Consider the following 56,146-nt stretch of genomic DNA (forward strand, 5'->3'; position numbering starts at 1 on the left):
GAGTCGCGCACCCACGCCGTCAGGCCGCCCGCCGGTCACACGTAAACCCACCTCACCCCGTCCCCGCCGCCATCCCCGCCCCCACGATCCCCGCGTTGTTCTGCAGTTCCGCCGGGACGATCTCCGCCCTGATGTCCTCGATCAGCGGCAGGAACTTGTCCGCCTTCCGGCTCACCCCGCCGCCGATGATGAACAGCTCCGGCGAGAAGAGCATCTCCACGTGCGCCAGGTACTTGCGGAGCCGGCGCGTCGCCCAGTGTTCCCAGGTGAGGTCCTCGTCCTCCTTGGCCTTCGTCGACGCCCTGGTCTCGGCGTCGTGGCCCTTGAGTTCCAGGTGGCCGAGCTCCGTGTTCGGGACGAGGCGGCCGTCGACGAAGAGGGCCGAGCCGATGCCGGTGCCCAGCGTCAGAAGGATCACGGTGCCCTTGCGACCCCGGCCCGCGCCGAAGGTCATCTCGGCGATGCCGGCCGCGTCCGCGTCGTTCAGCACGGTCACCGGGAGGCCGCCCAGGCGCTCGCTCAGAAGGGTGCCCGCGTCGACGCCGATCCATGACTTGTCGACGTTCGCCGCCGTACGGATCGTCGAGCCCGTGACCACCCCGGGGAAGGTCACCCCCACCGGTCCGGTCCAGCCGAAGTGCTCCACGACCTCCACGACGCAGCCCGCCACACCGTCGGGTGTGGCGGGCTGCGGGGTCAGTACCTTGTGGCGCTCCTCGGTGAGCGCTCCGCGCTCCAGGTCCACAGGGGCGCCCTTGATGCCCGAGCCGCCGATGTCCACTCCGAAGACGTTCATGGACCCACGGTACGGGCTGGGGCGCGGGGCTACTCCTTGACCGGGGAGGCCGCCAGCAGCTTCGCCGCCTCGGCGCGCAGGTCCTTGTTGCGGAGTTCCTTGGGCAGCGAGAACGTGAGGGACTCATCGGCCGTCTTGACGATCTCCACGTCCGCGTAGCCGCGCTCGGAGAGCCATTCCAGGACCTCCTGCACCAGGATGTCCGGGACCGAGGCGCCCGAGGAGAGGCCCACGCTGGTCACGCCCTTGAGCCAGGCTTCGTCGATCTCGCTGGCGAAGTCGACCAGGTACGCGGCGGGGACGCCGGACTGCTTGGCGACCTCGACCATGCGGATCGAGTTCGAGGAGTTCTTCGAGCCGACGACGATCACCAGCTCGGCCTGGCCGGCCAGCTCCTTGATCGCGATCTGGCGGTTCTGGGTGGCGTAGCAGATGTCGTCGGACGGCGGGGAGATCAGCTGCGGGAACTTCTCCTTCAGCGCGTCGACCGTCTCCATCGTCTCGTCGACCGAGAGCGTGGTCTGCGAGAGCCAGACCACCCGGGCCGGGTCGCGGACCTCGATCTTGGCCACGTCGTCGGGGCCGTCGACCAGCTGGATGTGGTCGGGGGCCTCGCCGGAGGTACCGATGACCTCCTCGTGGCCCTCGTGGCCGATGAGAAGGATGTCGAAGTCGTCGTTGGCGAACCGGACGGCTTCCTTGTGGACCTTGGTGACCAGCGGGCAGGTGGCGTCGATGGTCGCGAGCCGGCCCTGCCGGGCCTCCTCGTGGACCGTCGGGGCGACGCCGTGCGCGGAGAACATCACGATGTTGCCCGGCGGCACCTCGGTCGCCTGGTCGACGAAGATCGCGCCCTTCCGCTCCAGCGTCTGGACGACGTACTTGTTGTGGACGATCTCGTGGCGTACGTAGATCGGCGCACCGTACTGCTCCAGGGCCTTCTCCACGGCGATCACGGCACGGTCCACGCCCGCGCAGTAGCCACGGGGAGCGGCGAGCAGGACACGCTTCGGGCGGTTCGTCGCGGGGGCGTTCGCGGGCGTCGACGCGGGCGTTGCAGTCATGCGTCCCATCGTAAGGCCGCGTCGGTGAGCGGTTTGATCGGTGCCGTGGCCGAAACTGTGCCCATGGCCGAGGAATCGCAGGTGACGGGGCGCGGGGAAGACGCCGAACATACCGGGCTTCGACGGAACCTCGGGTTCCGCGACCTGGTCGTCTACGGGCTGCTCTTCATCGCCCCGATGGCGCCCGTGGGCGTCTTCGGCACGCTCGACGCCAAGTCCGGCGGCGCGGTCGCACTGGTGTACCTCGTCGCCACCGTCGCCATGGCGTTCACGGCGTTCAGTTACGCGCAGATGGTCCGGGTCGCACCACAGGCCGGATCCGTCTTCACGTACGCGAGCAAGGGCCTCGGAGAAGGGCCGGGATTCATCGCCGGCTGGATGGCGATGCTCGACTACCTGCTCATCCCGGCCGTCGCGTACCTCTTCGCGGGCATCGCCATGGAGGCGCTCGTCCCCGAGGTGGACCGGTGGGTGTGGACGGGGATCGCCGTCGTCGTCACCACGCTCCTCAACCTGTGGGGCGTACGCGCCGCCGCGCGCGTCGGCTTCGCGGTGCTCGCGATGGAGATCGTCGTCCTGCTGATCTTCGTCGTCTCGGCCGTGGTGGTGCTCGTACGGGACGGGGCCCAGCGCGACTGGTGGTCGCCGCTCACCGGTGACGCGTCCTTCTCGCTCTCGGCCGTCCTCGGCGCCGTGTCGGTGGCCGTGCTCTCCTACCTGGGCTTCGACGCCATCGCCTCCTTCGCCGAGGAGGTCACCGGCGGCTCGGCGAAGGTGGCGCGGGCGGTGCTGTTCTGCCTGGCCCTCGCGGGCGTCCTGTTCATCGCCCAGTCCTGGCTGGTCGCCCTCCTCGAACCGGTCTCCTCCACCGAGCTCGCGGCGGAACCCGGCAAGCAGGGATCGGCCTTCTACGACGCGGTCGACCTCTCGGTCGGCGGCTGGCTGCACGACCTCGTGGCCGCCTCCAAGGCGATCGGCGCGGCCTTCGCCGCGCTCGCCGGACAGGCGGCCGGCGGGCGGCTGCTCTTCGCGATGGGCCGCGACCGGCGCCTGCCGCACGTGCTCGCCCGGACGGACGGGGGCGTGCCGCGGGTGGCGCTCCTCGTGGCGGCGACGGTCACGATGGTCGCGGCGGTGTGGGCGGCCCGGCGGGACGACGGCCTCGACCACCTGGTGTCGGTCGTCGACGTCGGCGCGCTGACCGCCTTCGTGCTGCTGCACGCGAGCGTGGTGGGCTGGTTCGCGGTACGGAGGGCGGAGGGCCCGCCGAACGTGCTCAAGCACATCGTCCTCCCCGTGGTCGGCGCGGGAATCCTGATCGCGGTCATCGTGGAGGCGTCGGTGGCGGCGCAGGTGGTGGGCGTGGTGTGGCTGGGGGTCGGACTCGTCGTCCTGGCCGTGCAGGGCACGACGCGGACGCCACGGACGCCACGGACGACGCGGCGGGGCTGAGCGGCCGGGGGCGGACGGCGTATCGCCGGCGTGAATCGGGCAGTACGAGCCCGCTGGGGCCGGGGATGCGCCTGTCGGGCGGGATGCGTCCGTCGGGGCGGGATACGCGCCTGTCGGGCCGTACGAGCCCGTGGGGCGGATGCACCCGACGTGGGCAGTACGAGCCCGTGGGGCGGATGCACCCGGCGCTGGCCGTACGAGCCCGCCGGGGCGGATGTACCCGGCGCTGGCCGTACGAGCCCGCCGGGGCGGACGCGCCCTTCGTACGAGCCCGCCGGGGGCGGATCCACCCGTGAGCCGTACGCCCCCGCCCCGACCGCACGCGCCCGTCCCGCCGTGCGCCCCTGACGTTGTCGTACCGCGCCGTTACGCTCGGTCCATGGCTCTGACTACGTCCGCCGAAGCGCCGCTTCCCGTCGGTGAGGTCTCCCGGCTGATCGGAGGGTGGATCGACCGGCTCGGGGCGATCTGGGTCGAGGGGCAGATCACCCAGCTCTCGCGCCGCCCCGGCGCCGGGGTCGTCTTCCTGACCCTGCGCGATCCCTCGCACGACATCTCCATCGGCGTCACCTGCTACCGCCAGGTCTTCGACGCCGTCGCGGACGTCGTGTCGGAGGGCGCCCGGGTCGTCCTGCACGCCAAGCCCGAGTGGTACGCGCCCCGCGGGCAGCTGTCGCTGCGGGCCGTGGAGATCAAGCCGGTCGGGATCGGCGAGCTGCTCGCCCGGCTCGAACAGCTGAAGCGGAGCCTCGCCGCCGAGGGACTCTTCGCCCTCGACCGGAAGAAGCCGCTCCCCTTCCTGCCGCACCGGATCGGGCTCGTCTGCGGCCGTGCCTCGGCCGCCGAGCGGGACGTCCTGGAGAACGCGCGGCGCCGCTGGCCCGCCGTCGCCTTCGAGGTGCGGAACGTGGCGGTGCAGGGCGTGAAGGCGGTTCCGCAGGTCGTCCAGGCGGTCAAGGAGCTCGACGCACACCAGGACGTGGACGTGATCATCGTCGCCCGGGGCGGTGGCAGCGTCGAGGACCTGCTGCCGTTCTCCGACGAGCAGCTCGTCCGCGCCGTCGCCGACTGCCGTACGCCGGTGGTCTCGGCCATCGGGCACGAACCCGACTCGCCGCTGCTCGACCTGGTGGCCGACCTGCGCGCCTCGACCCCGACGGACGCCGCCAAGAAGGTCGTCCCGGACGTCGGCGAGGAGCTGGACCGGGTCCGTGGGCTGCGCGACCGCGCCCTGCGGACCGTACGGGGCCTCCTCGACCGGGAGGAGCGCGGACTCGCGCACGCGCTGGCGCGGCCGGTCATGGAGCATCCGCAGCGCATGGTCGAGGTCCGCGAGGACGAGGTGGCCGCGCTCCTCGCCCGCAGCCGGCGCGTCCTCGGGCATCTGCTCGACCGGGCGGACTCCGAGCTGTCGCACACGCGGGCGCGGGTCCGCGCGCTGTCGCCGGCGGCGACGATGGAGCGGGGGTACGCGGTGCTCCAGCGGGCGGACGGGACGGTGGTCCGTGCTCCGGAGGAGGTCGCGGAGGGAGAGGAGCTGCGGGCCAGGGTCGCGGAGGGCGAGTTCGCGGTCCGGCGCTCGGCCGACTGACGGAGAGCGGCCGGCACCGGCCGCGGCAGCAGACATCGAGAGAGAACCGGACACGGAGGATGGAGCGACACATGGCAGCGAGAACGGACGCGGGTACCGGTACGGAATCGGCCGCCGGTACGGACTCGGGTGCGGCCACCGCCGCGGACGAGGCGGCGCTCGGGTACGAGCAGGCGCGGGACGAGCTGATCGAGGTCGTACGGCGGCTCGAAGCGGGCGGAACGTCCCTGGAGGAGTCCCTCGCGCTCTGGGAGCGCGGGGAGGAGCTGGCGAAGGTCTGCCGCCGCCGCCTGGAAGGCGCACGGGCCCGGCTGGACGCCTCGCTCGCGGCGGAGCGCGCCACCGAGGAGGCCGAGTAGCCCCGCACCCGGGGAACGGCCGACCGGGATCCCGCGCGAACCGGGGGCCGACCGGGGCGGGGCAGGGGCCGACGCATCCCGTGAACCAGAGGCCCGACCAGGGCGGGGCAGGGGCCGACGCATCCCGTGAACCAGAGGCCCGACCGGGGCGGGGCAGGGCAGCCGGGGCGGACCAGACCCGACCGACCAGGGCAGGGAGACAGCCTGCCCGACCAGGGCAGGCCGCCGACCGGACCAGGGCAGCAGGCCGCCGATGGGTCCGGTCAGCAGGCCGCCAACCGTCTGAGGGGGACCGCCGACCGGCCGGGCCGCACCACCTCCCCACCCCCACCCTGGCCCCACACGCCCCCCTCGTCGTAGACTCCGAGTGAAGCGGATCACTATCCGGATGGATTAGTTGAAGTTTCACCAATCATGCGCGTACTGTCGAGGACATCGCTCGAACCGCCTTCGAGCGGCCCCCCTTGTGCAGTCCGGAAGGTACGCAGCATGTCTCTCGCCCTTGACCCCGCCGCCCAGGATCTCCTCTTCCGTGAGGCCCGCACCGCCAACACGTTCACCGACGAGCCGGTGACCGACGAGCAGGTCCAGGCGATCTACGACCTGGTCAAGTTCGGCCCCACCGCCTTCAACCAGAACCCGCTGCGCATCACGCTGGTCCGCTCTCCCGAGGCCCGCGAGCGCCTGGTCAAGCACATGGCCGAGGGCAACCAGCCCAAGACCGCCACGGCCCCGCTCGTCGCGATCCTCTCCGCCGACAACGAGTTCCACGAGGAGATCCCGGCCCTCCTCCCGCACTTCCCGCAGGCCAAGGACATGTTCTTCTCGGAGCGCCCGGTCCGCGAGCAGTCCGCCGTCCTGAACGCCGCCCTCCAGGCCGCGTACTTCATCGTGGGCATCCGCGCCGCCGGCCTGGCCGCGGGCCCGATGACCGGCCTCGACTTCGCCGGTCTCCAGAAGGAGTTCCTGGACGACGACCACACCCCGCTGATGGTCGTCAACATCGGCAAGCCGGGCGAGGACGCCTGGTTCCCGCGTTCCCCGCGCCTGTCCTACGACGAGGTCGTCACCACCGTCTGAGCCCGGCGGCACGCCCCACGGCATGCCCCGCGGCACACGAAGGGCCCCGCACTCCTCCGAGTGCGGGGCCTTTCCCGTACGTCTCCGACACCACTACCGGCACCGGCTCCGGCTCACGCCTGCTTCGACCTGAGCGAGCCCGCCATCTCCGCGAGCCGCTCGAACGACGCCGTTCCGGTGACCACCGTCGTCGCCCCGTCCTCCGTACGGACGAGCGCGTCGTACTTCGGACCCTCCCAGCGCTGCCAGACCTGACCGGCCACCGTCTCGGTCTTCCCGGTGTTCTTCGCCCGCTGGGTGACCTCGGGCACGAAGGTGCCCGGCGCCGCCGTCGACTGGTGGATCGCGACGTACTGGGTGTCCGGGGAGAGGAAGCCGAGCTGCCAGGCGTTGGCCTTCTCGCGCTTGTACGAGACGACCGTCGCCTTCCAGCCGTCGCCCAGGCCCTCGGGGGCCAGCACCGGATACGGCGCCGCCCGCTGAGCCGTCAGGAGCTCGACCCGGTAATCCTTCGCCTTGACCGGATCGGCGCCCTCATCGTGCGGAATGAAGAGATACATCACTCCCGCGGCGACCAAGATCACCCCGAGGGACTGGAACATCCCGCGTACCGTCTGCCTGCCTCGCATACCTGCCACGCGCACCATGGTCGCATCAAGGGTCCGTGCTCATACGTGGGCCCCTCTGCTCATTTTGTCGACGTACCGATAGAGTCGCAGCACCCTCCCTTAACCGGCCGTCGCCGTACAGAAAGGTGCGTTCCGATGACCGAGCAGCAGAATCTGCCGCCCGAGCTCGTGGTTTCTCCCGAAGCTCCCGACCGCAACCTCGCCCTCGAACTGGTCCGCGTCACCGAGGCCGCCGCCATGGCCGCCGGCCGCTGGGTCGGCCGCGGCGACAAGATCGGCGCGGACGGCGCGGCGGTCAACGCCATGCGGACCCTGATCTCCACCGTCTCGATGAACGGCGTCGTCGTCATCGGCGAGGGCGAGAAGGACGAAGCGCCCATGCTCTTCAACGGCGAGCGGGTCGGCGACGGCACCGGCGCCGAGGTCGACATCGCCGTCGACCCGATCGACGGCACCACGCTCAACGCCAAGGGCATGCCGAACGCGATCGCCGTACTGGCCGCCGCCGACCGCGGCACCATGTTCGACCCGTCCGCGGTCTTCTACATGGACAAGCTGGTCACCGGCCCCGAGGCCGCCGACTTCGTCGACATCAACGCTCCCGTCTCGGTCAACATCCGCCGGGTCGCCAAGGCGAAGAACTCCTCGCCCGAGGACATCACGGTCGTCATCCTGGACCGCCCCCGTCACGAGGGCATCGTCAAGGAGATCCGCGAGACCGGCGCCCGGATCAAGTTCATCTCGGACGGCGACGTCGCCGGTTCGATCATGGCCGTCCGCGAGGGCACCGGCGTCGACATGCTCATGGGCGTCGGTGGCACCCCCGAGGGCATCATCTCCGCCTGCGCGATCAAGTGCCTCGGCGGTGTGATCCAGGGCAAGCTGTGGCCGAAGGACGAGGCCGAGCGCCAGAAGGCCATCGACGCGGGTCACGACCTGGACCGCGTGCTCTCCACGAACGACCTGGTCGGCGGGGACAACGTCTTCTTCGTCGCCACCGGCATCACCGACGGCGAGCTGCTGCGCGGTGTGCGCTACCGCGCCGAGACCGCGACCACGCAGTCCCTCGTCATGCGCTCGAAGTCCGGCACGATCCGCCAGATCGACTCCACGCACCGGCTCTCGAAGCTGCGCGCGTACAGCAAGATCGACTTCGACCGGGCGAAGTAGCCCGCCGGGTCGGACCGACCCACGCGACGGTACGAAGAGGGGCGCCCCCATGTGCGGTGGGGGCGCCCCTTCCCGTACGGACCGACGCGGGCCCCCGTACAGCCCGGTGACGTGCTCCCGGCCCGGACCCCGTCAGCCCCGTCAGCCCCGTCAGCCCGCCTGGGCGATCCGCTCCGTCGCCGCGGCCTTCCTCAGCTCCACCTCGCGCCGACGGCGGCGGGCGAGCGCGACGCGGCGCTCCGCGGCCGTGAGGCCGCCCCACACCCCGTACGGCTCGGGCTGGATCAGCGCGTGCTCGCGGCACTCGACCATCACGGGGCAGCGTCCGCAGACCCGCTTGGCCGCCGCCTCACGCGCCAGCCGCGCGGCGGTCGGCTCCTTGGACGGGGCGAAGAAGAGCCCGGCCTCGTCCCGGCGGCACACCGCCTCCGCGTGCCATGGACCGGCCTCGTCCTCCCGGGCAGGGGCGCGCTGAGGGGGTACGGCGGCGACCTGGAGGGGCTGATGCGGCGGTTGCAGCACGGTCTACTCCTGACGACGGCTTCGCGAGCGAGCGGCGATGCACCAGCCCTACCCGCTGTGCGCGCGCCTATGCACTGCGTGCGCCGTCGTTCCGCACTGCGGAGACCCGAGGGCGAATTCCGGTCACCCGCGGGGCCGTACCCGGCGGTCAGTGGCCGAGATGCTTGCGCAGCCGGTCCTGGAGGTCGGTGATCCACTTCCCGCGCTTGGGTCTCGCCTCGACGTTCCCGAATACCGAGTAGCCGTTGATGACGACGACCGGGGCCTGCGGGTCGACGCCCTCCAGGGTCACGACCTCGAAGTTGCCGAAGATCCCGCTGCCGCTGCCGCGCAGGCTGATGTTCTCCGGGACGCGCACCTCCACGTTGCCGAAGATCGACGTCGCGTTGATGGTGGTGAGGCGCTGGGCGAAGATCGCCTCGGTCAGGTCGATCTCGACGTTCCCGAAGAGCGCGAAGGCGTTCGTCCGGCGGCTCACCCGCCAGCGGCCCTTGCGGGTGGTGCTGGAGAAGATCGCGACCAGGTTGTCGGCCGGGCCCTCGGCGTCGTCCGGCCCGTACGCGTACGCCGGCGCGGACTCCTGCTGGGGCCGCGCGCCCGGCAGATCGCGGACGATCGGCTCCAGCTCCCCGACGGTCTTCGCCCGGTACACCGCGTCGATCCGGTCCGAGTGCTCCTCGGCGTCGAGCCGCCCCTCGGCCAGGGCGTCCCTGAGGATGTCCGCGATCCGGTCCCGGTCCGCGTCCGAGGCGCGCAGCGAGCTCTGCGGATCGGCGAAGTCGGGCTCGGCCGGAGCGGATTCGGCGGGCGACGCCTGCCGCTGCGGCTGCGGCTGCTGTTCGGGTTCGGGCTTCTTTTCGAGGTCCACGGATGCAGCCTAGCGAAACGCGATAGATCGCGACCAGGGGGCGGGCCGTGGCCTGTGGACAAATGACCGACGGCGGTCGCGGCGGCCGGCCCGGCGGCGTCCCCGGCCGCCAAGTGAGCCTTACCTCACAGGACCGGCCCCCCGCCGTCGCTCTACGCTGGAAGGCGCACTGCCAACGGAGGCGGTGCGCCGTCTTGCCGAGTGAGGAATGGCCCCCATGCCAGAGTTTGCGTACTCCGATCTGCTCCCCCTGGGAGAGGACACCACGCCCTACCGCCTGGTGACCTCCGAAGGTGTCTCCACCTTCGAGGCCGACGGCCGTACGTTCCTCAAGGTCGAGCCGGAGGCGCTGCGCACGCTCGCCGCCGAGGCGATCCACGACATCCAGCACTTCCTGCGCCCGGCGCACCTGGCCCAGCTGCGGCGGATCATCGACGACCCCGAGGCCTCCTCGAACGACAAGTTCGTCGCGCTCGACCTCCTCAAGAACGCGAACATCGCCGCCGCCGGCGTCCTGCCCATGTGCCAGGACACGGGCACCGCGATCGTCATGGGCAAGCGCGGCCAGAACGTGCTGACCCCGGGCCGCGACGAGGAGGCCCTGTCCAAGGGCGTCTACGACGCGTACACGAAGCTGAACCTCCGCTACTCGCAGATGGCCCCGGTCACCATGTGGGAGGAGAAGAACACCGGCTCGAACCTGCCCGCGCAGATCGAGCTGTACGCGACGGACGGCGGCGCGTACAAGTTCCTCTTCATGGCCAAGGGCGGCGGCTCCGCCAACAAGTCCTTCCTCTACCAGGAGACCAAGGCGGTCCTCAACGAGGCCTCCATGATGAAGTTCCTGGAGGAGAAGATCCGTTCGCTCGGCACGGCGGCCTGCCCGCCGTACCACCTGGCGATCGTCGTCGGCGGCACGAGCGCCGAGTTCGCGCTCAAGACCGCGAAGTACGCCTCCGCGCACTACCTGGACGAGCTGCCCTCCGAGGGCTCGGCCGAGACCGGCCACGGCTTCCGCGACAAGGAGCTGGAGGAGAAGGTCTTCGAGCTGACGCAGAAGATCGGCATCGGCGCCCAGTTCGGCGGCAAGTACTTCTGCCACGACGTCCGCGTCGTGCGCCTCCCCCGCCACGGCGCCTCGCTGCCCGTCGCCATCGCCGTGTCCTGCTCGGCCGACCGCCAGGCCGTCGCGAAGATCACCGCCGAGGGCGTCTTCCTGGAGCAGCTGGAGACGGACCCGGCGCGCTTCCTGCCGGAGACCGAGGACTCCCACCTCGACGAGGCCTCGGACGTCGTGAGGATCGACCTGAACCAGCCGATGGACGACATCCTCGCCGAGCTGACCAAGTACCCGGTCAAGACCCGGCTGTCCCTCAACGGCCCGCTGGTCGTGGCGCGCGACATCGCACACGCCAAGATCAAGGAGCGTCTGGACGCGGGCGAGGAGATGCCGCAGTACCTGAAGGACCACCCGGTCTACTACGCGGGCCCGGCGAAGACCCCCGAGGGGTACGCCTCCGGTTCCTTCGGCCCGACGACGGCCGGCCGGATGGACTCGTACGTGGAGCAGTTCCAGGCCGCGGGCGGCTCGAAGGTCATGCTGGCCAAGGGCAACCGGAGCAAGCAGGTCACGGACGCGTGTGACGCGCACGGCGGTTTCTACCTCGGCTCGATCGGCGGCCCGGCGGCGCGGCTCGCGCAGGACTGCATCAAGAAGGTCGAGGTCGTCGAATACGAGGAGCTCGGCATGGAGGCGGTCTGGAAGATCGAGGTCGAGGACTTCCCGGCGTTCATCGTCGTGGACGACAAGGGCAACGACTTCTTCCGGAACCCGGCGCCGGAGCCGACGTTCACACACATCCCGGTGCGTGGCCCGGGTCTCGGCTGATCGCTCAGGACTGCGGCGAAGCCCTCGTTCTCCCGCCGGGGAGCGAGGGCTTCGCCGTTTCCGGGCCGGTCCCGCGGGTCCCCGCGCCGCGCTTGTGACGACCTTCGCCCAGAAACTCGCTACCAGCCGGTAGCCCTCCCGTCGCCTACTGGCCAGTATGGGTCGCGAGCATGTCAACCCATGAGCCGGTTCGACCCTCGGGAGCCCCCATGCCCTCCGCCAAGACCAAAGCCACCGCCGCCGTCGCCCTCGGCTTGACGGCCCTCCTCGTCATCGGCCCCGCGCCCGCCGCGTTCGCCGCCGACCCGGACACCCACGTCCTGTCGACGGCGGCCGTCAAGGACGTCGACTACGGCACCTGGCGCCGTGACGTGGCGGCCGTCGTCGCCGAGGCCCGTCCGTACATCGAGGCACGCTCGGAGAACGCCGGGCACCAGAGGCAGGCGATCGTCCTCGACATCGACAACAGCTCCCTGGAGACGGACTTCCACCCCTTCTGGGAGCTGCCGACCCCGGCCGTCGCGGATGTCCGCGAACTCGTCCGCGAGGCCCACGCGCGCGGTGTGGCGGTCTTCTTCGTCACCGCCCGCCCCGGCATCATCCAGTCCCTGACGGACTGGAACCTGAAGCAGGCCGGCTACCCGGTCGACGGGCTGTACGTGCGCTCGCTGCCCGACCTGTTCGCCGAGGTCAGCGCGTACAAGACGGAGAAGCGCGCCGAGATCGAGGCCAAGGGCTACACGATCATCGCCAACATCGGGAACAACACCACCGACCTGGTCGGCGGCCACGCCGAGCGCACCGTCAAGCTCCCGGACTACGGCGGCAAGCTGTCCTAGAAGACTGATGAAGAGGTTGGGTTCCAGCCCCGCCGTGCGCTACCGCGCGTTGATGTGGAAGTCCATCCGCTGGTAGTCCCCGTCGGGGGTCGAACGGATGTAGCCGCGGGCGTTCTTGAAGTCGCCGGTGCCGCCCGTGACGGCCAGGTCGAAGGCGGCCGGCGCGCCCGCCGAGGTGTCGAAGGTCGTCAGCGCCTGGCCGGTCAGCTGCCCGCCCGGTCCGCCGTCCAGCTCGAAGGTGCCGACGCAGTTCGTCTCCACCGTCTTCCCGGACACGCGGACCACGGCGCAGAACACCCCGTCGCGGCCCACGTTCTCGCCGCCCTTGGTCTTGGAGAGGTCGTCGGCGAAGGTGAAGGTCTCTCCGACCTTGGACGGCGGCGCGCTCGTCGCCCCGCCCGGGGCGGGGACCTCCTTGGCGTAGAGCGTGAATTCGAACCCACTGCCGTTGTCGGCGGCGACGGGCGCGACGGCGCCGAACGCCACGGCCGCGGCCGTACACACGCCGAGCACACCGATCCTCCTGAAGCTCCGGGACATGTCCTGCCTCCTCGCGGGTGGTGGATCTCCCCCTCGGCCCGCTTCACATTCTCCGACGCGCATCCCGGCTCCGCCCGTTCGGGCCGGTCCCACCCGCGGCTACGCTGCGCGCATGAGACACCCGATACGGGCCATGGGCCCGGCCGCCGCCGTGCTCGCGGCGGCGCTCCTGTTCACCGGTTGCGACGGCCCCGAACCCATGCCCGAGGTGCGGCAGGGGGACCGGCCCTCGGGGGTGCCTTCGGCTCGGGGGTCCTCGGTCGAGGGGGGTGCGACGGGTGCGGTCGCCGAGGCCGGGGCGGTTGTCGGGGGACGTGGGAGTGCCTGTGTGCTGCCCGTTTCCTTCTCTTCGGCGGCGGAGTGGGTGGCCAAGGTCGTCGAGGGGGCCGAGGATCCCGAGTTCGCGGCGCTCACGCGTCAGGGGCCGGCCACCGTCCGGTGCGAGGTTGACGCCAAGCCGGCCGGGCATCTCGGGTACCTGCGGGTGTGGACGGCCGGGAAGGGTCCCGCGCGTGTGGCCCTGGAGGGCTTCGTCAAGGGCGAGCCGAACGCCTCGAAGGCCGTCTACCGGGAGACCCGGGCCGGGCAACTGGCCGCCACCGAGGTCACGTACACGGTCTTCAACAAGTTGATGGAGGAGTCCAAGGAGGAGCGGGCGTTCGCCGTCGCCACCCCCAAGGGGACGGTGATCGTGCACCTCGGCGGGCTCGACACCGATGAGCACCGGGCGATGCTTCCGGCGTACGAACTGGCCCGTACGACGCTCAAGCCGCTCTGAGGCCCTCGGAGGGCCCCCGGGCACGGCCGTGGCCCCCGTCCTGCTCGGGCGGGGGCCACGGCGTTCCACGACGTACGTACGTGCGTGCGCGCGGTTACACGAACTTCTGGTTCGCCGAACCGTCGCAGTTCTGGAGCCTGACCGGCTGTCTCGTCCCGCTCTGGGCCAGGCAGAGCCCGGTCGCGTCGGCGGGGCGGATCGTGGCGCCGTCGCGGACGAACTTCTGGTTCGCGCCGCCGTGGCAGTTCCAGATGATGAGCGCCTTGCCCGCGGCGTAGCCGGAGGCGGGCACGTCCAGGCAGCGGTCCTGGGTCAGCTGGGTGTGGACGGTCCGGCGGGCGGAGTCGTACCACCAGCCCTGGTTGCGGCCACCGTGGCAGTCCCAGCCGAGGACGGCGGTGTTGTTGGCCGAGGAGGCCGCGTCCACGTCCAGGCAGTCGCCCGTCGCCTGGTTCTTCAGCGGCCGGTAGGCGTCGTCCCAGGCGACCGGGAAGAGGGTCGGCGTGCCCGATGAGTTGACGTCGGCACAGCTCGCCTCACGGGCGCCCGAGTTGTAGATCTGGGTGAGGCAGGAGGCGAAGGCGCCGTGCCCGCGCGCGTTGGGGTGGAAGGACTGCCGCACCGAGTTCTCGTCCGGGGTGCCCGGCTTGGTGAGGTCGATGTAGAGGCCGCGCGCCCAGGTGTCCTCCATGCAGACCTCGTGGCCGTGGAAGAGCCGCGAGTTGTCGAGGAAGACGGCCCCGGTGGAGGCGGCCGCCGCGCGCATCCCGCGCTCGAAGGCGGGAACGGCGGTGTTGCGGCCCCAGACGGTGTCGGAGTCGTAGCCCAGTCCGCCGCAGATGAGCTTGCCGGGGAAGTTCGGGTTGTCGTTGAAGTCGGGGCCGATGGGGCTGGGGTAGCCCATGACGACGAGCTTGTAGTCGCCGTCGGCGTAGCCGGCGTCGCGCATGACGGTCTTGAGGTCGCGCACGGTCTGCTCGACCTTGGGGACGAGTCCGTCGACGCGGGCCTGCCAGCCGGGGGCGTACTTGGGCTCGCAGGTGCCCTGGAGCAGCAGGTAGCGCTGGACGCAGTCGGTCATGACGGGCCCGAACTGCAGGTCGTCGTTGGCTCCGGCGACGAGCAGGACCATCTTGATCCGGGTGTTGCGCGCCTTGATCGCGAGGTTGTCGCTCTGGACCAGCTCGTCGGCGTACTGCTTGGAGCCGCCGATCCGGATGTTGCCGGTGTACGCGCCGGAGCAGGCCACGTTGAACGTGAGGTCCGCGGGGATTCCGGTGCGGTGGATGGCCGCGTCGGGTGAGCGGTGGCACCAGTTGGTGGGACCGTTGGTGGGGGACTCGTACGTGCCGACGCCCTCACCGGAGATCTCGCTGTCGCCGAGCGAGATCAGGCCCGTCCTGCGCTGGGCGAGCGGTCGCTCGGCCGGGTCGCCGTAGATCTTGGTGGCCTCGGCGGCGCGGATCGCCTCGAGGTCGGGCGGGAGGGGTACGGAAGTGACGGCGGCGGCCGTACCGGTGTCGGCCGCTCCTGCGGGAGCGGCGGCGGTCATCGTGCCGAGCGCGGCGGCAGCCGCGGCCACGACGGCGATGGGCCAGCGGAGTCTGTACCTGGTGCGCCTCATTGCGCCTCCTGGAAGTGGGGTTACCCACGGTTTTTACTGGCCGGTACGCGTGTTGGGAATACATCGAACGAGACAAGTGCTCATCTTTTTCGTGGGATTGGGGTCGCCCCCGATGGGTACCGCCGGAAGGTTGGAGAAAATGAACGACGCAGCGGGCTACCGGATCGAGCACGACTCCATGGGCGAGGTGCGGGTCCCCGCGCACGCCAAGTGGCGGGCGCAGACCCAGCGGGCGGTGGAGAACTTCCCGGTCTCGGGACAGCGGCTCGAACGCGCCCACATCGAGGCCCTGGCCCGGATCAAGGCCGCCGCCGCCCAGGTGAACGCCGAGCTCGGAGTGATCGAGAAGGACCGCGCGGAGGCGATCGTGTCGGCGGCACGGGAGGTCGCCGAGGGCCGCTGGGACGAGCAGTTCCCCGTCGACGTCTTCCAGACCGGCTCGGGCACCTCGTCCAACATGAACACCAACGAGGTGATCGCCACCCTCGCCACCGAGCGGCTCCCCGAGGGGCGCGAGGTCCACCCCAACGACCATGTGAACGCCTCGCAGTCCTCCAACGACGTCTTCCCCTCGTCCATCCACATCGCGGCCACCGCCGCCGTCACCCGCGACCTGATCCCCGCCCTCGACCATCTGGCCGATTCCCTGGAGCGAAAATCGGCCGAATTCGCGACGGTCGTGAAGTCCGGCCGTACGCATCTGATGGACGCCACCCCGGTCACCCTCGGCCAGGAGTTCGGCGGCTACGCGGCGCAGGTCAGGTACGGCGTCGAGCGGTTGCGCTCCGCACTCCCCCGGCTCGCCGAACTCCCCCTCGGCGGTACGGCGGTGGGCACCGGCATCAACACCCCGGCGGGCTTCTCGCCGGCCGTCATCGCGGAGGTCGCCCGCGCGACCGGGCTGCCGCTGACCGAGGCCCGCGACCACTTCGAGGCGCAGGGCGCGCGCGACGCGCTGGTGGAGACGTCCGGGCAGCTCCGTACGATCGCGGTCTCGCTCACCAAGATCTCCAACGACCTGCGCTGGATGGCCAGCGGCCCCCGCACCGGCCTCGCCGAGATCAACCTCCCCGACCTCCAGCCCGGCTCCTCGATCATGCCGGGCAAGGTGAACCCGGTGATCCCCGAGGCGGTCCTGATGGTCGCCGCGCAGGTGACCGGAAACGACACCACGGTGGCGGTGGCGGGCGCGGCCGGGAACTTCGAGCTCAACGTGATGCTGCCGGTCATGGCCAAGAACCTCCTGGAGTCCGTACGGCTGCTCGCCCACGCCTCCCGGCTGCTCGCCGACCGCACGGTGGACGGGATCACCGCGAACGTCGAACGGGCGCGTGAGTACGCCGAGTCCTCGCCGTCCGTGGTCACCCCGCTGAACAAGTACATCGGGTACGAGGAGGCCGCCAAGGTCGCCAAGCGGTCGCTGGCCGAGCGGCGGACCATCCGCGAGGTGGTGCTCGACTCCGGTTACGTGGAGCGCGGCGACCTGACCGTCGAGCAGCTGGACGAGGCGCTGGACGTGCTGCGCATGACGCGGCCGTGACGGCGGGGGCACCCGACGGGCCGGCCCCGGGCGGGCCCCGGCCGACCCCTTGTGACCCGCCGGTAGCGACCGGCCGGTAGCCGACTCCCCCGTGATCCGTACCGCAGCGGTCGTGGGAGCGCGCCCCTAAGATCTGCGCATGACAGGATCGGGCGGCTCTCAGCACTGGGCGCCTGGGGATCACATCCTCTGGCGCTACCGCGGCAACGGCACCGGAGCGGTGCACATCTGCCGGCCGGTGACGGTCGTGCGGGACACCCCGGAGCTGCTCGCGGTCTGGATGGCGCCCGGCACGGAGTGCGTCCGGCCGGTGCTCGCCGACGGCACCCCCGTCCACGACGAACCGCTCGCCACCCGCTACACCGCCGCCCGCACCACGGAACGCGCGCGCTGGGCCGGCAGCGGGGTGCTGAAGCTGGCACGGACCGGCGAGCCCTGGTCGGTGTGGCTGTTCTGGGAGCGCGGCTGGCGCTTCCGCAGCTGGTACGTGAACCTGGAGGAGCCGCGGGCCCGGTGGGCCGGCGGTGTCGACTCCGAGGACCACTTCCTCGACATCTCCGTCTATCCCGACCGCAGCTGGCTGTGGCGGGACGAGGACGAGTTCGCGCAGGCCCAGCGGTCCGGTCTGATGAGTCCGGAGCAGGCCGAGCGGGTGCGTACGGCCGGGCGGCGGGCGGTGGACGGGATCAAGGCGTGGGGGGCGCCGTTCGGGGAGGGCTGGGAGGACTGGCGGCCCGATCCGCGATGGCGGGTTCCGGAGCTGCCGGCCGACTGGGACCGCACTCCGGCGCACACGGCACCGTGAGACCCTTGATGCGCCCCCGGGGTGCAAACGTAGGATCGTCCTCCGCGTGGCGGAGGCGGACCGGACGGCCCGTCGGAGCGACCCGACAGCACGTCAAAGACCGAGCACAGCACAGGACCTGACCAGAAGTCATCCACGAGGGGGACAGCAGTGCCGGACGTCTGCCCGGATGTGCCGCCCCCCGCCGTCGCCGCGGTTCGCGGAGCCTCCACATCCGCCGTACACAAGGGGTTTATCCCTGCCGAAGGCGCGGCATCGGCGAGAAGAGCGAGTGCATCGCACCACCGGCCCGGACGGACGGAATCCCACGCGTGACGGAGCATCCCACCTCCCACGAAGGCCGGCAGCCCCTGGCTGCCCGGCCGCAGGAACGTGCGCGCCCCCGCCAGGAGGCGCCGGCCGGCCTGCCCTCCGAGGTACCCGCCCAGCCGGGCGGTCCGGCGGGTCCGGCGGGTCCGGCGGTCCCACCGGCCTCGGGCCCGGGCACGGCCCCCGGGGCGGAGGCACCCGCGCCGCCGCCACCTGCTGCCCCCGGTGGCCCCAACGGTGCCGGTGCGGTCGCCGTCGCCGTGTCCCCGCAGCTGCCCGGCGGCTCCAGGGGCGGGGACGGCGCGGCCCGGCGCGAGGGCGAGCGGCTGCGGTTCGTCGGGGCGGCCACCCGGCGCATCGCGCGCGGCATCGACCTGGACGAGATCGTGCTCGGTCTGTGCCGGGCGAGCGTGCCGACCTTCTCCGACGAGATCCTGGTCTATCTGCGCGACCCGCTGCCGGTGGGCGACGAGCGCCCGGTGGCGCCGTTCGTGCTGCGGCTGCGCCGCACGGACCGGCTGCGGTTAAGCGATCTGGAGGGTGAGGAGCTCGTCCTCGTACCCGATCCCGATCCGACCCCCGCGGCCGAACTCTGCGAGGTGCGCAACGGCGGGGCGCTGGCCGAGGTGCTGCGCGGGGTGCGGCCGGTGTTCGGCGACTCCGCCGCGGCCAAGGCCGCGCTGACCGAGCTGCTCGGCCCCGAGCATCCGCTGCCCGGCGGGCTGCGGGCGGTCCTCGCGCCGCTGCGCGGCCGGCGCCGGGTGATCGGCGCCGCCGTGTTCCTGCGCCGTCCCGAGCGGGCCGGTTTCGAGCCGAACGACCTGCTGGTCGCGGCGCAGCTGGCCACGCACACCGCGCTCGGCATCGACAAGGCCGTGCTCTACGGCCGTGAGGCGTACATCGCGGACGAGCTCCAGCGGACGATGCTGCCGGACTCGCTGCCGCAGCCGACCGGCGTCAAGCTCGCTTCGCGCTACCTCCCTGCGGCCGAGACGGCCCGGGTCGGCGGCGACTGGTACGACGCGATCCCGCTGCCGGGCAGCCGGGTCGCGCTGGTCGTCGGCGACGTCATGGGCCACTCGATGACCTCGGCGGCGATCATGGGCCAGCTGCGCACCACCGCGCAGACCCTGGCCGGGCTCGACCTGCCTCCGCAGGAGGTCCTGCACCATCTGGACGAGCAGGCGCAGCGGCTCGGCCAGGACCGGATGGCGACCTGCATGTACGCGGTGTACGACCCGGTCTCGCACCGGATCACCGTCGCCAACGCGGGTCATCCGCCGCCGATACTGCTCCATCTGGGTGGCCGTGCCGAGGTGCTGCGGGTGCCGCCCGGCGCGCCGATCGGGGTGGGCGGGGTGGATTTCGAGGCGGTCGAGCTGGACGCCCCGGCCGGTGCCACGCTGCTGCTGTACACGGACGGGCTGGTCGAGTCCCGGCTGCGGGACGTGTGGACGGGCATCGAGCAGCTGCGGGAGCGTCTCGCGGCGACCGCGCAGCTGACGGGTCCGGACCACTCGCCGCCGCTGGAGGCGCTCTGCGACGACGTCCTGGACATGCTGGGTCCGGGTGACCGGGACGACGACATCGCGCTGCTCGCGGCCCGGTTCGACGGGATCGCGCCGAGCGACGTGGCGTACTGGTTCCTGGAACCGGAGGACGCCGCTCCGGGGCGGGCCCGGCGGCTCGCCCGGCGGGCGCTCGCCCGCTGGGACCTGGAGGAGCTGACCGACTCGGTCGAGCTGCTGATCAGCGAGGTCGTGACGAACGCGGTGCGGTACGCGGAGCGGCCGGTGACCCTGCGGCTGCTGCGGACGGACGTGCTGCGCTGCGAGGTCGGCGACGACTCGCCGCAGCTGCCCCGGCAGCGGCGGGCTCGGGACACCGACGAGGGCGGGCGCGGCCTGTTCCTGGTGAACCGGCTGGCCCGGCGGTGGGGTGCGACGCGGCTCTCGGGCGGCAAGGTGGTCTGGTTCGAGCTGGCCACGAACCGCGGCTGAGGGCCGTTCCCGGCACTCGTGCCCGACCCGCTGCCCCGTACGCGCGTACGGGGCAGCGGTTGCCGACCTCCCGTCGGCGGAGTTGACTTCTGTGGTGGACGCAGCGACCTGACCCTGTTCCCCCACCGACGGGAAGACGCTCGTGACCTACACGACGAACAACGCCGGGAATCCGATCGAGAGCGACGAGCACTCGCTCACCGTCGGCCCCGACGGCCCCATCCTGCTCCAGGACCACTACCTCATCGAGAAGATGGCCCAGTTCAACCGCGAACGGGTGCCCGAGCGCGTGGTGCACGCCAAGGGCTCCGGCGCGTACGGCTTCTTCGAGGTGACGAACGACGTCAGCGAGTTCACCCGGGCGGGACTCTTCCAGCCGGGTGCGCGGACGGAGATGCTGGCCCGTTTCTCGACGGTGGCCGGCGAGCAGGGCTCCCCCGACACCTGGCGGGACCCCCGGGGTTTCGCCCTGAAGTTCTACACCGACCAGGGCAACTACGACCTGGTCGGCAACAACACCCCGGTCTTCTTCGTCCGGGACACCATCAAGTTCCAGGACTTCATCCGCTCGCAGAAGCGCCATCCGGTGACGGGTCTGCGCGACCACGACATGCAGTGGGACTTCTGGACGCTGTCCCCGGAGTCCGCGCACCAGGTGACCTGGCTGATGGGCGACCGTGGCGTCCCGAAGACGTACCGGCACATGAACGGCTACGGCTCCCACACGTACATGTGGATCAACGGCGCCGGTGAGCGCTTCTGGGTGAAGTACCACTTCACGACCGACCAGGGCATCGAGTTCCTCACCCAGGCGGAGGCCGACGAGCTGGCCGGGACGGACGGGGACGTGCACCGCCGCGACCTGTACGAGTCGATCGAGTCGGGCGACGCCCCCTCCTGGACGCTCAAGGTGCAGGTCATGCCGTTCGAGGCGGCGGCGGACTACCGCTTCAACCCCTTCGACCTGACCAAGGTGTGGCCGCACGCCGACCATCCCCTGATCGAGGTCGGGCGGATGACGCTGGACAGGAACCCCGAGGACTTCTTCGTCCACATCGAGCAGGCCGCCTTCGAGCCCTCGAACATGGTGCCGGGCATCGGTCCTTCGCCGGACAAGATGCTGCTCGGCCGGCTCTTCTCGTACCCGGACACCCACCGGTACCGGATCGGTCCGAACTACGCGCAGCTGCCGCCGAACCGGCCGCGCTCGCCCGTCCACTCGTACGCGAAGGACGGGGCGATGCGGTACGAGGCCTCGACGGCGGCCCGGCCGTACGCGCCGAACTCGTACGGCGGTCCCGCGGCCGACTACGGGCGCTTCGGCGAGCCGGCGAGCTGGGCGGCGGCGGGCGAGCTGGTCCGCGAGGCGTACGCGCTCCACGCGGAGGACGACGACTGGGGGCAGCCGGGCACCCTGGTCCGCGAGGTCCTGGACGACGCGGCCCGCGACCGGCTGGTGTCGAACATCGCCGGGCACCTGAAGGACGGCGTGAGCGCCCCCGTCCTCGAACGCGCGGTCCGGTACTGGCGGAACGTGGACACGGACCTGGGCGACCGGGTGGCCAAGGAGGTCGACGGCTGAGGCACACGCCCGCCGAGGCCGTGCGACCTGTCCTGACACCCCCGTACGGCGAAGGCCGGACCCCCGCGAGGAGGTCCGGCCTTCTGTCGTGTCGGCGTGGGCGCCGCTACTGCCCCGGGCCCGGGCGTGTCGCGCTGCCCGTGTCGACGCCCCCGTCCGGCGGGGTGGTCGTCGGCGGCCCGGTCGGCTCCTCGGTCACGGGCGGCTCTCCCGTGGACGTCGGCGGCGTGGTGACCGGGTCCCGCGTCGGCGTCGGCGGCGTGGTGGCCGGCGGGGTGGTCGGCGCGTCCGTCGGGTCCGGGGACTCGGTGGTCTGCTCCTCGGTGGGCTCCTGGGGCGCCTCGGTGGTCTCGGTGGGATCCGGGCCCGGCTCGATCGGGGTCGAGGTGTCGGTGTCCAGGTCGAAGGAGGCGTCGGAGCCGCCGTTCAGCGCGCTGGTGGTGTAGGCGCCCCAGATCTCGGCGGGCGTACGGCCACCGTTGGCGCGGCCCGGGTTGATCGTGTCGGTGAGGGTGACCTGGTTGCCCTTGGCGTCCTCGCCGAAGAGACCGACGGCGGTGACGAGTTCGGGGGTGTAGCCGACGAACCAGGCGGAACGGTTGTTCTCGGAGGTGCCGGTCTTGCCCGCGGCCTCGTAGTCGCCCGCGGCGCGGGTGCCGGAACCGCTCTGCACGACGCCCGTCATGGCCCTGGTGACGGTGTCGGCGGCCTTGCGGCTGATGACCTGCTCGCCGATCGCCTTGGCGGAGGTGATCGTGCGGTCCTTGTGTTCGGCGGTCTTCACCAGGGTGGGGGTGACCCGCACGCCGTGGTTGTCGAGCGTGGCGTAGGCGCCGGCCATGTCCATGGTGGAGGCACCCATGGTGCCGAGGGAGATGGCCGGGGTCTCGGGGAAGTCCGCGCCGTCCTTCATGCCGAGGTCCAGGGCGGTCTTCTTGGCCTTGCCCGGGGTGACGTCGACGATCATCTGGGCGAAGACCGAGTTGATCGAGCTGTTGGTGGCCTTCTGCACGGTGACGGGGCCGTAGCTCCGGTTGTCCTCGTTCTCCGGCGCGAACGCGATGGGGCTGCCGACGACCGGCCGCTTGCTGGTGCCGTCGTAGACGGTGCCCAGCTCGATCTGACGGCCGTCCTGGGTGACCGCGTGGTTGTCGACGGCGGAGGCGAGGACGATCGGCTTGAAGGTCGAGGCGGGCTGGTAGTCGCGGCGGGTCGCGTTCGACATCCAGTGCTCGGTGGCGCCGACGCCGCCGTACATCGCGACGACCGCACCGGTCTTCGGGTCGACGGAGGTGGCGCCGGCCTGGACGGTGGCCTGCTTCTTGTCGCCCTTGCGGTCGAGCTTGGCCTCCAGCTCCTTGTCGACCGCCTTGACGAGGTCCTTCTGCTTCTTCTCGTCGATGTTGAGGGTGATCGTCCAGCCGCCGGCCTTGATGTCCTCCTCGCTGACGCCCTGGCGCATCAGCTCCTGGTTGGCGGCCTCGACGATGTATCCGGTCTGGCCCTCCATGCCGGGGGCGGGCTTGGGCTTCTGCGGGACGGGGAACTTCATCCCGGCGCGCTCGGAGGCGCTGAGCCAGCCCTCGCCGACCATGTTGTCGAGGACGTAGTTCCAGCGCTCCTCGACGAGCTTGCGGCCGGTGGCGCTCGCGGAGGTCCAGTCGTACTGGTTGGGCGCCTGGAGCAGCGAGGCTAGGTAGGCGCCCTGGGCGGTGGTGAGCTGGGTGGCGTCGACGCCGTAGTACGCGCGGGCGGCGGCCTGGATGCCGTAGGCGCTGCGGCCGTAGTAGCTGGTGTTCACGTACCCGGCGAGGATCTCGCTCTTGCTCGACTGCCGGTCGACCTTGATGGCGATGACCATTTCCTTGAGCTTGCGCGTGGCCGTCTGGTCCTGGCTCAAGTAGAAGTTCTTGACGTACTGCTGGGTGATGGTCGAGCCACCCTGCTTGCCCTTGCCGGTGATCGTGGACCAGGCGGCGCGGGTGGTGCCCTTGATGTCGACGCCGTTGTCCTTGTAGAAGGTCTTGTTCTCGGCGGCGACGAACGCCTTCTGGACCTTCTCGGGGATCTTCTCCAGGCCGACGATCTCACGGTTGATCTTGCCGGTGCGGGCGAGGATCTTGCCGTTGCCGTACTTGTAGATGTTGCTCTGCATGGTCGCCTCGGCGTTGGCCGTCGGCACCGGGACCATGAGGTAGACGACGTACAGGGCGCCCATGGCGAGCAGGCAGCACACGAAGAAGGTGCCCAGGAGCTTCTTCCAGGAGAAGAAGCGGCGCAGACCGCGTTTCTTCGCCTTGCTCTTGTCCGGTCGGCCCATGTGTCCCGTCGCTCCGCTCGTCGTGTGTCCCGGCGCCGCGGTCCCCGTGTCCCGTCCGCGCCAGGCCGGCTGGCTAGTCAGCTAACACTGACGATGCAGACAAAGGACAACCGATCACGCCTTTTCCGGACGTGAGAATCAGCACCCACGCCCAGTGGAACCGACGTCCGAGATGACCGGATGGTTGCGTGAAGGAACGGTTCCGCTTGATGACCGCCCCTCCGCCCCGGCTATACATCGTGCGTATACACACCATGTACAGTGACGCGCATGTCCATCGGTCACACCCTGCTCGGACTCCTGGAGTCCGGCCCGCGCCACGGCTACGACCTCAAGCGCGCCTTCGACGAGAAGTTCGGCCACGACCGGCCGCTGCACTACGGCCAGGTCTACTCGACCATGTCCAGGCTCCTGAAGAACGGCCTCGTCGTCGTCGACGGCATCGAGGCGGGCGGCGGCCCGGAGCGGAAGCGGTACGCCATCACCGACGCCGGCATCACCGATGTCGCCCAGTGGCTCGCCACCCCCGAGAAGCCGGAGCCGTACCTCCACTCCACGCTCTACACCAAGGTCGTCCTCGCCCTGCTCACCGGCCGCGGCGCCGCCGAGCTCCTGGACACCCAGCGCACCGAGCACCTGCGTCTGATGCGCGAACTCACCCGGCGCAAGAAGGACGGCGACCTCGCCGACCAGCTCATCTGCGACCACGCCCTCTTCCATCTGGAAGCGGATCTGCGCTGGCTGGAACTGACCGCCGCGCGTCTCGACCCGCTCGCCGAGGAGGTCCTCCGATGACGAGCACCCCGCTGCTCACCGCCACCGGCCTCGACAAGGCCTACGGCCCCACCCCGGCGCTCGCCGGCGCCTCCTTCGCCCTCCGGGCCGGCGAGGTCGTCGCCGTCATGGGGCCCTCCGGCTCCGGCAAGTCGACCCTGCTGCACTGCCTGGCCGGAATCGTGCGCCCCGACGCCGGCACCATCACCTACGACGGACGTGAGCTGACCGCGCTCTCCGACAGCGCCCGCAGCTCCCTCCGCCGTACCGACTTCGGCTTCGTCTTCCAGTTCGGCCAGCTCGTCCCCGAGCTGACCTGCGCCGAGAACGTCGCCCTGCCGCTCCGCCTCAACGGCGAGAAGCGGAAGGCCGCCGAGGCCAGGGCCGTCGAGTGGCTGGCCCGCCTCGAGGTCGACGACACCGCGGGCAAGCGGCCCGGCGAGATATCCGGTGGCCAGGGCCAGCGCGTCGCCGTCGCCCGCGCCCTCGTCACCGCCCCGCGGGTGATCTTCGCCGACGAACCGACCGGCGCCCTCGACTCCCTCAACGGCGAGCGGGTCATGCGGCTGCTCACCGACGCCTCCCGGGACACCGGCGCCGCCGTCGTCCTCGTCACCCACGAGGCCCGGGTCGCCGCCTACTCCGACCGCGAGATCGTCGTACGGGACGGGTCCGTCCGGGACACGGAGTGGGCGGCATGACGCTCCGCACCTGGGCCCGCGACCTGGGGCTCGGCGCCCGGTTCGCGGTCACCGGCGGCCGTGCCGGCCTGCTCCGCACCCTGCTCACCGCGACCGGCGTCGGCTTCGGCGTGGCCCTGCTGCTGCTCGCCGCCTCCTTCCCGAACATGCTCTTCCAGCGGGAGGTGAGGGAGTCGGTCCGCGCCGTCGACGGCAGCGAACAGGTCACCTCCCCCCGGCCCGACTCCTTTCTCCACCTCACCCGGAACACCGTCTACCGCGAGGACGTCATCTCGGGTCTGCTGCTGCGCCCCGAGGGCGACGCGCCCCCGGTCCCGCCGGGTGCCACCGCGTTCCCCGGGCTCGGCGAGATGCTGGTGTCCCCCGCGCTCCGCGACCTGCTCGACTCCCCCGAGGGCGCCCTCCTCAAGGAGCGGCTCCCCTACAAGGTGACCGGGACGATCGGGCAGGAGGGACTCATCGGCCCGGCCGACCTCCGGTACGTGGCCCATGTCGGCTTCCTCGACGACACCAACCTCGACGGACGCGGCGTCCGCTACGGCTGGTCGGTGCCCGAGGAACCGATGAACGCCTTCCTCGTCCTTCTCGTCGTCGTCGCCTGCGTCGTCCTGCTCCTCCCGGTGCTCGTCTTCATCGCGACCGCCGTCCGCTTCGGCGGCGAGCAGCGCGACCGGCGGCTCGCCGCGCTCCGGCTGGTCGGCGCCGACACCGCCATGACCCGGCGGATCGCGGCCGGCGAATCCCTCGCGGGCGCGCTGCTCGGCCTCCTCGTGGGCCTCGGACTCTTCGCGGTGGCCCGGCAGTTCGCCGGGGTCTTCACGATCTGGGACGTCAACGCCTTCCCCTCCGACGTCGTGCCGATGGCCCCGCTCGCCGCGCTCGCCCTTCTCTCGGTCCCGGTCGCCTCGGTCGTGGTCACCCTCTTCGCGCTGCGCGGGGTGGCGATCGAGCCGCTCGGAGTCGTCCGGACCTCGGTGCCGCGCCGCCGCCGGCTGTGGTGGCGGCTGCTGCTCCTCGCGGCGGGCGTCGCCCTGCTGGTGCCGCTCATCGGCGACATCCACGTGGCCGACACCAGCATCGACACCGTGACCGTCGCGGCCGGGACCGCACTGGCCCTGATCGGCCTCACCACGCTCCTGCCCTGGCTCGTCGAGGCCGGGGTGAAGCGGCTGCACGCCGGTCCGGTGGCCTGGCAGCTCGCCGTCCGCAGGCTCCAGCTGAGCAGCGGTACGGCGGCCCGCGCGGTCAGCGGCATCGTCGTCGCCGCGACCGGCGCGATCGCGCTCCAGATGCTCTTCCAGGCGATGGAGAACGACTTCACGATGGCCACCGGCGAGGACTCGACCCGCGCCCAGATCATCTTCGGCGCCGACGCGGCGGACGCCGCCGAGGCCCGCGGGATGTTCGACCGCTTCGAGCGGACCGAGGGGGTCGCCGGCGCCGTCGGCGTCATCGAGTCACGGGTGTACCGGCCCGGACCGCTGAAGAACGGCGAGGAGTTCGCCCCCGCCGTCTCTCTCAGGGTCGGCGACTGCGTCTCGCTCAGGGAGTTCGCCACGCTGCCCTCCTGCACGGACGGCGACGTCTTCGTGCTCCTCTCGCACGGCAAGCAGGGCAACCCGGACGACTCCTACGTCACCAGGACCGCCCGGCCCGGCGTCACGGTCGCCCTGCGCGACCCGCATCCGTCCCCGGGCACCCCGCAGCGCCCGGCGGGCACCCCGCTGCCGCTGTGGCAGCTCCCCGCCGGCGCCAAGGTCGTCGACTCCCGCCCGGACCCCACGGGCATGTACCAGTACGGCGTCCTCGCCACCCCGAAGGCGATCGACGCCGCCCGGCTCGACGAGCCCGACGCGCAGGTCATGATCCGGCTCGACCCGGCGGTCCCCGATGCCTCCGACCACGCGTGGAACACGGCGGCGGCCATCGACCCGACGGCCTGGGTGCGCCCGGTGAAGGACACCGAGCGGGACGCGGCGTTCTCCAGCGTCCGCACCGGCATCCTGGTCGGCTCCACCCTGACGATGCTGCTCGTGGCGGCCTCACTGCTGGTCACGACCCTGGAGCAGCTCAGGGACCGCAAGCGGCTGCTCTCCTCGCTGATCGCCTTCGGCACCCGGCGCTCCACCCTCAGCTGGTCGGTGCTGTGGCAGACGGCGGTGCCGATCGCCGTCGGTCTCGTCCTCGCCGTGGCGGGCGGGATCGGCCTCGGGATCGTCCTGCTGAAGACGGGCGGGCAGCAGGTCCAGGACTGGTGGGTGTTCCTGCCCGTCGTCGGGATCGGCCTCGGGCTGATCGCGGCCGTGACGCTGCTGAGCATGCCGGTCCTGTGGCGCCTGATGCGCGCGGACGGGCTGCGCACGGAGTAACCCTCCGGGCGGATGTACGAGAGATCCGCGAACAGCGTGACGGGCGGCGGTTCCTGGCACCGGGGGGTGTCAGGAAGCGCCGCCCACCACGCGTACCGGCAGCCCCTGCATCGCCCCCCGCAGCTCCTCCGCCAGTTCCTCGAACTCGGCGTGCCGGGCCGCCCCCGCACGCATCGCGAGGGCGATCCGCCGCGAGGGCGCCGGATCGGCGAAGAGCCCCGTCCACAGGGCGTGGTTCCGGGCCGTCTCGACCGTCACCGCGGTGCGCGGCAGCAGGGTCACCCCGAGCCCGCCGGCCACCAGCTGGACCAGGGTGGCGAGCCCGGCGGCGGTGGTGGTGACCTCCGCGCCGTCGCCGCGGCCCGCCTCCCGGCAGATGTCGAGGGCCTGGTCGCGCAGGCAGTGCCCCTCGTCGAGGAGGAGCAGCCGCAGCTCCCTGAGGGCCTCGCGGGGGATGTCGTCACGGCCCGCGAGCGGATGACCCTGCGGGGTGACCAGGACGAAGTCCTCGTCGAAGAGGGGGAGTTCGGTGACACCGGGCACGCCCAGCGGTACGGCGAGCAGCAGCAGGTCGAGCCGCCCGGCGGTCAGGCCCTCCAGGAGCGAGGAGGTCTGCTCCTCGTGGACCTGGAGGTCGAGGTCCGGGTAGCGCCGGTGGACCAGGCGCAGGACGGTCGGCAGCAGATAGGGCGCGACCGTCGGGATCACCCCGAGCCGCAGCACCCCGGTGAAGGGCGCCTGGGCGGCCTCCGCCTCCTCCATCAGCTCCGCGACGGCGTCGAGGACCACCCGTGTGCGCATCGCGAGCCGCTCCCCCGCGGGCGAGAGCAGCACTTTCCGGGTCGTACGCTCGAGGAGCTGGACACCGAGTGCCTCTTCGAGTGCCGAAACCGCGCCCGAGAGCGCGGGCTGGCTCATGCCGATGGCCGCCGCCGCGTCGCGGAAGTGCAGATGCTCGGCGACCGCGACGAAGGCCCTGAGCTGGGAGAGGCTCGGCTGTTTGCCTCGGTACGGGCTGTGCGGGGGGCTGTACGGGGATGCCACTGATAACCACCTTCGATCAACACGAACCACTCTAGCTATTTCACTGATCAATGCACTCCGTGCCATGCTGTGAGTCGTCCAACCCCCACGGAAGACCCCAAAAGGGACCCTTCCTGCCTGCAAGGAGAGCGCGTGCTCACTGTCGGTGACAAGTTCCCCGCCTACGACCTGACCGCCTGCGTGTCGCTGGAGAGCGGCAAGGAGTTCGAGCAGATCGACCACAAGGCCTACGAGGGCAAGTGGCGCGTGGTGTTCTTCTGGCCGAAGGACTTCACCTTCGTCTGCCCCACCGAGATCGCCGCGTTCGGCAAGCTGAACGACGAGTTCGCGGACCGCGACGCCCAGATCCTCGGCGTCTCCGGCGACTCCGAGTTCGTGCACCACGCCTGGCGCAAGGACCACGCCGACCTGCGTGACCTGCCCTTCCCGATGCTCGCCGACTCGAAGCACGAGCTCATGAGCGACTGCGGCGTCCGGGGCGAGGACGGCTTCGCCCAGCGTGCCGTCTTCATCGTGGACCCGAACAACGAGATCCAGTTCACCATGGTGACCGCCGGCTCCGTCGGCCGTAACCCCAAGGAGGTCCTGCGGGTCCTCGACGCCCTGCAGACCGACGAGCTGTGCCCGTGCAACTGGAACAAGGGCGAGGGCACCCTCGACGCCGCCGCCCTCCTGTCGGGCGAGTGATCTGACATGGCTCTCGACGAACTCAAGTCCGCCATACCGGACTTCGCCAAGGACCTGAAGCTGAACCTCGGTTCGGTCATCGGCAACAGCGAGCTGCCGCAGCAGCAGCTCTGGGGCACCGTCCTGGCCTGCGCGATCGCCTCGCGCTCACCGAAGGTGCTCCGGGAGCTGGAGCCCGAGGCCCAGGCGAACCTGAAGCCCGAGGCGTACCAGGCGGCCAAGTCCGCCGCCGCGATCATGGCGATGAACAACGTCTTCTACCGGACCCGGCACCTGCTGTCGGACCCCGAGTACGGGACGCTGCGCGCCGGTCTGCGGATGAACGTCATCGGCAACCCGGGCGTCGAGAAGGTCGACTTCGAGCTGTGGTCGCTGGCCGTCTCCGCGATCAACGGCTGCGGCCAGTGCCTGGACTCGCACGAGCAGGTCCTGCGCCAGGCCGGTGTCGACCGTGCCACGATCCAGGAGGCCGTGAAGATCGCCGCGGTGATCCAGGCGGTCGGCGTCACGCTCGACGCCGAAGCGGTGCTCGCCGCCGAGTAGGCGGAGCCGTACGAGAAGGGCCCCGGGGCATCGAGCCCCGGGGCCCTTCCGTCATGTCCTGAGCGCCGCCATCAGGCTCAGCACGTCCTGCGACATGGGGACCTCGATCCCGGAGAGGTCGATCGGCGCCTTGGGCAGGATCAGCGACCCGTCCGGGGTATTGGTGTACTGCCGGTACAGCGACATCGAGATCTCGATCTGGCCGTCGAGCACGCTGAACTCCCCGCCGTCTCCGTCGCGATCCTCGAAGAAGGCCTGTTCCCCGATGCCGTCGATCGCCTTGGTGAGGTCCATGTACTTGGCCCGCGCCGCGAACTCCGGGCCCGGATCGGTCACCTTGTGCAGCGTGTACATGACGGTCAGGCTGTATCCGTTGTCCGGGGACCCGAAGGTCATCGAGCAGGACGACCGGTGCACGGCGGGGTCGTCCATCTCGGGCCCGACACCGTCCTCGCCCCGCTCGCCCAGGATGCCGGAGAGCGCCTTCAGCTTCGCCGTACCGCAGAGGCTCTCCACCTGCCGGTACCCGCGCATGTCCGGCCCCGGCTCCGTCCGCTGCCCGTACGCGTAGAGCCCGCCGCCCCAGACCGCCGAGGCCAGCACCGCTCCGCCGAGCGCCCACAGCCACGGGGGGCGGGCGCGGGGCGGGCGGGGCGCCCGCTCCTCCGCCACCACCTCGTAGACCTCGTAACCGGTCCCCCCGTCGAGCTCCGGTTCCGAGATCACTCGGTCTCCCCCTTGGTCGCGAGCATGCCCGGGGCGGGCGTCGGCGCCACCTCGAAGGCGGTCGCCCCGCGCGGCTCCGGCGTGCTGCGCAGCGCCTGTTCCGTGCTGTACGCGCGCAGATAGCCGACCACCGTGTTGGCGACGGCGACCAGCGGGACCGCGACCACGGCGCCCCCGATGCCGGCGGTCAGACCGCCGGCCGCGACCGCGAGGACGACGGCCAGCGGGTGGACCCGTACCGCGCGGCCCAGGATGAACGGCTGGAGGACGTGCCCCTCGATCTGCTGGACGGCGAGGACGACGACGACCACCATCAGGGCCGTGAACGGCCCGTTGGTGACCAGGGCGACGACCACCGCGAGGGCGCCGGAGACGACGGCGCCGACCAGTGGGATGAACGCGAAGAGGAAGATGAAGACGGCGAGCGGCACGGCCATCGGCACATCGAGGAACCAGAGCCCGAGGCCGATGAACACGGCGTCGATGAGGGCGACGAGCACCGTGCCGCGCACATAGGCGGTGAGGGTGCGCCAGGCGCGCGGCCCCGCGCCGGCGACGCCCGGGCGGGCCTGGGCGGGCACCAGCTTGAGCGTCCACTCCCAGACCTTCTTCCCGTCGTACAGCAGGAAGAGGGTCGAGAACATCGCGAGCAGCATGCCGGTCATCGTCTCGACCAGCACGGTCACGCCCTGGAGTCCGGCGGAGGTGATCTGCTCGGCGTTGGAGCCGATCGAGTCGCTGAGGTTCTTGGCGATGTCGTTGATCTGCCGCTCGGTCACATGGAACGGGCTGTCGAGGAGCCAGCGCTTGAGCTCCTCGATGCCGTCCCTGACCTGGTCGGTCAGGTTGTCGATGTTGTCCATCACCTGCCAGACCACGAACCAGCCGACCAGCCCCATCACGACGAAGCCGGAGACGGCGGTGATGGCGGTGGCGAGCCCGCGCGGCAGGCCCTTCCTCCGCAGCATCGCCACGGTGGGCTGGAGCAGGGCGGTGACGAGGAGGGCGGCGACGAAGGCGAGGACGACCAGCTGCACGGAGCTGATCACCTTCATCAGCACCCAGACCGTGCCGGCGAAGACGAGGAGGCGCCAGCTCGCCTCCGCGGCCACCCGCATGCCCCAGGGGATGGCGGCGACGGGGTCGGGCCGGGCGGCGACCGCCGGCGCGTACGAGGGGGGCGCGGGGACGGAGCGACCCGACTCGGCGGTCGCGACGGCCGTCGCCTCCGGGAGGGGGGCGGCGGTGTCCGGGTCCATGTCGGGGCCGTCGGCGACGGTGCTCCGGGCGGTTCCGTCGACCGGTCGCGTACGGCCGTTCCGGGGGCGGTCGCGACCGCCCCCGGGTGAGGGGGTGTCGTACGGAGTGTCGTACGACGGGGCCGGATACGGCGGGCCGAGCGGGTCGTCCCGTTCCGCCTCGGCCCTGCGCTCGTCGAGTCGTTCGCCCATGCGGCTCAGGCTCTCGCCCAGCCGTCCCAGCCACCCTGGCACTCTCGACATCTCTTTCCTCATCCCCCCGCCGACTCCGTTCCGACGGCTTCCCCGGAGGCCGTGGACCTCCGAAAGTACACGCAAGAAGCCCCTCACCGTAGGACGGCGAGGGGCTTCCGAAGGTTGAGCACGGCCGGTACTAGTACCAGCGGTTGGCCTGCCAGAACCTCCAGGCGCCGCAGGGGCTGCCGTACTTGGAGTCCATGTAGTTGAGGCCCCACTTGATCTGGGTGGCCGGGTTGGTCTGCCAGTCGGCGCCCGCCGTCGACATCTTGCTGCCCGGGAGGGCCTGCACGAGTCCGTAGGCGCCCGAGGACCGGTTGACCGCGAGGTAGTTCCAGGTCGACTCGTGGTTCACGATGTTGCTGAAGCACTGGAACTGCGAGGCCGGGACCATCTGGCGGGCGATCGCCTTGACTTCGGCGACCGTGTAGGAGCCCTGTGCGGAGAAGGACGAGGCGTCGCGCACGGAGTCGCGGCTCGCGCGCTCCTCGGCCTCCTTGCGCTCCTTCTCGGCCTTGGCCGCCTTGTCGGCCGCCTCCTTCTTCGCCTCGGCGTCCTTCGCCGCGCGAAGACGGGCCGATTCCTCGGCGGACTTCTTCGCGGCGGTGTCCGCGGCGGCGGCCTGGACATCGGCCTGCTCCGCGAGGGACGAGACCTGTACCTGGGCCTGCTCGCCCGCGGGAATGTCCGCGAGCAGCGTGGTGTCGGCCGCGGTGGCCTCGAAGTTGTCGTCCGAGGGCTGAACGGCGTTACCCGACGCAACGCCCACGACGGCGCCGACGGTGGTGACCGCAGTGGCCGAAGCCACCGCGAATCCCCGGACCGAGATCCGGCTCACACGGTTTCCTTCCAGCATCGCCCGCACAGGTGACCACGCGGGCGAAATCGTGCCCCTGGCGCTGGTCTCCGATAAGGGGTCACAGGAGACACGGGCCCGTGGTGCTGTGGGCGGCATACGGCGGACGGTTGTTGAGTTGTGTGTTGCTGGTGCGCCTGAAGGTGCACGGGTGCCGTATGCGGGGCCTGACGGAAGCAAGACTTTGCCGGACCGCCACACCGCAAGGCAATTCCATCCTGCGTGTGAAAGCTCACACCTCGACTGGGGCAGCTGTTTTGGAAGATTCGGCGGACAGCGCGACGCCGCCCGGCTAAGCTCATCGGCTTCGCCGGGCGGCGCCAACTTCCGTACACATACAGAAGGGTACGAAAGGGTCAGATCTGACCGTCCTCCAGCATCTCCGTCACGAGCGCGGCGATCTGGGAGCGCTCGGAACGGGTGAGCGTGACGTGCGCGAAGAGCGGATGCCCCTTCAGTTTCTCGATCACGGCGACGACTCCGTCGTACCGGCCGACCCGGAGGTTGTCCCGCTGGGCGACGTCATGGGTCAGGACGACCCGTGAATTCGCCCCGATACGGGACAGAACGGTCAACAGGACGTTCCGCTCCAGGGACTGGGCCTCGTCCACGATGACGAACGCGTCGTGCAGCGAACGCCCGCGGATGTGGGTCAGCGGCAGGACCTCCAGCATCCCGCGGCCGAGCACCTCCTCGATCACCTCACGGCTCGCCACCGAGGACAGCGTGTCGAAGACCGCCTGCGCCCACGGGCTCATCTTCTCGGACTCGCTGCCCGGCAGGTACCCGAGCTCCTGGCCGCCGACCGCGTACAGCGGACGGAAGACCATCACCTTCTGGTGCTGACGGCGCTCCAGGACCGCCTCCAGGCCCGCGCAGAGCGCCAGCGCGGACTTGCCGGTGCCGGCCCGGCCGCCCATCGAGATGATGCCGACGTCCGGGTCGAGGAGCAGATCGAGCGCGATCCGCTGCTCGGCGCTGCGGCCCCGGAGCCCGAAGGCCTCCCGGTCGCCGCGGACCAGCCGTACGTTCCCCTCGGCGGTGACCCGGCCGAGCGCCTTGCCGCGCTCGGACTGGAGCACCAGACCGGTGTGGACCGGGAGCCCGGCCGCCTCCGGCACATAGAGCGACTCCTGGTCGAAGAGCAGGTCCACCTGCTCCCCGGAGAGCGCCAGGTCGGTCATCCCGGTCCAGCCGTTGGCTTCCGTGATGGCCAGCTCGGCCCGGTACTCCTCGGCGAGGAGACCGACCGAGGAGGCCTTGATGCGCAGCGGCAGGTCCTTGGAGACGACCGTGACGTCGTACCCCTCGGCCTGGAGGTTCCGCGCGACCGCGAGGATCCGTGAGTCGTTGTCCCCCAACCTGTAGCCGGCGGGCAGGACGCCGGGGTCGGAATGGTTGAGTTCGACACGCAGGGTGCCGCCCAGGTCCCCGATGGGGAGCGGGGCGTCCAGGCGCCCGTACCGGACCCGGAAGTCGTCCAGGAGGCGCAGGGCCTGCCGGGCGAAGTAGCCGAGCTCGGGATGGTGCCGCTTGGCCTCCAGCTCCGTCACGACCACGATCGGGAGCACGACCTCGTGCTCCTCGAACCGTGACATGGCGTTGGGGTCGGCCAGCAGGACGCTGGTGTCGAGAACATAGGTGCGCCGGTCGGAAAGGCGGCGCTTCGTGCTGGTCACCACGGAAGGACAGACCCCCTCGGAAGACCCCTGTGAGGTCGGGGTGCGACGGAACCGGTGTCGCTGCGGAATGGGACCGGGTGCGGGCCGCCGTGCGCGGGCCGAACCACGGCCCTCCGCTTCTCCCGTACGTGTCCCGCACGGTCGTCCTGGTGCAAGGGGCCTCCCGGGTGGCGGTCTCCGTGCCGCTCACTTCACCAGGGGTATGCCCTCGAACAGGGTCGGCCATGCCAGGGCATATGACGACGTGTTCGTGAACACGAGGTGATCGGTTCCGACTGGATCCCGGGAGTGGGCCGGGAGAGGGCCGGGAGGGGTCCCGAAGTGCCCGGGGATGCCCGGGAGGGGTCCGTCAGGGGTCCGGCTGGGGTCCGGCTGGGGTCCGGGAGGGGTCCGGGGGGAGTGCTCCGGGGTCAGTTTCCGTAGCGCCGGTGCCGGGCGGCGTAGTCGCGCAGCGCCCGCAGGAAGTCGACCTTGCGGAAGGCCGGCCAGTGCACTTCGCAGAAGTAGTACTCGGAATGGGCGCTCTGCCACAGCATGAATCCGGACAGCCGCTGCTCGCCGCTGGTGCGGATCACCAGGTCGGGGTCGGGCTGGCCGCGCGTGTACAGGTGCTCCGAGATGTGCTCGACGTCGACGATCTCCGCGAGCTCCTCGAAGCTCGTCCCGCGCTCCGAGTGCTCCAGGAGCAGCGAGCGGACCGCGTCCGCGATCTCCTGCCGGCCGCCGTACCCCACCGCCACGTTCACGAGTATTCCCGTGTTGGCGTGGGTGGCCTGCTCGGCCTCCTTCAGGACGGACTGCGTCCGCGCGGGCAGCAGGTCCATCGTCCCGACGTGGTTCACCCGCCAGCGGCCGTCGGCGGCGAGCGAGCGGACGGCGTTCTCGATGATGCCGAGCAGCGGGACGAGCTGCTCCTCGGGCCGGTTCAGGTTGTCCGTGGAGAGCATCCAGAGCGTGACGACCTCGACGTCTGTCTCGGCGCACCAGCCGAGCAGCTCCTGGATCTTGTCCGCGCCGGCCTTGTGTCCCTGCTCGGGGGTCCCGCCGGACGCCTTGGCCCAGCGGCGGTTCCCGTCGAGGATGACCCCGATGTGCTTGGGCACCTGGGCATGGTCGAGGCGGCCTTCCACCCGGCGTGCGTAGAGCCCGTACACCAGGTCGCGCAGGTTCACCGTTCTTTACCCCTCCGTGCAGCGGCGGTCCGCCAGGCATCGGCGGTCCGCAGGCCGCCACACTACTGCGCACGGGCGACAGGCTCCCAGCCCGGGACTGTCACAAGTCCGTGATAAGCAGAGATACGTGACTGATTCCCCCCTGTACCGCGCCGCCGCGGACCGCTATGACGCCATGGAGTACCGCCGCTCGGGCCGCAGCGGCCTCAAGCTCCCCGCGATCTCCCTCGGCCTCTGGCACAACTTCGGCGACGACCGCGCGCTCGACAACCAGCGCGCGATCCTCCGCCGCGCCTTCGACCTCGGCGTCACCCACTTCGACCTGGCGAACAACTACGGGCCGCCGCCCGGCTCGGCCGAGCTGAACTTCGGCAAGCTCTTCGCCCAGGACTTCGCGCCGTACCGCGACGAGCTGATCATCTCCACCAAGGCCGGCTACGAGATGCACCCCGGCCCGTACGGCGAGTGGGGCTCCCGCAAGTACCTGCTGTCCTCGCTCGACGCCTCCCTGAACCGGATGGGCCTCGACCACGTCGACATCTTCTACTCGCACCGCTTCGACCCGGACACCCCGCTGGAGGAGACGATGGGGGCCCTGGCCTCCGCCGTCCAGCAGGGCAAGGCGCTGTACGTCGGCGTCTCCTCGTACAACAGCGAGCAGACCGCCGAGGCCGCGAGCATCCTGCGCGAGATGGGCGTCCCCGCCCTGATCCACCAGCCCTCGTACTCCATGATCAACCGGTGGACCGAGGAGGACGGCCTGCTCGACACCCTGGAGGCGGCCGGCATGGGCTGCATCTCCTTCGTGCCGCTGGCGCAGGGGCTGCTCACCAACAAGTACCTGAAGGGCATCCCGGAGGGCTCGCGGGCCACCCAGGGCAAGTCCCTCGACCCGAACCTGCTCTCCGACGAGGTGCTGCGGCGCCTGCGCGGCCTCGCGGACATCGCGGAGCGGCGCGGGCAGTCGCTGGCGCAGCTGGCGCTGTCGTGGGTGCTGCGCGACGCGCGGATGACCTCGGCGCTGATCGGCGCGTCCAGCGTCGCCCAGCTGGAGGAGAACGTGGCAGCGCTGGCGGGCGCGCCGCTGACCGGCGAGGAGCTGGCGGAGATCGACTCGTTCGCGGTGGACACCCGGGGCGCGAACATCTGGGCCGGCCGGGGCTGAGGCCGCTGGGCGGACCCGGGCCGAGACCCCTGGGCCGACCGGGGCCGAGGCCTCCGGGGGTCCCGGGCCGGCTCCCCCGGAGCCGCCGGGCAAGAAAAACGGGCCGGTCCGTGGGGGGGATACGGACCGGCCCGAGGGGGGGTTTCCACCATAACCCTTCGATAGTCGTGTTGCGCGCCACGTACGCCGAACGAAGCCCGTGTAATGCCCCGGATCCCGTACGGGACAAGGGCTGCGGGCCCTCGTGGCGGGTTTGCGCCCCGGCGCGGCGGCGGAGTTCCGTCCCTCCCACGAGGGACCGGAGGGGTGGGGCGCCCCGTTGACGGACGGGGGCCGCCGACCGCGCGGGGCGCGGCTTCCCGGCAGGTCAGGAGGGGGTCGTACGGCGTCGGCGGCGGGCCGTACGACGTCATGACCTCCGGCGTCAGGAGCGGGGCGTGCGCCGGAGCAGGGTGATGCCGTCACGGCGGGCGACGACCTCGTAGCCGTACGTCCGCTCGGCCTCGGCGAGCTCGGCCTCCTGCCGGGCGAGCGGATAGGGCCAGTGCCCCGAGGGGTACGGCCATGCCTCGGGCGCCCGCGCGTCGTGGACGATCCACTCGGCCGTCGGGGCCGGGACGCGCGCCGGGCTGTACCCGTACAGATCGCCGCCCACCGGGAAGGTCGGGAAGAGGACGACCGTGCAGCGGGCGGTGAGCTGCGGGGCGAGCCGGTTGGACGCGGCCACGGTGGCGCCGTCGGGGATACGGGCGAGCAGCGCGCGGGCCGCCTCCACGTGCGGGGTGGTGCGCCAGGTCGTCCGCTGGACGACCTGGGCCAGCGGGAACGACGGGATCAGGACCACGGTCACGGCGAGGACGGTGGCGAGCACGCCCCGCAGCTCCCGCCGGTCGGGGGCCCGGCGGCCGAGGACGTCGACCAGGCCCGCGAAGACCACCGGCATGAGGATCGCGCTGTAGTGGAAGGACGTGCCCCAGTGGAAGCCGTTCTCGGAGAGCAGCCGCCAGCCCAGGGTGGGGACGGCGAGCAGCGCGAGCGGTGAGCGGAGCGCGAGCAGCGCCGAAGGGGCGAAGACCAGGATCAGGGTGACCGCCTTGGCCTCGGGGCGGAGCACGTCGAGCGGGGCGTGGGCGAGGGTGGCGAGCAGCGAGCCGTGGATGTCCTCGAGGTTCCCGCCGTGGGCGTAGCCGCCGCCCGGGTTGACGGCGGGCAGCAGGACCTTGATCTCCAGGAGCGAGCCGAAAACTCCGGCGGCGGCGGTGGCGAGACCGAGTCTCCTGGGCCCCTTGAGGGCGATGTACGCGCCGACGGCGGCGAGGGTGAAGCCCAGGTCCTCCTTGACGAGCAGCAGCGGCGCGGCCCAGGCGACGGCCTGCCACCAGCGCCGCCGGGCGAGCGCCTCCAGGGAGAAGGAGAGCAGCGGGACGGCGAGCGCCACCTCGTGAAAGTCGAAGGCGGCGGCGGAGGCGATGCCCCAGCTCAGTCCGTATCCGGCGGCGACGGTGTGGGCGGCGGCCGGGCCGAGGACCCGGCCGGCCCGGCGGGCGAGTGGGACGACGGCGAGCGCGAGCAGCGCGGACTGGGCGAGCAGCAGACAGAGCGGGGAGGGCCACAGCCGGTAGAAGGGGGCGAGGGCGGCGAGGAGGGGGTGGAAGTGGTCGCCGAGCAGGTTGAAGCCCTCGCCGCGCAGGGGGACCACGGGGGCGCGGAGTTCGGCGTAGGCGCGGACGGCCTGCTCGAAGATGCCGAGGTCGTAGCCGGTGGTGCGCAGGAGCTGGTGACGGCGTACGGCGACGGTCGCGTAGAGGACGCAGAGCGCGGCGGCCCACGCCCAGGGGACGAGGGCGGGGCGGCGGTACCAGGGGGCGGGCGGCGGAGGCTCGGGGGCGGTCGCCGCCACGGGCAGTTCGGTATCAATTGTCCGCATGTGGGGCGATGTTAGAGAGACCCCTTCACGGAAGGGCGGTGAACGCGCCGAGGAGCAGGCCGAGCAGCCCGCCTCCGAGCATGAACGGCCCGAAGGGGATCGCCGAGGAGCGGCCGGCCCGCCGCAGCAGCACCAGACCGAGGCCGTACACCGCGCCGAGCAGGAAGCCCGCGAAGGCCCCGGCGAAGAGGACGCCCCAGCCGTACCAGCCGAGGGCCGCGCCCAGCGGCAGCGCCAGCTTCACGTCACCGAAGCCGAGGCCGCTCGGGTTGACCAGGAACAGCACCAGATAGGCGCCGCCCAGGGCGAGCGCGCCGAGCAGGGCGTGGGTCCAGGATCCGGCGGCGTACGGCAGGAGTCCGGCGCCGCCGAGGAGCAGCGGGACGGCGACGGCGAGCGGCAGGGTGAGCCCGTCGGGAAGCCGGTGCGCGCGCGCGTCGACGGAGGCCAGGAGGACGGCGAAGGGCGCGCCGAGCAGCCAGACCGCCAGCTCGGGACGGGGCCCGCCGGTGGCGGCGGCGAGCGCGGCGCAGGCCAGGGCGGTGAGCAGGGGCGCGGTGAGCGGGGCGGCGGTCGTCGCGCAATCACGCCGGCCGGGGCCGCCGAGCCAGCCGCGCGCGGGCCCGGCGAGCGGGTGCCCGGCGGGGCAGCGGTCCCGCCACGGCTCCTCGGGAGCGACGGAGAGCCGGTACGCGGCACGCGGCACGAGCAGCCCGACGGCGGCCCCCCACAGGGCGGCGACGGCGATCACGGCGACGGTGAGGTCCACGGACCCGACCCTAGGGTCGGGGGACCGCTACGGTCTGGCGCATGGGGAAATGGAAGGACGGGACGGGGAGACTGACGGTGGCGCTCGGGGGCTCGGTGGGGGCTGAGGGCTCGGTGCCGACCGGGGGCTCGGTGGGGGCTGAGGGCTCGGTGCCGTTGGAGGTCGCGGCCTCGTACCGGGCGCGGCGGCGGGGGCTGCTCGGGCGGGACGGGGTCGCGGGGGCGCTGCTGATCGTCCGGACGAACAGCGTGCACACCTTCGGCATGCGGTTCGCGATCGACGTGGCCCATCTGGACCGCGCGTTCAGGGTCCTCTCGGTGGTCACGATGCGACCCGGCCGGCTCGGCATGATCCGCCCGCGCGGCCGGCACGTCCTGGAGGCGGAGGCGGGGGCGATGGCGGGGTGGGGGCTGCGGGCGGGGGTACGCGTGCGCGTGGATGCGGATACGGCCGGAGTCGTAGACACGGACACGGGCTCGGACACGGGCACGGGCACGGGCACGGACACGGGCACGGGCGGTGGGCTTACGGTGGGCCCGAACCCAGCAGGGTGAACGCCCCGTACACGGCCGACGCGAGGGCGAGCCCGCCGAGGACCGGGACGACGGTCCGGGTCCGCAGCCGCGCGAGGGCCACGGCGGGCGGCAGCAGGAGTCCGAACGCGGGCATCATCAGCCGCGGCCGGGACCCGAAGTACGCGGCGCCGACGAGCGAGACGAGCACGACGCCGATCGTGTACACGAGCACGGGCAGCGGCTGCCGCTGCCGTACGCACAGCACGAGCAGCCAGCCGAGCAGCGCGAGCGCCGCGCAGAGGCCGAGGGCGGCCGGCCAGGGCAGGCCCGCGATGAACAGGGCGAGGGCGACACCGCCGTCGATGGAGTTGCCCCACGCGGCCTGGACGTCGAAGTATGCGGTCACAGAACCCTGACGGACACCGACGTACACGATGTAGGCGAGCCAGCCGAGCGGGGCGATCAGCACGCCCGCGAGGGTCCGCAGCGGCAACCGCCGGTCCCGTATCAGCGCGACGAGGGCCGTGATCCCGAGGGCGGCGATCAGGGCGACGGCCGTCGGCCGGGTGAGCCCGGCGGCGGCGCAGAGGACGCCGGCCAGGATCCAGCGACCGCGCAGGACCGCGTACAGCGACCAGGCGGCGAGGGCAGTGAACAGGGTCTCCGTGTACGCCATCGACTGGACGAACGCGGTCGGGTACACGCCCCACAGGACGGCGAGCAGGACCCCGGCGCGGGGCCCGAAGGCGTGCTCGCCGCACTTGGCCATGCCCCAGGCGGCGGCGAGCCCGGCGCTCCAGGAGAGCAGCAGTCCGGCGGTGGCCGCGTCCAGGGGCAGGACGGTGGAGACCGCGCGTTCGAGGGCCGGGAAGAGGGGGAAGAAGGCCAGGTCGGAGTGGAGGTCGCCGTTCGGCAGGGTGACCTCGTACCCGTAACCGTGCTCGGCGATGCGCACGTACCAGACGGAGTCCCAGCGGCCGTTGAGCCGGTGCAGCCCGTCCTTGCCGGTCGCGGCGGCGGTGATCGCGAGGACGAAGAGGCCGACGAGCCGGGTGGCGGCGTAGCCGCCGAGGGCGGCGAGGGCGGGGGTTCGGGTGAGGAGCGAGGTGCGGGCGAGCGCGGCGGGCCGGGACATACGCCCGATTATCGAATGCCCGGCGCCGCCCTCGACACCACATCGTGCGCGCGAACCCACCTCCAGCCGGCCGCACAGGCGACAACCATGGACCTATGCACCCACTTCGGCGGAGGTGACGGCGGGGCGGCGGGCGGCGGGCGGCGGGCGGCGGGGATGGTCGGCCAGGGGCGCGAGGGCCCCGTCAGCCGAGGGGCCTTATGCGGACGAACCTCGCGGCCATGACGGGACCGAGCTGCTGGACGATGGCGTGTCCCGGTTCCTGCGGGGAGGGCAGGTCGCCGAGGAAGGACGTGACGATGACCTCGTCGACGCCGACGACCCCCCGGCAGCTCTGCTCCTCAAGGAAGTCGAGCGTGCGGCGCCAGTCCGCCGCGCCCGGGACCTCACCGAGGTAGGAACGGACGGTGTCCTGCACGACGTCCCAGAAGAACACGTGCGGCACCACGCCCCCCTGATGGAAGACATGGGTCTCGTACGCGCCCCGGAACTCGGGAATCCGGGTGACGAGGTCACTGACCAGCTGCACGCTCGGGGTCGCGGCCGGAGCCGTGTTCGGAGTCGCCGTCATCCGTCCAGAATGGACCTGCCGGACGGGGATGTCCCGCCCTCTTTACGCCTTCCTGGCACCGTCTTTCGACGGGTTTTCCACAGGGGGCGCGAAGTGTCCCCCTTACGTGGATTCCTGGACGTACGTACGAGTCGGCCGACGCGCCTCGTTCAGAGGAGCGGGCGACCGGTCCACGGGCGTACCGCCTCGATCGCCGTGGCGACGCGGAACACGGTGGCGTCGTCGTAGGTGCGTCCGACGACCTGGACTCCCGTCGGCACACCGGTCGAGGCGAATCCGGACGGCACGCTCAGCACCGGGCAGCGGCTGGCGATGTTGAAGACCGTGGTCATCGCGGCCTCCAGATAGGAGTCCAGTTCGACGCCGCCGATCACGACCTTGGTCGACAGGTAGTCGTCGTCCGCCCTCAGTGCCGGGATGGCGGTCGTCGGGCAGAGCAGCACGTCGTAGCGGTCGAGCAGGGTGCCGAGCGTCGCCTGTATCGCGGCCTCCAGTTCCAGGCCGTGCATGACGCTTCCGGACTCGCGGGCGGCCTCGGCGGACCGCTCGGCGAAGTCGAGCGCGTACGCGTTGAGCAGGTCACCGTGCTCGGCGGCGACCGACGTGACGTACGGGCCGAAGACGGAGCCGAAGTGGATCATCGCCGCCTCCATCACGTCCGCCCGCATGATCGGGACCTCCACCTCCTCGACGACGGCTCCGGCCGCGCGCAGGGCTTCCGCGACCGCGCGGGTGTTGGCCTCGACCTCGGGATCGACCGGCCAGTCCCCGAGGGTGACCGACAGCGCCACCCTGACGCCCTCGACGCCCTCGAACCGCTCGGGCAGCGTGAACTTGGGGCGCAGCGAGACCGCGTCCAGCGGGTGGGGTCCCGCGATGACGTTCTGCAGGAGGAGGGTGTCGCCGACGGTCCGTGCCATCGGACCGTCATGGCAGTACGTGTCGAGATTGAACGGCGCCATCGCCGGCACGCGGCCGTACGGCGGCTTGTATCCCACCACGCCCGTGAACGAGGCGGGGATGCGGATGGAGCCGCCGATGTCGGAGCCGGTCGCGAGCGTCGTCTCACCGGCCGCGAGCGCGGCACCGGCGCCGCCCGACGAACCGCCCGGACTGAACTCCAGGTTCCACGGGTTGCGCGTCACACCCCACAGCCGCGACTGCGTGAAGGCCGCGCAGCTGAACTCCGGGGTCGTGGTCCGCGCGTGCACGATGCCGCCCGCGTCCTGGACCCGTGTGACGACCGGGTGCGTCTCGTCGGCGATCTCGTCCCGGAAGGCCAGCGAACCGTCCGTGCTGCGGCGGCCCGCGAGCGGCTGCTCCTCCTTCGTCGCCACCGGCAGCCCCTCCAGCGCACGGGGCGCCTCCCCCTTGCCCGCGTACCGCGCCTCGGCCTCGCGCGCGGCGGCGAGCGCCTCCTCGAAGGTCCGCTCGGCGAGGGCGTTGACCTTGGACTCGACAGCTTCGGCACGCGCGATGACAGCGGTCATCAGCTCGACCGGCGACAGCGAGCGGTCCCGGAAACGGTTCAGGGCTTCGGTGGCCGGCATATAGGCGAGGTCGGTGGAGCCGGTGAGGTCGGTCGAGCCGGTGAGGTCGTTGAGGTCGGTCATGCGCGGGTCCCTTCCTGAAGCGACGGAGGGTCGCGTGGACAGGCGGACGACCCTCTCGATGGCAGCATCGAACCGTTGCCCGCGTAGCCCGTCAACGATGTTGACGTAAGCCTGGACGGGTTCGCCACCGGCTTCGGGCCCTCTTCCGGGGAGGGGGTACGCCCGGACGCCGCGCGACGGCGCCTGGTGGACCGTCTTCCAGCGCGGCGGCGGCATCCACGCCACCACCGCGCGACACAGGACCTGTCCGCCTCAGGGCGTGGCGGGCGGCGTCGTGCGCGGGAAGGAGATCTCGACGCGGCGGTTCTTCCTCCGGCCCTCCTCCGTGCCGTTGTCGGCGATGGGGTAGTCCTCGCTGTACCCGCGGATGTCGAAGGCCGTGCCCGGTTCGAGGGCACGCGAGAGGACCTGCTGCACGGCGATGGCCCTCTGCTTCGAGAGCTTCAGCCCGTGCTCGTACGTCCCCAGGTTGTCGGTGAACCCGAAGACCCTGACCCGGCCGGACCCCATCTTCTTGATCTCGGCGGCGATGGCGGCGATACGGGAGGTCGCGGCGGGCGAGAGCTTCGCGCTGTCCTTCGGGAACAGGACCTCGGCCTGCAACGCGAACGTCACGTCGACGTTCGTGTCCTGGCGCCGCTCCTCACCGCCCTCGTCCTCGACGATCTGCTTGATGTCGAGCACCTTGGCGGGGGCGAGGGTGGCACCGTCGGGGAGCATGAGGCCGGGCGCCTTCGCGTCGATGACGGGCGCGGGCGAGGAGCTGCCGGCGGCCCCGGGCGGATCGTCGGCGTACGCCGTCGGTACGGCGACCGGCCAGAGGGCCACGGAGGCGAGCGCGAGGGCGGCGAGGCGGCGGTTTGTCGTCTTCGTCATGGCGTCGCCTCAGGAGAGCTTGAGGGTGGCGGGTTCGAAGGTGGGGAGCTGGAGCGAGGCGTCGGTGGTGGCCGGGGGCGGGGCGGGGAATTGCATGAAGATCTCGACGGCGTCGTCGGCCGAGAGGATGCCCAGGCCGGTCGTGGTCAGCGGACGGCCGTCCGTATCGCGTAGGACGTAGTAGCGCTTCTTTCCTATGGCGTCCACCAACGTGGCTCCCCCCAGGGACTTGCCGTGCTTCAGTACTTCCGTCTCGACCCCCCTCATGTCGGGAACGGCGCGCCCCTTGTCCGAGGTGTTCTTCAGAACACCCTTGACGGTCAAGAATCCTCCGGCATCGCGAACCGCCGAATTAATGGTCACCTCGAACCCGTCCTGGCCTTTCAGGACAGCCAGCGGCTCCGCAGGCTCTTCAAGAGCCGCCGACGGCTCGGCGCCAGCCCCCTTCTGAGGCGCCGACGACGTCGCAGCCGGCTTGTCCGTCGACTTCGGCTTATCCTCTGCGCCGCAGCCGGCGAGAAGGACAGCCACGCATGTCGCGGCAACGACAGCACCCGCCCGGCAGGCGTTCCTTCCATAGCGCACGTTCATGTTCCGCTCATTCCTCGGTCATCGTCGCAGTCAGTTGTAGAGGCGCACTGTGAAGAGGTCGGACACATCGGGCAGCATCGGCGCTTCGGGATCGACCTTCCACTCCTTGTCGCCACACGTGAGTCCCACGATCGGCTCGCCCTCCTCGTCATCGTCGGGAGGCGGTGTTTCCGTGGGTGCCGACGGCGTCTCCGACGACGGATCGGCTGTGGGCTCCAGGGGATCGAACGTGCACAGCGGCTCCACGACTGCCTCCGCCGAGGCGACGGCGTGACGGGACTCAGTGCCGGGAACGATCGACCGCCCCACTGCTTCCGTCGTGCTCACCGTCACCCTGAAGCCTTGACTGCCCGATGCAAGGGGCTCGCAGCCACCGCTGGCGAGCTTCGCTTCGTTGCGTGCCGCGAACGAGGCAGCACGCTCACACGCCAGACCCACCGAGTACTCCTCCCCTCGGAGAAAGGGACCCCATTGATCCGGGACCAGGAGTACCTCAAGCCATCGATCGCGAAGCTGGTCGCGAGCATTCTGCGCAGCGGCAAGCGCAGCAGCGTCCGCAGCAGTCTGCGCGCCATTGCGTGTCGCCGCAGCTTGGCCCACGGCGAAGTAAACGAAAGCCAGGAACAGAACTCCGGCAATCACCGCAATGTAAGCGGGGAAGGCCTGCCCAGAGTCCCCGCCCCTGCCACCGATCACTCGGCGGTCAGTTCGGCAATCTTGTTCTCGATCGCCGTCAGAATCGTGGATCCGAGGCCCGTGCCGCTGATAGCGACCACGATCGCCACCACCACCACGATGATCCCCAGGTACTCCACCGCCGTCTGCCCGCGGTCCCGTGCCTGCCGGTCCGTCCAGTCGGTCAGCCGCGTCCTGGCCCTGGCCAGGGTCCTCAGCATCGCGTCGTTCATCGTGGTCCCCTCCGCGTTCAGACGCTTGCGTGTGGGCGCGGTACGCCGACCTGCGGGTCGGCGGACAGGGCCCGTGGGCCCTGGTGCGGGCCCTGGTCATCGGGTGGGCCCGAGGCCCAGCCAGGAGGCTATGGCCTCGGCGCGCACGGGGGTGGGGAGTTCAGCGAAGACGCGGCCGTTCCGACGCTTGACCATCTTCCCCGCGATGAAGCAAGTCGCGGCGATACGCCGGTTGTTCAGGCCCTCGGCAGTCAGGTCCATCACGTCCACCCCCTCTCACACTCGGTCCGCACTCTGTCACATGCGGTTGCGCGCGCGAAGGCGGATCGGCAACTTGAGGTGAGATTGAGACAGCTGTCGCCAGCTCCTCCCGGATGGAGCGGACGCCCGTACGTCAGTCGCCGGCCCCGGGCGGTTGCTCGGCGACGAAGCTGCCCCGCTGCGGAAGGGTGATCACCCAGCCCTCCGAGCGCAGGAGGGCGACGGCCTGCCGTGCCGTGTCCCTCGCGACGCCGTAGTCGGCCACGAGCTTCGACTCGGACGGGATCGGGTCCCTCGGCCGGAGTTCGCCGGACTCGATCCGTCCACGGATGACCTGGGCGACCTGCTTGTAGATGGGCGTCGGATCAAAGCGGTCTATATCCATGCACCGGACGTTAGCTACGTGTCATACGCCTAACATATGGGCAACGTTCTAGACGAGGTAGACAAGACATACGAGTGCGGCTAGCGTTCAAAACGGAAGGACCCCGGCGAGTCGGATCAGGACTCCCGGGGCGTGGCCAACCTGAAGAAAGCAGGTCGACATGACAGACCTTATCCGTGCCCTCTTCCTGTGGGCGAAGCTGGTGTTCGGGGCCCGGAGTGGCGGTCGGCATCGGGCCCGTACCGCCGTGTGGGCGGTCGGCCCGGTGCCGTATCGCCCGGCCCTGGCCCCGGCGACGGCCCCGCCCGTGCTCGGCGTGCCGCTCGACGGGTACGAGTCGGCCCTCTTCCGTCTGTACCTGCTCGCGGACGCGCGACAGCGGCGGCGGCTCGCTCCGGACGCCCGGGACCCGCACGGGCTGGCGGTGGCGTCATGACCTCGACGACCCTCCCGGCCCCCGTGGCCGACTCGGAGCCGTGCGGGGCTCGGCGGCCCGGTCCGGGGCGTCGCCGTTCGCCGTGCGTGCTTCCCGTCGGGCACGAGGGCGACGAGCACCGTGACGCGCTCGGGGCGGCGTGGCCGTGCCTGACGGACTCGACCGCCACGGGGCCGGGGACGGAGGTGCGGAGGGCCCGAAGGCCCGTACGGATGTGCGTGCGCTGTGGTGCGATCACGGCGGACCCGGTCGTCGTGTCCGAGGTGCACCAGAGTTCCGGGCCCGGGTTCAACGTCTACGCCTGCCCCGAGTGCGCGCCGCACTACCCGCCGCTACCGGACGTGCTCGACCTGTTCCACGACCGGGACACCCGCCGGGGCGGCACCGGCGGGTGAGCGCGCGGCGGGCCCGGACGGGCGGCGCGCGGTGCGCCGCCCGTCCACGGCGGGCGTCAGAGGCCCGGGCGGGCTCGACGGCGGCTCACTCGCCGCCCGTCACCGCCCCGAAGTCCGTCCCCGTGCCCAGGAAGAGGCCCGCCCCCAGCAGGATCATCGTCGCCGGGACCATCAGGGTCGTGATGACCATCGTGGCCTTCGGGACGGCCTTCGCGGCCTTGCGGCGGGCGTTCTGGGCATCCGTACGGCGCATGTCGGTGGCGATCTGGATGAGCGTGTCGACGATCGGCGCGCCCAGTTCCTCCCCCTGCTGGAGCGCCGTCACGAACTGCGCGACCTGCTCGGAGTCGTTGCGCCGGCGCAGCTCGTCGAAGGCCTGGCGGCGGCTGACGCCCATGTCCATCTGGCGGAGCGTGATGCGGAGTTCGTCGGCCCACGGACCCTCGTACTTCTCCGCGACGCGTTCGAGGGCCTGGCGGAAGCCGAGGCCCGCGCTGACCACGACCGCCAGCACGTCCAGGAAGTCCGGGAGGGTGCGTTCGATCTGGTCCTTGCGGATGCGGACCGCCGACCAGATCCCGACCTCCGTCCAGAACGCCCCGAACGCGAAGAGGAGGAGCGCGACCAGGAACGACCCCTTCGACAGCATCAGCAGCCCGCCCAGTACGCCCAGGAAGCCGTAGACCGCCCGCCGCGCCCCGTACCGGTCGATGGTCAGGCCGCCGGGGTTTCCGGCGAGGTCGATCCGACGGCGTACGGCGTTGACGCGTTTGGGGCCCATCAGGCGGAGCACCGCCGGTGACCAGCGCATCCCCAGGCGGTCGACGGCCGAGTCGACGGCGCCGGTGCGGGTCGCGCCGACCTCCAGGGCGAGCCGGAGGTCGTCGGGAAGCTTGGCGTCGGCCCGGTAGAGCCGCAGGCCGTAGCCGATCCCGGCGACGGCGAGCCCGGCGAGGAGGGCGAGGAGGAGGTCCACGGCGCGGCCCCTAGACGTCGATCTTCGAGAAGCGGCGGATGGCCACGAAGCCCACCCCGTACAGCGCGAACGCCGCGATGACGGCGAACTGCCCGATGCCCGAACCGGTCATCCGGTCGAGCGCGCCGGGCTGCATGTTGTCGATGAGGAGGAGCGAACCGACGCCGATCACGGGGACCGAGTACGCGGTCATGCTCACCTGCGAGAGCTGGGTGCGGACCTCGCGACGGGTCTCCTTGCGCTCCTCCAGCGTCTCGGTGAGGTTCCGCAGGGAGGAGACGACGGTGCCGCCGGCCCGGTTGGCGAGCACCAGGGTGGTGACGAGGACGACGAGTTCGCGGGAGGGGAGGCGTTCGGCCAGCTCCCCGAGGGCGTCGTCGAGGGACGTGCCGACGGCCAGCTGCTGGGCGACCTTCTCCAGCTCGTCCCCCGCCGGTGCCTCCAGTTCGTCGGCGGCCAGGCTGAGCGCCATCCGGAGGGCGAGCCCCGCCTGGGTGGCGTTGGCCAGGATGCGGGAGAGCTCCGGCAGCTGGTTGATGAACTTCTCGATCCGCTTCTGGCGCTGCCAGTTGAGGAAGCCCATCGCCACCCACACGCCGAGGAGCCCGCAGATCGGGCCGAAGAACGGGGACAGCGCCGCCTGGCCCACCACCCACAGCACCGCCACCGTCGCCGCGAGCGCCACCGTGAACTCCCCGGGCGTCACGTCGAGTCCGGTGGCCGCGATCCGCAGTTCCAGCTTCCGGCCGAGGGCGGTCCGCCGGACCCGCCGGTCGACGCCCCGGAAACGGCGCCGCCGCCGGCCGGTGGCCTCGGGTGCGCCGGAGTCGTCGAGGCGGGCGACGAGCGCCGCGTGCCGGCGGGCCCCGCTCGCGTACGACTGGACGCCGACGACGCCGAGTACGGCGGCGAGCAGTGTCACGCCCACCGTCAGCCAGAAGGGGTCGGTCATCACTCGGCCTCTCGGGTGGTCAGATAGGCGTCGTCCGCCGCCACGCCGAAGGCCTGCGGGATGGGCTGGCCCGCCAGGTAGAGGCGTTCGGCGACGCGCCGGGGCAGCGGGTGGTAGGTGAACTGCCCGTACACCCGTCCGTCGGCGGCGAGCGGCTGCGCCTGGAAGCGGCAGACCGTGGCGAGCAGGAATCGTTCGCGCCCGTGCGAGGCGAGGACGGAGATCTCGGTGATGCGGCGGGTGCCGTCGGGGTGCCGGGTGAGCTGCACGAGGACGTCGACGGCGCTGTTGATCTGGTCGCGCAGCGCCTCGAACGGGACCTTGACCTCGGACATCGAGGCCAGGGTCTGGAGGCGCATCAGGGCGTCCTCGGCGGAGTTGGCGTGCACGGTCGCGAGCGAGCCGTCGTGGCCGGTGGACATCGCCTGGAGCATGTCGAGGGTCTCACCGCCGCGGACCTCTCCGACGATGATCCGATCGGGGCGCATGCGCAGGGAGTTGCGGACGAGGTCGCGGATGGAGATGGCGCCGCGGCCCTCGATGTTCGGCGGGCGCGCCTCCAGTCGGATCACATGGGACTGCTGGAGCTGGAGTTCGGCCGAGTCCTCGATGGTGATGATGCGCTCGCCGTCGGGGACGAGGCCGGAGAGGGCGTTGAGGAGGGTGGTCTTCCCGGTGCCCGTGGCGCCGGAGACGATCAGGTTGAACTTGGCCTGCACCAGCCCGGAGAGCAGCAGCAGCATCTGCTCGTCGAGGGAGCCCAGGCCGATCATCTCGTGGAGCGTGTAGGCGCGCGGGAAGCGGCGGATGGTGAGCGTCGCGCCCGTGAGGGAGAGCGGCGGGATGATGACGTTGACGCGCTCGCCGGAGGGCAGCCGGGCGTCGACCATCGGGTTCGACTCGTCCACGCGCCGGTTGACGGTCGAGACGATCCGCTCGATGGTCTGCATCAGCTGGTCGTGGGAGGCGAAGCGGAGCGGCAGGAGTTCCACGCGGCCGTTGCGCTCGATGAAGATCTGGTCGGGGCCGTTGACCATGATCTCGGTGATCGAGGCGTCTTCGAGGAGCGGTTCGAGTACGCCGAGCCCCAGGGCCTCGTCGACGACCCTGCGGATCAGCTGGGAGCGCTCGGCGGTGGAGAGGACCGGGCCCTCGCGGCTGATGATGTGGCCGAGGACGCGCTCCAGTCGGGCGCGCCGCTCGGCCGCCGCGAGCGCCGACATCTCCGTGAGGTCGATCTCCTCCAGGAGCTTGGCGCGGAAGGAGGCGACGAGGTGGCTGTCCTCCCGGGCGGCGGCGCCGCTCTGCTCCTCGGGGGCGTTGATCCGGGCGCGCAGGCTCATCGCAGGTCCTCCTGAGGCGTCTCGGGCATCGGCATGGTGGCGGTCTTCGTGATCTCGTCGAAGCTCCAGAAGGGCACGACGGAGGGAACACGGACGCGGACGGTGGCGACGGCCTCGCCGCCGCCACGGGCGACCTCGACGCCGGTGGCCCAGTCGGCGGACGCGTAGCCCGCCGCCTCGGCGCCGGGCGCGTCCTCCGCGTCGCTGCTCGCCGCACGTGCCGCCGCGCGGGCCGCCGTACCCGCCTGCTGGGCCGCGTACGCGACGATCCCGAGCTGGAACCCGGCGAGCCCGACGAGCAGCAGGATCGGAAGGAACCCGAGGTACTCGATGGCTGCCTGGCCCCGGTCGTGGGTCACCTTGCCGGTGGCCTTGCCCGTACGACCCCGCATGAACCCGCTCACGGCCCCTCCCCCTCGTACACCGCGCCCGCCTTCCCCCGTACCGTGAACAGCCCGCCCACTCCTGGGAACAGGACCGGGACCCTGATCGCCACGACCGCGTTCGCCATGCCGCCCTCGACCGAACAGCTCGGCCGCGCGCCCGCCGCCCAGGCGCCGTCGAGGTGTCGCAGGGCGGCTTCGCTCCAGTCGTCGTCCACCGCGCACGCCCGCGCCGCCTCGTCCGCCGCGTTCCCCGCGAGGGTGTACGTGTAGCCGACCAGGACGACCTGCCAGAGCAGGGCGAGGGTGAGCAGGATCAGCGGCACCATGCCGAGGAGCTCGACCGCCACCTGCCCCCTGTCGTCCCGGTCGGTACGCATCGTTCAGCGGCCTCCGGTGCGGCGGCGGAGGCCCAGTGAGCCGCGGTCGCCCGCGCGGGCCAGCTGCTTGCCGGGCTGTCCCGCCGCCGCCTGGGCGGGGACGCCGACCAGGCCCAGTTCGCCCGCGAGGGACCAGATCGCCTGCTTGACCGTGGACTTGGCGTCGAGTTCGTGCAGCTTGCCGGCGTCGACGACGGCCTGGAGTTCCTTGAAGTTCGCGGGGACGGCGACGCCCGCGACCCGGGTGCCGGTGATCTTCTGGACGAGCGGCGGCTGGATCTCGGTGGAGCGGTGGTGGCGGTTGACGAGGGTCACCGTCTCCTCCGCCTTGCGGACCTGGAGCCGTTCCCACATGCGTACGGTCCGCTTGGCGGCCCGGACGGAGACGACGTCGGGGGTGGCGACGAGGAGGGCGGTGTCGGCCATCTCGATCGCGGCGGCGTTGGCGCTGTTGAGCTGGGAGCCGCAGTCGACGACGACGACCTCGTGGCGCCCGCGCAGGGCGCTGACGACCTGGCGGGCGGCGCGGTCGGAGACCTCCTCGCCGCGCTCGCCCTCGGCCGGGGCGAGGAGCAGCGAGAGCCCGGTCTCGTGGACGTATACGGCGTCCTGGAGGACCCGGGGCGAGATGTCGGTGATGGCGGCGAGGTCGGCGACGGAGCGCCGGAACTGGACGTCGAGGTAGGAGGCGATGTCGCCGCTCTGGAGGTCCATGTCGACGAGGGCGACGGTCCGTCCCGAGGCGCGGGCGGCGAGGGCGAGGTGGACGGCGGTGACGGTGGCACCGACGCCGCCCTTGGCGCCGCTGACGGTGACGACGGTGCCGCCGGGGCCGGTGATCTGTTCGGCGCCCGCGCCCAGGTGGCGGCGGACGCCGAGCGACCACTGCGCGGCGGCCTGGACGCGGCTGGCGAGTTCCTCGTAGCCCAGCGGGAGGGTGACGAGGCCGCGCGCCCCGGAGTCCATGGCGGCGGAGAAGAGGACGGGGCTGGCGTCGGCGGTGATGAGGACGACGCCGACGGCGGGGAAGCGGAGGGCGACCTCGCGGACGAGTTCGAGGGCGGGGACGGGGCCGATCCGCTCGTGGACGAGGACGACCTCGGGGAGTTCGTCGAGGGAGGCGGCGGCGAGCCGCGCGAGGGTGTCGACGAGCTGGGTGGAGTCGGTGACCGGCGGGGAGGGTTCGGCGTCGGGGAGCTGCCCGATGAGGGTGCTGACGGACCGGGCCGCGTCGGGGTCGCCGACGGCCGGCAGGATCCTGGTGGTCATACCGGCCTCACTTGTCCTTTTCGAGCGTGTAGGTGCGGTCGCGCTGGTCGGACGGGGCGCCGCCGGTGCTAGGGGCGACCAGGGCGAGGCGTACGTGCTCGGCGAAGGACTCGGCGTACGCGACGCGCTGGGCGTCGAGGGTGGAGAGCGCGAACGAGATGGGCACGGCCTCGTTGGTGCGGCCTGCGCGGCCGGCGCTGTCGCCGATCGGGGTGAGCTTGCCGACGTCGAGGACGCGGGCGCCCGCGACGATCATCCGGGACTGGGCGGCTTCGCCCTTCTTGTCGCCGGAGAAGGTGGCGTAGATGTTGACGGTGGCGCCCGCGTTGATCTTTCCCGCGACGCCGGTGGCGGCGTCGATCATGATGGCGATCTCCTGCTGGCCCGGCTGGAGCGCGGGGCGCTCGACGATCATGTCGGTCTGGAGGAGGGAGCCCGCCTTCAGCTCCGTGACGGCGATCTTGCCCTCGATCTGGCGGAGGTCGGTGACGGCGGTGGCGGAGAGCCACCGCTCGGGCATGGAGATCTTCTCGAACTGGCTGGGCCGCAGGGCGGCGTAGGGGTCCACGTCGCTCTTGATCCGGTACGCGGTGGTCTCCGGCCCGACCTTGGAGTTCACGTCGCTGATGACGGCGAGCACACCGGCGAACGCGCCCAGGGCGCACAGGACGGACAGCAGCAGCAGGATGACGCCGCGGCGCTGGCGGGAGTTCATGGCCGTACTACCTCGATCGGAGACGTGGGTCCGGACGGACGGGGCTGGGGTTCGCGAAGCCGGAGACTCCGGCTGGACGTGGTTCCGTTCACGGTGCCGCGTCCAGCGCGACGGCATGCGCCTGCTGTGCCTGCTGTGCCTGCTGTGCCTGCTGTGCCGGGACCGGCGCGGCGCAGAATCCGCAGCGGTCCCCGATGAGTTCCATGGCGCACCAGCGGCAGTTCTCGCGCCGCACGGAGGAGACCAGCTGGTAGAGGACGGGCAGGTCGGGGAGGTACGCGGCGAACTCGACGAGTTTGCCGGTGCCCCACCACCCGGCCGAGGCCTCGGGCAGCGGGGTCTCCTGGACGGCGCCCTGGATCCGCCACCGGGGTACGAGGGTGGAGGTGGGCCAGTCGGTCTGGAGCTGGCCCCGGGCGAGGAGGAGTTCGGTGGTGAACTCGGGTCCGGCGAGGGGCTCTTCGCCGTTGCCGATGCGAACGACCTGCGGGGTGGGTCCGGCGAGTACGGCGAAGTGGGCGCCGGGGAGCCAGCTCTTGAGGTGGGAGCCGAGACCGACGGGAACGCGGTCGAGCCGGGAGACGGAGCCGAGGACGGCACCGGCGTAGATGTAGTGGGCGAGCAGCCGGGCGGCGGAGGCGAGGACGCCGGGGCTGAAGTCGCAGCCCGCCAACTGACATAGCTGGCGGACGAGTACGGCCGCACCGAGGGGCGGCAGGTCGGTGCGGACCAGGGCGATCCGGTCGCTTTCGAGCAGGGCGCGGACGGCGCGCAGGCGGTTCTCGACGGCGGTCGGCGCGGAGGCGGGGCAGACGACGACCACGTGTCCGTAGCGTGCGAGGAGCTGCTGCATGTCGGCGATCGAGGCGTCGAGCGACTGCGTGCCGGGGGGCGGGAGGACGGTGGCGTGCGGGGTCCCGGGGTCGGTCGGCGGCAGCGCCAGATCGGCGCTGGTGACCGCGATCGCTGTCGGCACGTCGGACCCCCCGTCCCCGCCGGCCGCCCGCGTCCCGGGGGCCGCGGATCACTTACCGCGTTCACGGCGTCACCGCAGGGTGCTGCCGCCTCTGCAGCCTATCCACGACCCCCGGGGTGGTGAACACACAATCCGCCAAGCTCCTTCCATTTCTTCGAGGTCGGGGGCCCCGGGCCCGCGACTCGCCCACCTCGGAACGTCCGCCCGCCCGATCAGCGCTTGTTGCCAGAGGTCTTGACAACGCGATTGGTCTGGACCAGCTTGTTGCGACAACGGTGGCCACCGTCCACACTCCCCCGAACCCCCCGCACTCCCCCAGCACCACCCCTCCGTACGACGACGTACGGCACCTCCACATCCCCAACTCCCCCACCGGAGGATGCACGTGGACCGCACCACCCCCCGCCCGTACGGCCGCCGCAGGCTGGCCGGAGCCCTCGCGCTCGCCGTCGGCTCCGGGCTCGTCCTCGTCGGCGGAGCCGGCACCGCGCAGGCGGCCGACGTCAACGTCGCCAAGAACGCCGGATTCGAGAACGGCCTCGCCAACTGGGCCTGTTCCGCCGGGAGCGGCGCCGCCGTCTCCACTCCGGTCCGCACCGGCGCCGGCGCCCTGAAGGCCTCCCCGGCCGGGCTCGACAACGCGAAATGCGTACAGACCGTGACGGTGAAGCCCAACTCGACCTACACGCTGAGCGCCTGGGTCCAGGGCGGTTACGCCTACCTCGGCGCGAGCGGCACCGGGACCGGCACCGGCACCGTCTCCACCTGGACGCCCGACAGCCCGTCCTGGAAGCAGCTCACCACCACCTTCACCACCGGGGCGGGCACCACCTCGGTCGAGATCTACACCCACGGCTGGTACGGGACCTCCCCGTACCTCGTCGACGACGTCAGCGTCTACGGCCCCGACGGGGGCGGCGGCCAGGACCCCGACCCGGTCGTCCCGTCGACCCCGGCCGGTCTCGCCGCCGGTACGGTCACCACCAGCTCGGTCACCCTGAGCTGGGGCGCGGTCTCCGGCGCCACCGGCTACAAGGTGTACCGGGACGGCGCCGACCCGCAGGCGGTCACCGGTACGTCGGCCACCGTCACCGGACTGACCGCCGACACCGCGTACCAGTTCCAGGTCGCCGCCACGAACTCCGCGGGCGAGTCCGCGAAGTCCACCGCCGTGTCGGCGCGGACCGCCAAGCCCACCGACCCGGGCCCCGGCCCGGCCGTGCCCAAGCACGCAGTGACCGGCTACTGGCAGAACTTCGACAACGGCGCCGCGAAGCAGAAACTGCGGGACGTCCAGGCGGCGTACGACATCATCGCCGTCTCGTTCGCCGACTCGACGACCACGCCCGGCCAGATCACCTTCACCCTCGACCCGGCGGTCGGCTACACCTCGGCCGCCGACTTCAAGGCCGACATCGCGGCCAAGAAGGCCGCGGGCAAGTCCGTGATCCTCTCGGTCGGCGGTGAGAAGGGCAACGTCACGATCAACAGTGACGCCACCGCGACCGCCTTCGCCGACAGCGCGTACGCCCTGATGCAGGAGTACGGCTTCAACGGCGTCGACATCGACCTGGAGCACGGGGTCAACGCGACCTACCTGACCAAGGCGCTCCGCCAGCTCTCCGCCAAGGCGGGCTCCGGCATGGTCCTGACGATGGCCCCGCAGACCATCGACATGCAGAGCACCGGCACCGAGTACTTCAAGACCGCGCTCGCCGTGAAGGACATCCTCACGGTGGTCAACACCCAGTACTACAACAGCGGTTCGATGCTCGGCTGCGACGGCAAGGTCTACAGCC

At 71.4% G+C, this 56,146-nt stretch carries 54 protein-coding genes and 1 pseudogene (1 of these 55 only partly in view); 22 read left to right on the forward strand and 33 right to left on the reverse strand.

Annotation, left to right across the window (positions count from 1 at the left end; genetic code table 11):
* Positions 1-52 precede the first annotated feature (52 nt).
* Both ppgK and ABT154_RS04270 read right to left on the reverse strand, forming a co-directional pair.
* Positions 53-796, reverse strand: coding sequence for a polyphosphate--glucose phosphotransferase (gene ppgK / locus ABT154_RS04265; RefSeq protein WP_351852589.1), 744 nt, complete (start codon positions 794-796; stop codon positions 53-55).
* A gap of 29 nt (positions 797-825) precedes the next feature.
* A complete protein-coding gene (locus ABT154_RS04270) occupies positions 826-1,869 on the reverse strand; it encodes a 4-hydroxy-3-methylbut-2-enyl diphosphate reductase (RefSeq protein WP_502969438.1) in 1,044 nt (347 codons plus the stop codon).
* A 54-nt stretch (positions 1,870-1,923) separates the two neighbouring features.
* Here ABT154_RS04270 and ABT154_RS04275 point away from each other — a divergent pair, with 54 nt between their 5' ends.
* From ABT154_RS04275 to ABT154_RS04290, 4 genes are all read left to right on the forward strand, one after another.
* Positions 1,924-3,312, forward strand: coding sequence for an APC family permease (locus tag ABT154_RS04275; RefSeq protein WP_351852593.1), 1,389 nt, complete (start codon positions 1,924-1,926; stop codon positions 3,310-3,312).
* 379 nt (positions 3,313-3,691) lie between these two features.
* Complete coding sequence (gene xseA / locus ABT154_RS04280) at positions 3,692-4,903, forward strand: exodeoxyribonuclease VII large subunit (RefSeq protein WP_351852596.1); 1,212 nt, start codon at positions 3,692-3,694, stop codon at positions 4,901-4,903.
* Positions 4,904-4,974: 71 nt separating this feature from the next.
* A complete protein-coding gene (locus ABT154_RS04285) occupies positions 4,975-5,262 on the forward strand; it encodes an exodeoxyribonuclease VII small subunit (RefSeq protein ID WP_351852598.1) in 288 nt (95 codons plus the stop codon).
* 489 nt (positions 5,263-5,751) lie between these two features.
* On the forward strand, positions 5,752-6,342 hold the full coding sequence (locus ABT154_RS04290) for a malonic semialdehyde reductase (RefSeq protein ID WP_317877072.1): 591 nt from the start codon (positions 5,752-5,754) through the stop codon (positions 6,340-6,342).
* A gap of 113 nt (positions 6,343-6,455) precedes the next feature.
* On the opposite strand, the gene ABT154_RS04295 is transcribed toward ABT154_RS04290, so the two are convergent.
* Positions 6,456-6,989, reverse strand: coding sequence for a DUF4245 domain-containing protein (locus ABT154_RS04295; RefSeq protein ID WP_351852601.1), 534 nt, complete (start codon positions 6,987-6,989; stop codon positions 6,456-6,458).
* A gap of 117 nt (positions 6,990-7,106) precedes the next feature.
* On the opposite strand from ABT154_RS04295, the gene glpX reads away from it, so the two are divergent.
* Positions 7,107-8,141 carry a class II fructose-bisphosphatase gene (glpX, locus tag ABT154_RS04300; RefSeq protein ID WP_317877074.1) on the forward strand — a complete coding sequence of 345 codons (1,035 nt, stop codon included), beginning with the start codon at positions 7,107-7,109 and terminating at the stop codon, positions 8,139-8,141.
* A 150-nt stretch (positions 8,142-8,291) separates the two neighbouring features.
* On the opposite strand, the gene ABT154_RS04305 is transcribed toward glpX, so the two are convergent.
* Positions 8,292-8,663 (reverse strand): WhiB family transcriptional regulator, encoded by a 372-nt coding sequence (locus tag ABT154_RS04305; protein WP_317877075.1) that lies wholly within the window; start codon positions 8,661-8,663, stop codon positions 8,292-8,294.
* A gap of 148 nt (positions 8,664-8,811) precedes the next feature.
* On the reverse strand, positions 8,812-9,531 hold the full coding sequence (locus tag ABT154_RS04310; RefSeq protein ID WP_351852605.1) for a DUF1707 SHOCT-like domain-containing protein: 720 nt from the start codon (positions 9,529-9,531) through the stop codon (positions 8,812-8,814).
* Positions 9,532-9,748: 217 nt separating this feature from the next.
* On the opposite strand from ABT154_RS04310, the gene ABT154_RS04315 reads away from it, so the two are divergent.
* The gene (locus tag ABT154_RS04315) at positions 9,749-11,419 is read left to right on the forward strand and encodes a fumarate hydratase (RefSeq protein ID WP_351852607.1); all 1,671 of its coding nucleotides are present in this window, start codon (positions 9,749-9,751) and stop codon (positions 11,417-11,419) included.
* Between the two features lie 209 nt (positions 11,420-11,628).
* Positions 11,629-12,258 (forward strand): HAD family acid phosphatase, encoded by a 630-nt coding sequence (locus ABT154_RS04320; RefSeq protein WP_351852610.1) that lies wholly within the window; start codon positions 11,629-11,631, stop codon positions 12,256-12,258.
* 39 nt (positions 12,259-12,297) lie between these two features.
* On the opposite strand, the gene ABT154_RS04325 is transcribed toward ABT154_RS04320, so the two are convergent.
* Positions 12,298-12,798, reverse strand: a complete 501-nt coding sequence (locus ABT154_RS04325) for a dirigent protein (protein ID WP_351852612.1) — start codon at positions 12,796-12,798, stop codon at positions 12,298-12,300.
* A 112-nt stretch (positions 12,799-12,910) separates the two neighbouring features.
* On the opposite strand from ABT154_RS04325, the gene ABT154_RS04330 reads away from it, so the two are divergent.
* Positions 12,911-13,576, forward strand: coding sequence for a lipoprotein (locus tag ABT154_RS04330; protein WP_351852615.1), 666 nt, complete (start codon positions 12,911-12,913; stop codon positions 13,574-13,576).
* A 94-nt stretch (positions 13,577-13,670) separates the two neighbouring features.
* Here the strand turns inward: ABT154_RS04330 and ABT154_RS04335 are convergent, their stop codons facing one another.
* Positions 13,671-15,200 (reverse strand): ricin-type beta-trefoil lectin domain protein, encoded by a 1,530-nt coding sequence (locus ABT154_RS04335; protein ID WP_351852618.1) that lies wholly within the window; start codon positions 15,198-15,200, stop codon positions 13,671-13,673.
* A gap of 139 nt (positions 15,201-15,339) precedes the next feature.
* Here ABT154_RS04335 and ABT154_RS04340 point away from each other — a divergent pair, with 139 nt between their 5' ends.
* The 4 genes from ABT154_RS04340 (at position 15,340) to ABT154_RS04355 (ending at position 21,436) form a co-directional block, all read left to right on the forward strand.
* Positions 15,340-16,740, forward strand: a complete 1,401-nt coding sequence (locus ABT154_RS04340) for a class II fumarate hydratase (RefSeq protein ID WP_351852621.1) — start codon at positions 15,340-15,342, stop codon at positions 16,738-16,740.
* Positions 16,741-16,879: 139 nt separating this feature from the next.
* A complete protein-coding gene (gene fomD / locus ABT154_RS04345) occupies positions 16,880-17,545 on the forward strand; it encodes a cytidylyl-2-hydroxypropylphosphonate hydrolase (RefSeq protein ID WP_351852623.1) in 666 nt (221 codons plus the stop codon).
* Between the two features lie 311 nt (positions 17,546-17,856).
* Positions 17,857-19,854, forward strand: coding sequence for a SpoIIE family protein phosphatase (locus ABT154_RS04350; protein ID WP_351852626.1), 1,998 nt, complete (start codon positions 17,857-17,859; stop codon positions 19,852-19,854).
* A 142-nt stretch (positions 19,855-19,996) separates the two neighbouring features.
* Positions 19,997-21,436, forward strand: a complete 1,440-nt coding sequence (locus tag ABT154_RS04355; protein WP_351852629.1) for a catalase — start codon at positions 19,997-19,999, stop codon at positions 21,434-21,436.
* A 106-nt stretch (positions 21,437-21,542) separates the two neighbouring features.
* Here the strand turns inward: ABT154_RS04355 and ABT154_RS04360 are convergent, their stop codons facing one another.
* On the reverse strand, positions 21,543-23,756 hold the full coding sequence (locus ABT154_RS04360; RefSeq protein ID WP_351852632.1) for a transglycosylase domain-containing protein: 2,214 nt from the start codon (positions 23,754-23,756) through the stop codon (positions 21,543-21,545).
* Positions 23,757-24,026: 270 nt separating this feature from the next.
* Between ABT154_RS04360 and ABT154_RS04365 the strand changes: the two genes are divergently transcribed.
* The 3 genes from ABT154_RS04365 to ABT154_RS04375 are packed head-to-tail and all read left to right on the forward strand — an operon-like array spanning position 24,027 to position 27,600.
* Positions 24,027-24,551, forward strand: a complete 525-nt coding sequence (locus ABT154_RS04365; RefSeq protein ID WP_351852634.1) for a PadR family transcriptional regulator — start codon at positions 24,027-24,029, stop codon at positions 24,549-24,551.
* Entirely contained in the window at positions 24,548-25,231 is a 684-nt protein-coding gene (locus ABT154_RS04370) for an ABC transporter ATP-binding protein (protein ID WP_351852636.1), read from the forward strand. Before ABT154_RS04365 ends, ABT154_RS04370 begins: the two co-directional genes overlap by 4 nt.
* Positions 25,228-27,600, forward strand: coding sequence for an ABC transporter permease (locus ABT154_RS04375; protein WP_351852639.1), 2,373 nt, complete (start codon positions 25,228-25,230; stop codon positions 27,598-27,600). The genes ABT154_RS04370 and ABT154_RS04375 overlap by 4 nt, the downstream gene beginning before the upstream one ends.
* Before the next feature lie 69 nt (positions 27,601-27,669).
* On the opposite strand, the gene ABT154_RS04380 is transcribed toward ABT154_RS04375, so the two are convergent.
* Entirely contained in the window at positions 27,670-28,644 is a 975-nt protein-coding gene (locus ABT154_RS04380; RefSeq protein WP_351852641.1) for a LysR substrate-binding domain-containing protein, read from the reverse strand.
* Between the two features lie 132 nt (positions 28,645-28,776).
* Here ABT154_RS04380 and ABT154_RS04385 point away from each other — a divergent pair, with 132 nt between their 5' ends.
* Both ABT154_RS04385 and ABT154_RS04390 read left to right on the forward strand, forming a co-directional pair.
* Positions 28,777-29,331 carry a peroxiredoxin gene (locus ABT154_RS04385; RefSeq protein ID WP_073809243.1) on the forward strand — a complete coding sequence of 185 codons (555 nt, stop codon included), beginning with the start codon at positions 28,777-28,779 and terminating at the stop codon, positions 29,329-29,331.
* 6 nt (positions 29,332-29,337) lie between these two features.
* On the forward strand, positions 29,338-29,874 hold the full coding sequence (locus ABT154_RS04390) for an alkyl hydroperoxide reductase (protein WP_056551626.1): 537 nt from the start codon (positions 29,338-29,340) through the stop codon (positions 29,872-29,874).
* 51 nt (positions 29,875-29,925) lie between these two features.
* Here the strand turns inward: ABT154_RS04390 and ABT154_RS04395 are convergent, their stop codons facing one another.
* From ABT154_RS04395 to ABT154_RS04415, 5 genes are all read right to left on the reverse strand, one after another.
* Positions 29,926-30,600, reverse strand: coding sequence for a hypothetical protein (locus tag ABT154_RS04395; protein WP_351852644.1), 675 nt, complete (start codon positions 30,598-30,600; stop codon positions 29,926-29,928).
* Positions 30,597-32,102 carry an AI-2E family transporter gene (locus ABT154_RS04400; RefSeq protein ID WP_351852647.1) on the reverse strand — a complete coding sequence of 502 codons (1,506 nt, stop codon included), beginning with the start codon at positions 32,100-32,102 and terminating at the stop codon, positions 30,597-30,599. Before ABT154_RS04400 ends, ABT154_RS04395 begins: the two co-directional genes overlap by 4 nt.
* Positions 32,103-32,232: 130 nt before the next feature.
* Positions 32,233-32,934 (reverse strand): aggregation-promoting factor C-terminal-like domain-containing protein, encoded by a 702-nt coding sequence (locus ABT154_RS04405; protein WP_502969439.1) that lies wholly within the window; start codon positions 32,932-32,934, stop codon positions 32,233-32,235.
* 374 nt (positions 32,935-33,308) lie between these two features.
* Positions 33,309-34,634, reverse strand: a complete 1,326-nt coding sequence (gene phoH2 / locus ABT154_RS04410; protein WP_351852651.1) for an RNA 5'-3' helicase PhoH2 — start codon at positions 34,632-34,634, stop codon at positions 33,309-33,311.
* Positions 34,635-35,044: 410 nt separating this feature from the next.
* A complete protein-coding gene (locus tag ABT154_RS04415; RefSeq protein WP_317876611.1) occupies positions 35,045-35,806 on the reverse strand; it encodes an isoprenyl transferase in 762 nt (253 codons plus the stop codon).
* Positions 35,807-35,933: 127 nt separating this feature from the next.
* Here ABT154_RS04415 and mgrA point away from each other — a divergent pair, with 127 nt between their 5' ends.
* A complete protein-coding gene (gene mgrA, locus ABT154_RS04420; RefSeq protein WP_351852654.1) occupies positions 35,934-36,971 on the forward strand; it encodes an L-glyceraldehyde 3-phosphate reductase in 1,038 nt (345 codons plus the stop codon).
* A 424-nt stretch (positions 36,972-37,395) separates the two neighbouring features.
* On the opposite strand, the gene ABT154_RS04425 is transcribed toward mgrA, so the two are convergent.
* A complete protein-coding gene (locus ABT154_RS04425) occupies positions 37,396-38,898 on the reverse strand; it encodes a DUF2079 domain-containing protein (protein ID WP_351852657.1) in 1,503 nt (500 codons plus the stop codon).
* 25 nt (positions 38,899-38,923) lie between these two features.
* Positions 38,924-39,667: a prepilin peptidase gene (locus ABT154_RS04430; protein WP_351852660.1), complete on the reverse strand. Its 744-nt coding sequence runs from the start codon at positions 39,665-39,667 to the stop codon at positions 38,924-38,926.
* Positions 39,668-39,708: 41 nt separating this feature from the next.
* Between ABT154_RS04430 and ABT154_RS04435 the strand changes: the two are divergent.
* Positions 39,709-40,113: pseudogene (locus ABT154_RS04435) on the forward strand (DUF192 domain-containing protein); the annotation flags it as partial.
* A 79-nt stretch (positions 40,114-40,192) separates the two neighbouring features.
* On the opposite strand, the gene ABT154_RS04440 reads toward ABT154_RS04435, so the two are convergent.
* The 9 genes from ABT154_RS04440 to ABT154_RS04480 form a co-directional block, all read right to left on the reverse strand.
* Positions 40,193-41,317 (reverse strand): putative hexosyltransferase, encoded by a 1,125-nt coding sequence (locus ABT154_RS04440; RefSeq protein ID WP_351852662.1) that lies wholly within the window; start codon positions 41,315-41,317, stop codon positions 40,193-40,195.
* A 184-nt stretch (positions 41,318-41,501) separates the two neighbouring features.
* Positions 41,502-41,888, reverse strand: a complete 387-nt coding sequence (locus ABT154_RS04445; RefSeq protein WP_351852665.1) for a hypothetical protein — start codon at positions 41,886-41,888, stop codon at positions 41,502-41,504.
* A 149-nt stretch (positions 41,889-42,037) separates the two neighbouring features.
* The gene (locus ABT154_RS04450; RefSeq protein ID WP_351852668.1) at positions 42,038-43,501 is read right to left on the reverse strand and encodes an amidase; all 1,464 of its coding nucleotides are present in this window, start codon (positions 43,499-43,501) and stop codon (positions 42,038-42,040) included.
* 252 nt (positions 43,502-43,753) lie between these two features.
* Entirely contained in the window at positions 43,754-44,377 is a 624-nt protein-coding gene (locus ABT154_RS04455; protein WP_351852670.1) for an OmpA family protein, read from the reverse strand.
* Positions 44,378-44,386: 9 nt separating this feature from the next.
* A complete protein-coding gene (locus tag ABT154_RS04460) occupies positions 44,387-44,968 on the reverse strand; it encodes a hypothetical protein (RefSeq protein WP_351852672.1) in 582 nt (193 codons plus the stop codon).
* A 30-nt stretch (positions 44,969-44,998) separates the two neighbouring features.
* Positions 44,999-45,664, reverse strand: coding sequence for a pilus assembly protein TadG-related protein (locus ABT154_RS04465; protein WP_351852675.1), 666 nt, complete (start codon positions 45,662-45,664; stop codon positions 44,999-45,001).
* Positions 45,661-45,876, reverse strand: coding sequence for a Flp family type IVb pilin (locus tag ABT154_RS04470; RefSeq protein WP_351852678.1), 216 nt, complete (start codon positions 45,874-45,876; stop codon positions 45,661-45,663). The genes ABT154_RS04465 and ABT154_RS04470 overlap by 4 nt, the downstream gene beginning before the upstream one ends.
* Before the next feature lie 96 nt (positions 45,877-45,972).
* On the reverse strand, positions 45,973-46,137 hold the full coding sequence (locus ABT154_RS04475; protein WP_351853161.1) for a hypothetical protein: 165 nt from the start codon (positions 46,135-46,137) through the stop codon (positions 45,973-45,975).
* Between the two features lie 133 nt (positions 46,138-46,270).
* Positions 46,271-46,522 carry a GntR family transcriptional regulator gene (locus ABT154_RS04480; RefSeq protein ID WP_351852681.1) on the reverse strand — a complete coding sequence of 84 codons (252 nt, stop codon included), beginning with the start codon at positions 46,520-46,522 and terminating at the stop codon, positions 46,271-46,273.
* Positions 46,523-46,682: 160 nt separating this feature from the next.
* Between ABT154_RS04480 and ABT154_RS04485 the strand changes: the two genes are divergently transcribed.
* Both ABT154_RS04485 and ABT154_RS04490 read left to right on the forward strand, forming a co-directional pair.
* Positions 46,683-46,958, forward strand: coding sequence for a hypothetical protein (locus ABT154_RS04485; protein WP_351852684.1), 276 nt, complete (start codon positions 46,683-46,685; stop codon positions 46,956-46,958).
* A 212-nt stretch (positions 46,959-47,170) separates the two neighbouring features.
* Entirely contained in the window at positions 47,171-47,353 is a 183-nt protein-coding gene (locus ABT154_RS04490) for a hypothetical protein (RefSeq protein ID WP_351853164.1), read from the forward strand.
* Between the two features lie 85 nt (positions 47,354-47,438).
* Here ABT154_RS04490 and ABT154_RS04495 read toward each other — a convergent pair whose 3' ends face one another.
* The 8 genes from ABT154_RS04495 to ABT154_RS04530 form a co-directional block, all read right to left on the reverse strand.
* The gene (locus ABT154_RS04495; protein ID WP_351852686.1) at positions 47,439-48,329 is read right to left on the reverse strand and encodes a DUF5936 domain-containing protein; all 891 of its coding nucleotides are present in this window, start codon (positions 48,327-48,329) and stop codon (positions 47,439-47,441) included.
* Between the two features lie 10 nt (positions 48,330-48,339).
* Positions 48,340-49,281: a type II secretion system F family protein gene (locus ABT154_RS04500; protein ID WP_351852689.1), complete on the reverse strand. Its 942-nt coding sequence runs from the start codon at positions 49,279-49,281 to the stop codon at positions 48,340-48,342.
* On the reverse strand, positions 49,281-50,624 hold the full coding sequence (locus ABT154_RS04505) for a TadA family conjugal transfer-associated ATPase (protein ID WP_351852692.1): 1,344 nt from the start codon (positions 50,622-50,624) through the stop codon (positions 49,281-49,283). Before ABT154_RS04505 ends, ABT154_RS04500 begins: the two co-directional genes overlap by 1 nt.
* On the reverse strand, positions 50,621-51,028 hold the full coding sequence (locus ABT154_RS04510; RefSeq protein ID WP_351852694.1) for a TadE/TadG family type IV pilus assembly protein: 408 nt from the start codon (positions 51,026-51,028) through the stop codon (positions 50,621-50,623). The genes ABT154_RS04505 and ABT154_RS04510 overlap by 4 nt, the downstream gene beginning before the upstream one ends.
* On the reverse strand, positions 51,025-51,387 hold the full coding sequence (locus tag ABT154_RS04515) for a TadE/TadG family type IV pilus assembly protein (RefSeq protein WP_351852697.1): 363 nt from the start codon (positions 51,385-51,387) through the stop codon (positions 51,025-51,027). The genes ABT154_RS04510 and ABT154_RS04515 overlap by 4 nt, the downstream gene beginning before the upstream one ends.
* Positions 51,388-51,390: 3 nt before the next feature.
* The gene (locus ABT154_RS04520; RefSeq protein ID WP_351852699.1) at positions 51,391-52,656 is read right to left on the reverse strand and encodes a CpaE/TadZ family protein; all 1,266 of its coding nucleotides are present in this window, start codon (positions 52,654-52,656) and stop codon (positions 51,391-51,393) included.
* A gap of 7 nt (positions 52,657-52,663) precedes the next feature.
* Positions 52,664-53,371: a Flp pilus assembly protein CpaB gene (gene cpaB / locus ABT154_RS04525; protein ID WP_351852701.1), complete on the reverse strand. Its 708-nt coding sequence runs from the start codon at positions 53,369-53,371 to the stop codon at positions 52,664-52,666.
* Between the two features lie 88 nt (positions 53,372-53,459).
* A complete protein-coding gene (locus tag ABT154_RS04530) occupies positions 53,460-54,347 on the reverse strand; it encodes a hypothetical protein (RefSeq protein WP_351852704.1) in 888 nt (295 codons plus the stop codon).
* Positions 54,348-54,726: 379 nt separating this feature from the next.
* Here ABT154_RS04530 and ABT154_RS04535 point away from each other — a divergent pair, with 379 nt between their 5' ends.
* Positions 54,727-56,146, forward strand: partial view of a chitinase gene (locus ABT154_RS04535; protein WP_351852705.1) — the 5' portion only. 302 nt of this gene lie beyond the right edge of the window; 1,420 of the gene's 1,722 nt are visible here — the first part of the coding sequence; the start codon lies at positions 54,727-54,729; its stop codon lies off the right edge, out of view.

It is taken from the genome of Streptomyces sp. NPDC001728 (assembly GCF_040297565.1).
Lineage (GTDB): Bacteria > Actinomycetota > Actinomycetes > Streptomycetales > Streptomycetaceae > Streptomyces.

What these genes read in the sequence shown, in the direction of transcription:
- ppgK (WP_351852589.1), bottom strand. Translation starts at nt 796, where the DNA reads ATGAACGTCTTCGGAGTGGACATCGGCGGCTCGGGCATCAAGGGCGCC.
- ABT154_RS04270 (WP_502969438.1), bottom strand. Translation starts at nt 1,869, where the DNA reads ATGGGACGCATGACTGCAACGCCCGCGTCGACGCCCGCGAACGCCCCC.
- ABT154_RS04275 (WP_351852593.1), top strand. Translation starts at nt 1,924, where the DNA reads ATGGCCGAGGAATCGCAGGTGACGGGGCGCGGGGAAGACGCCGAACAT.
- xseA (WP_351852596.1), top strand. Translation starts at nt 3,692, where the DNA reads ATGGCTCTGACTACGTCCGCCGAAGCGCCGCTTCCCGTCGGTGAGGTC.
- ABT154_RS04285 (WP_351852598.1), top strand. Translation starts at nt 4,975, where the DNA reads ATGGCAGCGAGAACGGACGCGGGTACCGGTACGGAATCGGCCGCCGGT.
- ABT154_RS04290 (WP_317877072.1), top strand. Translation starts at nt 5,752, where the DNA reads ATGTCTCTCGCCCTTGACCCCGCCGCCCAGGATCTCCTCTTCCGTGAG.
- ABT154_RS04295 (WP_351852601.1), bottom strand. Translation starts at nt 6,989, where the DNA reads ATGGTGCGCGTGGCAGGTATGCGAGGCAGGCAGACGGTACGCGGGATG.
- glpX (WP_317877074.1), top strand. Translation starts at nt 7,107, where the DNA reads ATGACCGAGCAGCAGAATCTGCCGCCCGAGCTCGTGGTTTCTCCCGAA.
- ABT154_RS04315 (WP_351852607.1), top strand. Translation starts at nt 9,749, where the DNA reads ATGCCAGAGTTTGCGTACTCCGATCTGCTCCCCCTGGGAGAGGACACC.
- ABT154_RS04320 (WP_351852610.1), top strand. Translation starts at nt 11,629, where the DNA reads ATGCCCTCCGCCAAGACCAAAGCCACCGCCGCCGTCGCCCTCGGCTTG.
- ABT154_RS04325 (WP_351852612.1), bottom strand. Translation starts at nt 12,798, where the DNA reads ATGTCCCGGAGCTTCAGGAGGATCGGTGTGCTCGGCGTGTGTACGGCC.
- ABT154_RS04330 (WP_351852615.1), top strand. Translation starts at nt 12,911, where the DNA reads ATGAGACACCCGATACGGGCCATGGGCCCGGCCGCCGCCGTGCTCGCG.
- ABT154_RS04335 (WP_351852618.1), bottom strand. Translation starts at nt 15,200, where the DNA reads ATGAGGCGCACCAGGTACAGACTCCGCTGGCCCATCGCCGTCGTGGCC.
- ABT154_RS04340 (WP_351852621.1), top strand. Translation starts at nt 15,340, where the DNA reads ATGAACGACGCAGCGGGCTACCGGATCGAGCACGACTCCATGGGCGAG.
- fomD (WP_351852623.1), top strand. Translation starts at nt 16,880, where the DNA reads ATGACAGGATCGGGCGGCTCTCAGCACTGGGCGCCTGGGGATCACATC.
- ABT154_RS04360 (WP_351852632.1), bottom strand. Translation starts at nt 23,756, where the DNA reads ATGGGCCGACCGGACAAGAGCAAGGCGAAGAAACGCGGTCTGCGCCGC.
- ABT154_RS04365 (WP_351852634.1), top strand. Translation starts at nt 24,027, where the DNA reads ATGTCCATCGGTCACACCCTGCTCGGACTCCTGGAGTCCGGCCCGCGC.
- ABT154_RS04370 (WP_351852636.1), top strand. Translation starts at nt 24,548, where the DNA reads ATGACGAGCACCCCGCTGCTCACCGCCACCGGCCTCGACAAGGCCTAC.
- ABT154_RS04375 (WP_351852639.1), top strand. Translation starts at nt 25,228, where the DNA reads ATGACGCTCCGCACCTGGGCCCGCGACCTGGGGCTCGGCGCCCGGTTC.
- ABT154_RS04390 (WP_056551626.1), top strand. Translation starts at nt 29,338, where the DNA reads ATGGCTCTCGACGAACTCAAGTCCGCCATACCGGACTTCGCCAAGGAC.
- ABT154_RS04400 (WP_351852647.1), bottom strand. Translation starts at nt 32,102, where the DNA reads ATGTCGAGAGTGCCAGGGTGGCTGGGACGGCTGGGCGAGAGCCTGAGC.
- ABT154_RS04425 (WP_351852657.1), bottom strand. Translation starts at nt 38,898, where the DNA reads ATGCGGACAATTGATACCGAACTGCCCGTGGCGGCGACCGCCCCCGAG.
- ABT154_RS04440 (WP_351852662.1), bottom strand. Translation starts at nt 41,317, where the DNA reads ATGTCCCGGCCCGCCGCGCTCGCCCGCACCTCGCTCCTCACCCGAACC.
- ABT154_RS04445 (WP_351852665.1), bottom strand. Translation starts at nt 41,888, where the DNA reads ATGACGGCGACTCCGAACACGGCTCCGGCCGCGACCCCGAGCGTGCAG.
- ABT154_RS04450 (WP_351852668.1), bottom strand. Translation starts at nt 43,501, where the DNA reads ATGACCGACCTCAACGACCTCACCGGCTCGACCGACCTCACCGGCTCC.
- ABT154_RS04455 (WP_351852670.1), bottom strand. Translation starts at nt 44,377, where the DNA reads ATGACGAAGACGACAAACCGCCGCCTCGCCGCCCTCGCGCTCGCCTCC.
- ABT154_RS04460 (WP_351852672.1), bottom strand. Translation starts at nt 44,968, where the DNA reads ATGAACGTGCGCTATGGAAGGAACGCCTGCCGGGCGGGTGCTGTCGTT.
- ABT154_RS04470 (WP_351852678.1), bottom strand. Translation starts at nt 45,876, where the DNA reads ATGAACGACGCGATGCTGAGGACCCTGGCCAGGGCCAGGACGCGGCTG.
- ABT154_RS04475 (WP_351853161.1), bottom strand. Translation starts at nt 46,137, where the DNA reads ATGGACCTGACTGCCGAGGGCCTGAACAACCGGCGTATCGCCGCGACT.
- ABT154_RS04480 (WP_351852681.1), bottom strand. Translation starts at nt 46,522, where the DNA reads ATGGATATAGACCGCTTTGATCCGACGCCCATCTACAAGCAGGTCGCC.
- ABT154_RS04485 (WP_351852684.1), top strand. Translation starts at nt 46,683, where the DNA reads ATGACAGACCTTATCCGTGCCCTCTTCCTGTGGGCGAAGCTGGTGTTC.
- ABT154_RS04490 (WP_351853164.1), top strand. Translation starts at nt 47,171, where the DNA reads ATGTGCGTGCGCTGTGGTGCGATCACGGCGGACCCGGTCGTCGTGTCC.
- ABT154_RS04500 (WP_351852689.1), bottom strand. Translation starts at nt 49,281, where the DNA reads ATGACCGACCCCTTCTGGCTGACGGTGGGCGTGACACTGCTCGCCGCC.
- ABT154_RS04505 (WP_351852692.1), bottom strand. Translation starts at nt 50,624, where the DNA reads ATGAGCCTGCGCGCCCGGATCAACGCCCCCGAGGAGCAGAGCGGCGCC.
- ABT154_RS04515 (WP_351852697.1), bottom strand. Translation starts at nt 51,387, where the DNA reads ATGCGTACCGACCGGGACGACAGGGGGCAGGTGGCGGTCGAGCTCCTC.
- ABT154_RS04520 (WP_351852699.1), bottom strand. Translation starts at nt 52,656, where the DNA reads ATGACCACCAGGATCCTGCCGGCCGTCGGCGACCCCGACGCGGCCCGG.
- cpaB (WP_351852701.1), bottom strand. Translation starts at nt 53,371, where the DNA reads ATGAACTCCCGCCAGCGCCGCGGCGTCATCCTGCTGCTGCTGTCCGTC.